Genomic DNA, 55,677 nt, shown 5'->3' with positions numbered 1-55,677 from the left:
GTCGGCCACCTGGTGTTGGGCAACAACTACAAGCAGACCCAGGCCCTGTCCCTGGCTGCGCGCCGTGCCTACGAGCGTGCCGCCGAGTACAAGCGCCTGATGAGCGACCTGGAAGGTCGTGGCAAGCTGGACCGCGCCATCGAGTACCTGCCGACCGAGGAGCAGCTTGTGGAGCGCGCCGCGAACGGCAAGGGCCTGACCCGTCCGGAGCTGTCGGTGCTGATCTCGTACAGCAAGATCGACCTCAAGGAAGCGCTGCTCAAGTCGCTGGTGCCGGATGACGAGTACCTGACCCGTGACATGGAGACCGCGTTCCCACCGAGCCTGGTGGCCAAGTTCTCCGAGGCCATGCGTCGTCACCGCCTCAAGCGCGAGATCGTCAGCACCCAGATCGCCAACGACCTGGTCAACCACATGGGCATCACCTTCGTTCAACGACTCAAAGAGTCGACCGGCATGAGCCCGGCGAACGTGGCGGGCGCTTATGTGATCGTGCGTGACATCTTCCATCTCCCGCACTGGTTCCGTCAGATCGAAGCGCTGGACCATCAGGTCTCCGCTGACGTGCAATTGCAGTTGATGGACGAACTGATGCGCCTGGGCCGCCGCGCTACGCGCTGGTTCCTGCGCAGCCGTCGCAACGAGCAGGACGCTGGCCGTGACACCGCGCACTTCGGTCCGCACCTGGCCGCGTTGGGCCTCAAGCTCGACGAACTGCTGGAAGGCCCGACCCGCGAAGGTTGGCAGAACCGCTACCAGGCCTACACCGAAGCGGGCGTGCCTGAGCTGTTGGCGCGCATGGTTGCAGGCACTACCCACCTGTACACCTTGCTGCCGATCATCGAAGCCGCCGACGTCACCGGGCACGACGCCGCCGAAGTGGCCAAGGCCTACTTCGCCGTCGGCAGCGCCCTGGACCTGCCGTGGTACCTGCAGCAGATCAGCGATCTGCCGGTGGCCAACAACTGGCAGGCCCAGGCCCGCGAAGCGTTCCGCGATGATGTGGACTGGCAGCAACGCGCGATTACCATCTCCGTCCTGCAAATGGCCGACGCGCCAGAAGACATGGAAGCCCGCGTGGCCCTGTGGCTTGAGCAGCACAAGGACATGGCCGATCGTTGGGTCGCGATGATGGTGGAGATCCGTGCTGCGGTCGGCACGGACTACGCCATGTATGCGGTGGCCAACCGTGAGCTGCTGGACCTGGCGTTGAGCGGTCAGTCGGTGCTGTAACAATGTGACTGAACGTTAGCGCTTGAAAACATCCCCGAATCGAAAGGTTCGGGGATTTTTATTGGGCGCAAGATCAATCGGTCAATACGGCAGGGGATCGCTATTTCGCGGTGCCCGGAATGATCAACTCCTCCAGGCGAACGAACAGCTGTGGCGTGTTGCTTTCAACGGCGGCCAACGCCAGTTTTGCCTGTTCGTGATCTTCCAGGCTCATGCGCATTTCGATCTTATGGATGTCCGCTGGAAGCCTTGGTGGGATAGGGGCCGGCATGCTTTTTTGGACGTGCTTCAACAGGGCGTAGGCGAGGGGGAGGTTTTTTTCCAACCCGTATGGGTTTGTAAAAGGCGGTTCGCTACCGTCCTCCTCCGGTGCGGGACGCTCGCGCAATGGCATGTTAGCGAGGGCATGCCCATATTCCATCATCGCCTCCACGTGGCCCAAGTCGGCCAACCGGGCAAGGCGAGTGCGCTTTTCCGCCATGCTGGCGGTGGAGTCCCCGAAGAAGACCCGTGCGTACAGCGCCAATGGCAGGCCTGCGTCGGCAGATTCTTGATACAGCTCTTCGATTCGCGCCAGGCGCAGTGCGTCGTTAGCAATCAATTTCGGGTGGCGTTGATACTGTTCGGCGAGTTTGAACTGGGCCAGGCTGAAGCCGGCGGCGGCGGATTTTTCCAGCCAGCTGACGTCATCGGTGATGAGGTACTGGTAGTACAAACCTTCGGGCTCTTTATACGCCGGGAACGTGCTCACCAGTGTCTTGGCTGTTTCCAGCGACTCGGTATCCCCCAACTGTATAAGTGCCGGAATGTAGTTCTGCGCTGCGGCGAGTTTCAGCCATTTCTTGGTTTCTTCACTGGCGTAAGAAGACAGTTTTCCGTGCTCGCTGTGCCAGATGCCGTCTCGGTAAACGTTACACGTGGCCATGCTGAACTGACACTCAGGAAACTGGGCGGCCGAGGCTATGGTCAGAAAATGCTCGGCCTCTTCGGTGTTATTTAGCCAGAACATTTTCATTCCGGCCCGCGCCGCACTTTGGTTCAGCTCATCCAGGGCTGTTGTCATCGGGAGTGACAAGGTCTCTTTTTGAGCATTCAGTTGGGACAGCACATTGAACAGTGCGGACCTGACAGTTGATTCGGCGGACATGATCTATACCTGTAATAAGCACTGAAATTGTGCGAATTCAGGTTATGGAAACGCAGTTCCTCACTGTCGCTACATATCTATCATCCGTCATGGCCGACCGGATCAATGCCGCAAGTGATGTGCCAAGTGATGCTCCAGGTGCTTCAAATGCCGGGCCATCAGCGCCTGCGCGTGAGCAATGTCATTGCACGCCAGAGCGTCGACAATGGCCAGGTGTTCTTGCCATGCACACCCGTTGCGCGACTGCGTCTCACAGTGCGCAATCATCAATGAGGTTAACGGCACCAGGCTGTTGAGGAACTGCTCCAAGGGCTTGTTGCCTGCGATGACCGCCAACCGCAGATGAAACTCGCCGGACAGGCGAATAGCTGCCGCGTGTTGGTCGCGTGCAAGGCTTTCCTGTTCCCGCAGGATGAGTTCGCGCAATTGGCGCAGGTGTTCCGGGGTGGCGTTGGCGCAGGCCAGTTGCACCACGGTCATTTCTGTCAACCGCCGGGCTTCCAGGATCTGCTGCGCTTGTTGTCTGTCCGGTACCGCGACCTCGGCCCGTTGGTTGGGACGCAGGATGATCACGCGCTGCAGGGAGAGCTTGGCCAACACGCGGCGAATCACGCTGCGGCTCACACCGAAGGTCTCGCCCAGGCCTTCTTCGGTAAAGCGGCTGGACGGGACAATGCGTTGCTCGAGGATGGCGTCGAACAGCCGGGGGTAGATGTCGTCCACCGACGGTTTTTTACCGGCGACCAGGCGCAGGGCAGGGAGGATAGGGTCGTATTGCAGGGCGTGGGCGGTCATGGCCTGTCTCCAAAAAATCAACTGCCCAGATGGTCATCCGGGATGTTCAGGCGAATACCCATGCGCAGGCCTTCCTGGAGGATATGCCGACGCATCTCGGCACTGGCCAAGGCGCTGTTCTTATTGCGGATGGCACGCACCACCGCTTCATTCTCCTGCAGGCGCTCAGCCAGGTGCTCGGGGGAGTTGCGCAGCACCTGGGCGCTTTGCTTGAGGGCATTGCTGGTTTGTTGCACCACGTTCTGGAAAATCGGATTGGAGGTGAGGGCGAACAGCTCTTCGTGGAAGCCGATGTAGGCGTTCATCCCGGCTTCGGCGTCGCCGGCGTCGAGGGCTTCGCGCATGTCCATCAGGGTCAGGCGCAGTTGGCCGACCTCCTTGCTGCTGATGGACTGGGCCACCAGGCCGACAATGAACGGTTCGAGGGTGTAGCGCAGTTGCAGGATGTCTTCCAGGCTGGCGTCGGCCACCGCATCGCTGGATTGCGGTTCGCTGATACTGGTTTCCAACACCACCACGCCTTTGCCCGGCATGGAGCGCACCAGGCCGAGGGTCTCCAGCACGATCACCGCTTCGCGCAGGCTGGGGCGGCTGATACCCATTTGTTCGGCCAGTTCACGCTGGCCGGGCAGCATTTCCCCACGGCGCCACTGGCCACGCGCCAAGGCGGCACGGAGTTTTTCTACCACTGAATTGACGACGGTTGAGGTGCTGATCACGTCGATGGCTCCTTGATGTTGCACATACGGTGGTGAATCCAACGAAGATCTACTGTGGGAGCTGGCTTGCCGGCGATGGCGGTGTGTCAGTCGCCGGGTGTGCAGGCTGATTCACGGCTATCGGGAGCAAGCCCCCTCCCACCTTTAGCCGGCGGTGCTCATTAGAATTCCTGATGCGCCGGCAACACCGGCTTCTTGGCCTGGAAGGCATAACCTTGCTGGCCGTCCAGCACCTTGTTGGCACGCTGGATATCGATGTCTTTCTCCCAGCGCGCAATGGCCACGGTCGCCACGCAGTTGCCGATCAGGTTGGTCAATGCGCGACCGATGCCCATGAACCAATCCACCGCCAGTACCAGCACCAGGCCCACCACCGGAATCGCCGGGATGGCGGTGAGGGTCGCTGCCAGAATCACCAGCGCTGAACCGGGGATTCCGTGGGCGCCCTTGGACGTGATCAGCGACACCAGCAGGATCGTCATCAGATCGGTCATCGACAGCGGCGTGCCGGTAGCGTTGGCGATGAAGACGATGGCCAGGGTCAGGTAGATCGAGAAACCGTCGAGGTTGAACGAATAGCCCGTCGGAATCACCAGGCCCACGGTGGAGCTGCCGATACCCAGGTGCTCAAGCTTGCGCATGATCTGTGGCAGCACGGCGTCGGAGGAGGCGGTGCCCATCACGATCAGCAGTTCTTCACGCAGGTATTTGAGCAGCGGCAACATGCGCAGGCCGGACAGGCGCATCACCAGGCCAAGGATCAGCCCGACGAAGGCAAAGCACGTCAGGTAGAACAGGCCCACCAGGCTGCCCAGGTGTTGCAGGGAGTCCAGCCCGTAGGTGCTGGTGGTGAAGGCGATCGCACCAAACACACCGATGGGCGCCAGGCGCACGATCATGCCCATGATGCGGAAGATCACATGGCTCAGCTCATTGATCAGCCGCGAGATGCCTGAGGCCGCTTCGCCCACGAGGTTCAACGCACTGCCGAACAGCACTGAAAACAGCAGCACTTGCAGCACGTTGTTGTCGGCAAAGGCGCCGATCACTGAGTTGGGGATCAGGTCCATCAGGAATTGGCTGGTGCCGCGGATATGCTGGCCCTTGTCGGCCAGTTCATTGAGGCCAGCGGACGACAGCTGCTCCAAATGGATATTGGCGCCGGTGCCGATACCGGTGCTGAAGGCCATGACCAGGCCGATCACCAGCGCGACGGTGGTCAATACTTCAAAGTAGATCACCGACTTGAGGCCGATGCGGCCGACTTTCTTCAAGTCGCCGGCACCGGAAATGCCGCTGACCACCACGCAGAATACGATCAAGCCGATCAGCATTTTGATCAGCTTGATAAAGCCGTCACCCAAGGGTTTGAGTTGCGAGGAAAATTCGGGAAGGGCCAGGCCGCAGACTACGCCTAGCATCAGGCCAATCACGACTTGCAGGAAAATCGAACGCGAGCACCATCTGAGCATGGGAGGGATCTCTATTCGGTGCCCTGGTGGTTCCAGGGCTTAATTGTTGTGGTCATACCGGTAAGTCCAGTGCGTCGCCAGTCTAGGCCAGGTATTTTTGAAATAACAAGTCATTATTCATCGGTTGACGGTTCCCGGTCTGACCAGTTGGTCGCCGAAGGCGATGCTTGAGCGGTTGGCGACGTGGAATTTTTTTCGCTTATCATCCGTCGCTCGGCACAGGAGGTGATGGATGGACACACCAGGACTGACCCTTGATGAAACCGGGCAGGCCCACTGCACCTGGCGCACGGCCGCGCCGGAATACCCGCGTTATCACGACGCGGAGTGGGGCGTGCCGGTGGCGGATGATATCCAGTTGTACGAGAAGATCTGCCTGGAAGGCTTCCAGGCCGGCATGGCCTGGATCACCATTTTGCGCAAGCGCGAGCAGTTCCGCGTGGCGTTCGAAGGGTTTGATTTTCGCCGGGTGGCGCAGTATGGCGACGCGGATATCGAGCGGCTGATGCAGGACCCAGGCATCGTGCGCAATCGGGCCAAGATCCTCTCCACGATCAACAATGCGCGCCGGGCGTGTGAGTTGGTGGATGAAACCGGTTCGCTGTCGCGCTGGCTGTGGGCGTTCGAGCCTGGTGAGGAAGAGCGTCCGGCGGTGGTGGACATGGCGTATTGGACGGGGAATCCCACGTCGCCGGCTTCGGTGCGTTTGTCCAAAGCGTTGAAGAAACGGGGTTGGACGTTTGTGGGGCCGACCACGATGTATGCGTTGATGCAGGCGATGGGGATGGTCAATGATCATCTGGAAGGGTGCGCTTGTCGGTCACGGATCGAAGACCTGCGCCGCCAGTTTGAACGGCCCTGATTCACTGGCCCTATGCGATGAAACCTGGGGCTGGCCTGCCGGCGATAGCGGCGGGTCAGCCGACCTGGGTGTGGGATCAGACCGAGTACATATCCATTATTTAGGTTACGGCTGCTATGGGTTCCGCTTTTACAGCGGCTCACTTTGGAAAAGCCCCAAAGTAAGCAAAGGGCTCTTGCCCCACCACTCGGCACCTCGCCCAGGCTCGGTGTGCCCGTAATCCGACATTGATTTGGGGGGCCGCCGCCACGCGCCATCCATGGCGCGGGGCGGCTAAACCGGCATCCCTGCCGGTTTACCCCCCAAATCAATATCGAATTCCGGCCAGCGTGGTTGACGGGGCGCCTGAGATCAAAAGCACGATCAAGATCAAGATCAAGATCAAGAGCGGCTCGCTTCGCATCGTGGTTAGCGTGGTTGCTGCAGCGTTGTGTAGATACATTATTTTGGTAGGGGGGTAAGCACTTCCGCCTTGTCATCCAGCACCATCACCACCAGCAACTTGGCCGGTTGGGTCTGGCTGGCATTGCTCGATTCGAAGTGCCGCGAACCTGCCGGTTCGTAGAACGATTCACCGACCTTGTAGGTTTTCGCCTTCTCGTCATTCACCCGCGAGGTGATCGCGCCTTCGAGTACGTAGGCCACGGCGGTGCCGGTGTGGCTGTGGGGCACGGTGGCCTGGCCGGGGGCGTAATCGACGGTGAGCATGATGGTTTTCTTGCCGGGCACATGGGGCAAGGCGTGCTCTTGGAGCACGTTGATCGACTCTTGGTTGTACACCGGTTCGTGGGCAAAGGCGCTGAGCGAGGCGAGCATCAGCGAGGTAGCGAGCAGTCGTTTCATGGCGAAGTTTCCGAATCGTTCGAGACCGCTTCACCCTACGCCGCGATGCCTGGGTGACCAATGACCAATCCCGGCGAAGACCAGGAGACCAATGCCTCAATGGTCGAAATCCAGGCGCCACGCCAGGTGCTCGCCGGTCAGTTCGATAAACCCTTGCAGGGCCGGCAATCGGAAGTGTGCAACCAACTGGTCGGCACAGGTCCAACGGCCGCTGACGGTCCATAGGTCGAGGTCCTGCGGGTCGCGCTGAACGGCGTAGTCCAGGCAGCCGGGAGCGGTGCGCACGGCGTTGGCTATCTGCTGCAGGCGCTCGCCCAATTCCCTTGAGCGCCCGGCCGCCGCGCGGACATAGACAGTGTTGCAGGCACAGGCTGGCATGGCGATGGTCTCCGAGGTCAGGTGTCAGTGCACAGGCTAGGGCCTCGTTGCGACAGGACCAAGGACCAATCCGGCGGAAAATCCGCTAGCCAATCTGCTGGAGAATATCGCGGACTTTGTCCAGCGCCGGGTCGATATCGAGGGTTTCGATGGCGCCGAAGCCAATGATCAGGCCGGGACGTACGGGCGCATCGTGGAAGAATACTTCCAGCGGGTACACACCCACTTCCACCCGGCGCGCCAGTTCCATCAGCAGCGGGATATTCACCGGCACCTTGCACAACGCGGCCATGTGGAACCCGGCCACGGTAGGCACTGCTTCGAACCACGGCGACAAATCCCCCGCGAGGCGCTGCAGGATGCGTTCACGGCGCCCGGCATAGACCGTATGGCAGCGGCGGATATGTTTGAGCAGGTAGCCCTCGCTGATGAATTTGGCCAGGGCCCATTGCGGCAGCGTCGAGCTGTGCTGGTCGGTGAGTTGCTTGGCCTTGAGCACCGCGCCGTAAATCGCCGGTGGCAGCACCGCGTAGCCCAGGCGCAATTCGGGCAGCAGGGTTTTCGAGAAGGTGCCGACATAGGTCACCACACCGTGGGTGTCCATGCTTTGCAGGGAGTCGGTGGGCCGGCCTTCGTAGCGGAATTCGCTGTCGTAGTCGTCCTCGATGATGATCGCGCCCAACTCGAAGGCCCTTGCCAGCAGGGCTTCGCGGCGTGGCATGCTCATCGGCATGCCGAGGGGGAACTGGTGGGAGGGCGTCACGTAGATCAGTCGTGTGCCATCGGGTATCCGGTCGACCTGGATGCCCTCGGCATCCACCGGCACACTGGCGACATTCGCCCCCATCGCCACGAACAACTGGCGCGCAGGGCTGTAGCCGGGGTCTTCCATGGCGACCCTGCTGCCCGGCTCCAGCACCACGCGGGCGATCAGGTCCAGCGCCTGCTGTGCGCCGTTGGTGACGATGATGTCGCTGTCGCGGCAGTTGACCCCGCGTGAGAACGCGATATGCCCGGCGATTGCGCTGCGCAGTGCGGGCAGGCCTTCGGGTTGGCTGTAGAACCCGCTGTTTTGTGCAATGCGTCGCAGCGCGTCCTGGGTACAGCGCCGCCATTCATCCTGGGGGAACTGGTTGCGGCTGGTGGCCCCGCCGATAAATTCATAGCGCAGCGTGCTGTCGCGGGTGGGGTGGCGCATGGGCGAGGGCAGCGATTGCCACTTCGCCAGGCGGGCGGCGCAGGCCAGGTCGGTGGAGGCTTGCAGGCGTTCGGACTGGGGGGCGCGGGCGTTGACGAAGGTGCCACGGCCGGTCTTGCCGACCAGCAGGCCTTCGTAGGTGAGGGTGGCGTAGGTGTCTGACACGGTCTTGCGCGACACGCCCAGTTGCTCGGCGAGCAAGCGGCTGGGCGGCAGTTGCGCACCGGCGGCCAGGCGCCCGGAACCGATGGCTTCGCGCAGCTGTTGGTAGAGCTGTTCGGCCAGATCCTTGCGGCCATTGATCACAACGTGCAGTTCCATGGGGTATCCCGGGGCATTCAATCTGCGCCCAGATTACGCGCCTGCGTAACAGGCTCAAAATGGTCTCTGCATAAACCGCCTGATTGGCTATAGGGCTTGTGCCGCATGACCCCTAGGCTGGACTGTGATTGCATTCGCCGCCAGAGAACCGCCCCATGGAACCCCGCCTGGATTACTACACCGCCTCGCCGCAAGCGCTCAAGGGCATGTTGATGCTGGAGGCGACGACGTTTGGTCTGTCCATCGACGCCCCCTTGCTGGAGCTGATCAAGATTCGCGTCTCGCAGCTCAACCACTGTGGTTTCTGCACGGACATGCACTCGATGGCGGCACGTCAGCGCGGCGAAACCGAGCGGCGCTTGTTCGCGTTGTGCGTGTGGCGTGATTCGCCGTTTTTCACGGCGCGGGAAAAGGCCGCATTGGCCTGGAGCGAGTCGGTGGCGACGCTGCCGACCTCAACGGTGTCGGATGAACTGTTCGCCGCCGTGCGGCTGGAGTTCAGCGAGCAGGAACTGGTCGACCTGACCATGGCGGTGTCCAGCATCAGTGGCTGGAACCGCCTGGCGGTGAGCTTTCGGCAGCAACCGCCGAATGCTTGATCAGGACAGGAAACCGCCGTCCACATTCAGCGACACACCCGTGGTGTAGCTGGACGCGTCACTGGCCAGGAACAGCACCGCGCCGGCCATCTCGCTCGGGTCTGCCACGCGCTTGAGAGGGATCTGCGCCAGGGCCATTTTCAGGATCGCGTCGTTCTTCACCAGCGCCGAGGCGAACTTGGTGTCGGTCAGGCCAGGCAGCAGGGCGTTGCAACGAATGCCGAACGCGGCGCATTCCTTGGCGAACACCTTGGTCATGTTGATCACGGCGGCCTTGGTCACCGAGTAAATGCCTTGGAACACCCCCGGCGAAATCCCGTTGATCGAGGCGACGTTGATGATGCTGCCGCCACCGTTTTCACGCATCAGCTTGCCGGCTTCCACCGACATGAAGAAGTAGCCACGGATGTTCACGTCAACGGTCTTCTGGAACGCACCGAGATCAGTGTCCAGCACATTGCAGAACTGCGGGTTGGTCGCGGCGTTGTTGACCAGGATATCCAGGCGGCCGAACTGCTCACGGATACCGGCGAATACTTGGGTGATTTGCTCCATTTCGCCGATATGACAGGCCACGGCCGTGGCCTTGCCGCCGTCGGCGATGATCGCATCGGCCACATGTTGGCAGCCTTCCAGTTTGCGGCTGGAAACGATCACATGGGCGCCTTGCTGGGCCAGCAACTTGGCGATGGCTTCGCCGATGCCGCGGCTGGCGCCGGAGACAAAAGCAATCTTGCCGTCGAGGTCGAACAGGTGGGTCTTGGACATGGGGGTTCCTTGTGGTCGGCGATCAGAGCGTGGATTTGCTGATGACGTTCAGGCTCATTTGCTCCAGCAGTTTGTTCATCTGAATGAACTGCGCAAAGCGTTTGTCCTGGGTCTGGCCATGGAAGAAGCGGTAGTAGATCTGCTGCACGATGCCGGCCAGGCGGAACAGGCCGTAGGTGTAGTAGAAGTCGAAATTGTCGATCTGGATGCCGGAGCGCTCGGCGTAATAGTCGACGAACTCACGGCGAGTGAGCATGCCGGGCGCGTTGCTCGGCTGGCGGCGCATCAACTGCACCGGCGCGGGGTCCGCCGCTTCGATCCAGTAGGCGAGGGTGTTGCCCAGGTCCATCAGCGGGTCGCCGAGGGTGGTCAGCTCCCAGTCCAGCACGCCAATGATCTGCATTGGGTTGTGCGGGTCGAGGATCACGTTATCGAAGCGGTAGTCGTTGTGCACAATGCTCGACGTCGGGTGATCGGCTGGCATCTTGTCGTTGAGCCAGGCGCGCACGGCTTCCCAGTGTGGCGCGTCGGGGGTCAGGGCTTTTTCGTAGCGATCGCTCCAGCCACGGATCTGGCGTGCCACATAGCCCTCGGGTTTACCCAGGTCGGCCAGGCCGCAGGCGCTGTAGTCCACCTGGTGCAGTTCGACGAACTTATCGATGAAGCTTTTGCACAGCGCCTCGGTCTTGACGGCGTCCAGGCCCAGCTCGGCTGGCAGGTCGGAGCGCAGGATGATGCCGTTGACCCGCTCCATCACATAGAACTCGGCACCGATCACCGACTCGTCGGTGCAATGCACGTAGGCCTTGGGGCAATAGGGGAAGCCGTCTTTGAGCTGGTTGAGAATGCGGTATTCGCGGCCCATGTCGTGGGCCGACTTGGCCTTGTGGCCAAAGGGCGGGCGGCGCAGCACGAATTCCTGGCTCGGGTATTCCAGCAGGTAGGTCAGGTTGGACGCGCCGCCGGGAAACTGGCTGATCGTGGGCGTGCCGCTCAGGCCCGGGATATGGGCCTTGAGGTAGGGATCGATCAGGCTGGCATCAAGTTCTTCACCTGGGCGAATCTGGGTCGATTGGTCGTTCAGCGCCATGCTTATCCCTTCTGCTTATTCTAAAGGCCTCGGACTATTTCCTAATCTAATGCGCACCACCGCCCAGCGACAAGGTCGGGGCGGCTTAATAGGTTAGCGTGTTGGATGATGATCAGCGTGCCTGATCGGTCATTTAGTGGGCGGGGGCAGGGCGACCGGGGTGAGTACCGGGCGCCCGGCGAAGTGCTCTACCAGGTTATCGGCCACCCGTTGCACGGTGTCATGGGCGGCTTCCGGCGACAGGCCGGCGACGTGGGAGGTGAGCACAGTATTGCCGAGTTTCTTGAGCGCGTCGGGGACCTTGGGCTCATCGTCGAACACATCCAGCGCGGCGCCACCGATGCGGCGCTGTTCCAGGGCGGCGACCAGGTCGGCGGTGACCACCACGCTGCCACGGCCGATGTTGACAAGATAGCCATTCGGGCCCAGGGCATCCAGGGCGTGCCGATCGATCAGGTGACGGGTGCTGGCGCCGCCGGGCGTGGCCAGGATCAGGAAGTCCGAGGTGCGCGCCAGCTCCACCGCCGTCGCACAGTAGGTGTAGTCCACATCATCGCGTGGCTGGCGGTTGTGGTAACTCACCTCCATGCCGAAGCCCAGGGACGCACGCTTGGCGATCTCCAGGCCCACCGCACCGAGTCCGAGAATGCCCAACTGCTTGCCGCCCAGTGACGGGCGCATCACTTTCGGCCATTCATGGCGGCGCACGGCGGCGTCGGTCTGCGGGATGCCGCGTACCAGCGACAGCAGCAGCGCCATGGCGTGATCGGCCACCGACGGCGCATTCACGCCGGCGCCGTTCGTGACCACGATCCCGCGGTTGCTGGCGGCCTGCAGGTCCACGTGTTCGTAGCCGGCGCCAATCACGCAAATGATTTCCAGCAGGGGCAGCGCGGCGATTTCCTCGGCGTACAAGCCCAGTGGGCCGCGGGTGAGCACCGCCTTGATCTGGCTGCCGTGGGCCTTGATGGCCGCGGTGCGCTCGGCGGGTGTGGGCGCGAGGATCACGTGAAAGTCATTGCTCTCGATGATGGGCAGGTATTCGTTGATGGTTTCAACCAGGACCAGAACAGTAGCGGTCATCGGAAGGCTCTTCCTGAAGGGTTTGAGGGAAGGAGTATGCCGTATTTGAGCGTTTAGAAGCTGATCTCGACGGCGCTTGTGAGCTTCACAAATGCCCCGGCCAGGGTCGCGTTGTGATGCTCGATAATCACCTCGGCCTTCAGCGTCGGCGTGTCCATGCAGGTATGGCCGTCTTCGGGCAGTACCACTGAAAACCCCAGTTCCACCGCGACCTTGCACGTGGTGTCGATACAGAACTGGGTTTTCATGCCGACGATCACCAGTTCCTTGACGTGCGCCGCTCTCAATTGCGCTTCCAGGTCTGTGCCCAGGAAGCAACTGGGACGGGTCTTGTTGAACAGGTGATCACGCGACTCGTCTACCTCCAGCGCATGCCATAGCTGCCAGGGCGGGCTGCCGGCTTCAATTGGGGAGCCGGCCGGGCCAGTGTGGCGGGCGACGAAGATGGGTGTATCGGAGTTGCGGGCACGCTGAATCAGCTGGTTGATGGTGGCGAGTACACGTTCGCGCTCGAAGGGCTTTTCCGGACCGTCGTATAAGCCAGTTTGCATATCGATGATCAGCAGGGCGTCAGTCATGGTGTTGCTCCTTGCGATGGCCAGATGGCGGAGCAATAAAAAGGCCCCGTCCATTGCTGGCGGGGCCTTGGGTTGAATCTGTGAGGTGTTTAGCGTGAACACCCACAGCAACCGCACGACCCGCCTGAGGCGGTCGTGGTGGTGGTGCGGGTGAGGTTCAGCTGAATACGGTTCATGGCTGGATCATGCTGAGAGCGGCGCCAAGTTGTCAACGAATGTGTTTGAATTGTGCGCGGCGCGTCGATGTACCACGCCACCGTTCCTCAGCTAAGTCTTTGCTTCTTCACAAGAATCCCGGACAATCCGGCCCCTTCTATGGTCGGGGCGCTGCCTGTCAGGTTTTTCTGACTCGTCCCGGCCGTGTAAATGCGGAGATCCGACTGGATGAATGATCAGGCCAATAGCGTCGACGAACGCTATGAGACGACACCTGCAACCCTCACGACCTGGAGCCGCCAGGACACCACCTGGATGCTTGGCCTGTTCGGCACCGCCATTGGCGCCGGCACGCTGTTCTTGCCGATCAACGCGGGCCTGGGAGGCTTCTGGCCACTGGTGATCCTCGCGCTGCTGGCGTTCCCAATGACGTTCTTCGCCCACCGTGGCCTGACCCGTTTCGTGCTGTCCGGCCGAGAAGGCTCCGACATCACCGACGTGGTGGAAGAACACTTCGGCATCAAGGCCGGTGCGCTGATCACCTTGCTGTACTTCTTTGCGATCTTCCCGATCCTGCTGATTTATAGCGTGGCGTTGACCAACACCGTCGGCAGCTTTATGGAGCATCAACTGCACATCATGCCGCCGCCACGGGCGATCCTGTCGTTGGTGCTGATCCTCGGCCTGCTGGCTGTGGTGCGTTGCGGCGAGCAAGTGATCGTCAAGGCCATGAGCCTGATGGTGTATCCGTTCATCGTCGCCTTGCTGTTCCTGGCGGTGTATCTGGTTCCGCATTGGAATGGCGGCATCCTCAGCACCGCCAGCGTAGTCCCGGCACCGTCGGCACTGCTCAATACGCTGTGGCTGGCGATTCCGGTGATGGTGTTCTCGTTCAACCATTCGCCGATCATCTCGGCCTTTGCGGTTGATCAGAAGCGCCAGTACGGCGTCCATGCCGATGAACGCAGCTCGCAGATCCTGTCTCGCGCGCATCTTTTGATGGTGGGGATGGTGCTGTTCTTCGTGTTCAGCTGCGTGCTGACCCTGTCGCCGGCGCAGTTAGCCGAAGCGAAGGCGCAGAACCTGTCGATCCTGTCCTACCTGGCCAACCACTTCGATAACCCGACCATCGCGTTTGCCGCTCCGTTGATCGCGTTTGTGGCGATTGCCAAGTCGTTCCTGGGCCACTACATCGGCGCCAGCGAAGGCCTCAAGGGCCTGGTGCTGAAGACCGGCCGTCGTCCGAGCGCCAAGCGCCTGGATCGCATGACTGCCGGGTTTATGCTGGTGGTGTGCTGGATCGTGGCGACGTTGAACCCGAGCATTCTCGGCATGATTGAGGCGCTGGGCGGTCCGATCATTGCCTCGATACTGTTCCTGATGCCGATGTATGCCATCCGCAAGGTGCCGGCCATGGCCAAGTACCGTGGGCAGGCGTCCAATGTGTTTGTCACGGCGGTAGGCCTGGTGGCGATTACTGCGGTGGTCTATTCGTTTTTTGCTTGAGCTCGCCTAGGCTCGGTGTGCCCTCACTCCGGAGTGTTTGATGGGGCGCCTCAGATCAAAATCAAAAGCAGATCAACAGCAGTCTGATATCTACCTGATGTATGGAGATCAAACTGTGGGAGGGGGCTTGCTCCCGATGGCGGTGTGTCAGTTGATGCATCTGTGACTGTTCCACTGCTATCGGGGGCAAGCCCCCTCCCACATTTGGACCGCGATCGACAGAAGCAACATCGGTCGGCTCTAAGGCCCCCGCGCTCTTGCTTTTGATCTTAGCCGCCCCCCCAATCAATGTCGGATTACGGGCACACCGAGCGTGAGCAAGGTGCCGAGTGTTGGGGCGATGCGTTTTAGCGCTCTTCTTTTCCAAAGTGACCCGCCGTAAGGGCAGAGGCCCTATCAGCCGTTACCCCAATAACGGATATGTACCCGGTCTGACCCAACATCCAGCCCGGCCGCCAGAGGGAACCACCGTCTACACGTGCCGTATTCCAGGCATAAAAAAAACGCCGCGTACCTTGCGATACGCGGCGTTTTTACATCGCTAAACCCTTAGGCTTGAATCACCGGGATGTTAGCGCTTGCTGCAATCTTACGGAACTCAGCAATCTGATCGAAGTTCAGGTAGCGGTAGACGTCACTGGCCATGGTGTCCAGTTTCGCTGCGTAGCCCATGTACTCTTCGACGGTCGGCAGGCGACCCAGGGTAGACGCCACGGCCGCCAGCTCGGCCGAAGCCAGGTAGACGTTAGCGCCGTCACCCAGACGGTTCGGGAAGTTACGGGTCGAAGTCGACACCACGGTCGAATTCGGCTCTACACGTGCCTGGTTACCCATGCACAGCGAGCAGCCCGGCATTTCCATGCGCGCGCCAGCCTTGCCGTAGATACCGTAGTAGCCTTCTTCGGTCAGTTGGTGAGCGTCCATCTTGGTCGGCGGCGACAGCCACAGACGCGTCGGCAGCTGGCCCTTGACCTGCTCCAGCAACTTACCGGCAGCGCGGAAGTGACCGATGTTGGTCATGCACGAACCGATGAACACTTCGTCGATCTTCTCACCGGCAACACTGGACAGCAGACGGGCGTCGTCCGGGTCGTTCGGTGCGCAGAGGATCGGCTCGTTGATCTCGGCCAGGTCGATCTCGATGATTTCGGCGTATTCCGCGTCGGCATCGGCTTCCATCAGCTCAGGGTTCTTGACCCAGGCTTCCATCGCTTGGGCGCGACGTTCCAGGGTGCGCGGGTCACCGTAGCCTTCACCGATCATCCAGCGCAGCAGGGTGATGTTGGAGTTCAGGTACTCGGTGATCGAGTCTTTCGACAGCTTGATGGTGCAACCGGCAGCCGAACGTTCAGCCGAGGCGTCGGACAGCTCGAAAGCTTGCTCCAGCGTCAGGTCGTTGAGGCCTTCGATTTCCAGGATGCGGCCGGAGAAGGCGTTCTTCTTGCCTTTTTTCTCTACGGTCAGCAGACCCGATTGGATCGCGTAGTAAGGAATGGCATGAACCAGGTCACGCAGGGTGATGCCAGGTTTCATTTTGCCTTTGAAGCGCACCAGGATCGATTCCGGCATGTCCAGTGGCATTACGCCAGTGGCTGCGGCGAACGCGACCAGGCCAGAGCCGGCCGGGAACGAGATGCCCATCGGGAAACGGGTGTGGGAGTCACCACCGGTGCCGACGGTGTCCGGCAGCAGCATGCGGTTCAGCCAGCTGTGGATGATGCCGTCGCCTGGACGCAGCGATACACCGCCACGGGTCATGATGAAGTCAGGCAGGGTGTGGTGGGTGGTTACGTCGATCGGCTTTGGATAGGCCGCGGTATGGCAGAACGACTGCATTACCAGATCGGTCGAGAAGCCCAGGCACGCCAGGTCTTTCAGTTCATCACGGGTCATAGGACCGGTGGTGTCCTGGGAGCCCACGGTGGTCATCTTCGGCTCGCAGTAGGTGCCAGGACGAACGCCTTTGCCTTCCGGCAGGCCGCACGCCTTGCCGACCATTTTCTGTGCCAGGGTGAAGCCTTTGCCGGTGTCGACAGGCGCTTCAGGCAGCTTGAACAGGTCGGTAGGGCCGAGGCCCAGCTCAGCACGGGCCTTGTCGGTCAGGCCGCGACCGATGATCAGCGGGATACGGCCGCCGGCACGAACTTCGTCCAACAGCACTGGGGTCTTCATTTCGAAGGTGGTGATGACTTCGTCGGTACCGTGCTTGCAGACTTTGCCGGCATGCGGGTAGAGGTCGATCACGTCGCCCATGTTGATGTTGGAGACGTCGAACTCGATGGGCAGTGCGCCCGCATCTTCCATGGTGTTGTAGAAGATCGGAGCGATTTTGCTGCCGAAGCAGAAACCGCCGGCGCGCTTGTTCGGCACGTAGGGAACGTCGTCGCCGAAGAACCACAGCACGGAGTTGGTCGCGGATTTACGCGAGGAACCGGTACCGACCACGTCGCCGACGTAGGCGATCGGGAAGCCTTGGCCGCGCATCTCTTCGATCTGCTTCATCGGGCCGGTCTTGCCTTGCTCGTCCGGCACGATGCCTTCACGGGCCATTTTCAGCATGGCCAGGGCGTGCAGCGGGATGTCAGGACGGGACCAGGCATCCGGCGCAGGGGACAGGTCGTCGGTGTTGGTTTCGCCGGTGACCTTGAACACGCGCAGGCTGATTTTGTCGGCCAGGGTAGGGCGGTTGCGGAACCACTCGCCGTCAGCCCAGGACTGAAGCACGCCTTTGGCGTGTTCGTTGCCGTTCTTGGCTTTTTCGGCGACGTCGTGGAACGCATCGAACATCAGCAGGGTGTGCTTGAGTTGGGCGGCGGCGACCGGTGCCAGTGTGGCGTCGTCCAGCAGCTCAACCAGGGTCACGATGTTGTAGCCGCCTTGCATGGTGCCAAGCAGTTCAACAGCGCGTTTCTTGTCGATCAGGGGGGAAGTGGCTTCGCCCTTGGCCAGGGCAGACAGGAAACCGGCCTTGACGTAAGCGGCTTCGTCAACGCCTGGTGGAATGCGGTTGGTGATCAGGTCAACGAGGAATTCTTCTTCGCCAGCCGGAGGATTTTTCAGCAGCTCGACCAGGCCTGCGGTTTGTTCGGCATTAAGCGGCTGGGGAACGATACCCAGGGCTGCACGCTCTTCGATATGTTTGCGGTAGGCTTCAAGCACAGTTATTACCCTCATCAGTGGTCCCACGGGACGCTCATCCAGAAATGAACGGCACGCATGCGCTCGGGGGCTTTTTGGGCCGCAAAGCCAGCGCTGCCGGCATTCCTCACAGAAGCTGCTTTCAAAGTTTTACGCCTGCAGAACGGAGCTGATGAGGGTTGGCGAGGGCTCTGACCTACCGAGTCATTAACCATCGCCAACACCGTTCTGAAGGAACGACTGTGCTCGTGACGCTTTGAAAACAGCTTCCAGCGGATTATTGGCGCCTTACAAGGCCGGATGATTCTACGGCAAAAAAATTCTAAAGGTAAGTTGCCTCGCGAAGTTTGCAGGGTGATGAAGGTTAGACAAAGGGCTAACATGGCGCACTGTTTCGCTGATCTGCGTGTTGTTGCCCATGTCCAACCAAACCATCAAGACCCCCTGCGTCGGCCTGTGCTCCACGGTCTACGGCGATCTCGTATGCCGTGGCTGTAAGCGCTTCCACCACGAAGTGATCCTGTGGAATGGCTATAACGAAGAAGAAAAGCGCGCGGTCTGGCTGCGGTTGGAGCAATTGTTGGTGCAGGTAATGGCCGGAAAGCTCGAGGTTTTCGACCCCAAGACCCTGCGCGGCCAGTTGGAACAGCGCAAGATCCGCTTCGTGCCGCACCAGTCCGAGTACTGCTGGGCCTATCAACTGATCGCGCGTGGGGCGCGGGTGATCAATAACCTGGAGGCCTACGGCATGGTGCTGTTGCCCGAATTTCGTGACTGGGCCTTGCCGGAATTACGCGATGCCATTGATCGGGAGTTCTTTATCCTGTCCGAGGCGCATTACCAGCGCTATATCGCACCGGGTTTCCTGCGCGATGCGCTTTCCAACTGACAACGGATAACCCCTGTGGGAGGGGGGCTTGCCCCCGATGGCGGCGTGTCAGCCCAGGATTTATCAACTGGAACGTCCTCATCGGGAGCAAGCCCCCTCCCACATTTTGATCTCCATCGTTCATAAGGTTGGATCAGGGCTTGCTGGCGAGTTCTTGCAGGTGATCCATCAACGCCTGCGGCTTGAGCACCAGCACATCACTCTCCACCGCATCCAGTATCACCTCTGCCGTATTGCCGATCAGTGCCCCGGAGATCCCGGTGCGCGCCACAGTGCCGATGATCGTTACCGCCGCTTGCAGGGTGTGAACTAGATGGGGGATCAACACATCCGCGGGGCCTTCCTTGATATGCAGGTGCGATTCGTCCACATCGAACTCGGCCTGAAACGCCTTGCATTGCTCGCGATAGCGCGCCTCGATGGTTTCCTTGAGCTGGAACGTCGGGTCCGCCGCCGACAACATCGGCGACGGATGGGCGCTGATCACGTGCAACTGCGCCTTGGCCAGGCTGGCGATATCAAAGCCATGGTCGATGATCGAAGTGTGCAACGAGCGGTGCTCGCCATCGGTATTGCCCACATCGATCGCCGCGAGGATCACGCCGCCAGCCCACGGCGTGGCCGTCTTGACCAGCAACACCGCCGTCGGGCAATAGCGCAGCAGCTTCCAGTCCGCAGGCGTCAGCAGGGCTTTTTTCAACGGACTGTCCGGGAAGTGCTGCTTGATCACCAGCCCACAGCCCTCGGCTTGCTGCACGTCGATAATGGTGTCATGCAGGCTGTCATTCCACGCCTGCTCGGTGGTGACGCTGTAGCCGTCCTCCTGCAAGCCCGACTTAAGCAGGGCCAGCAGCGCCGAGTGCTCATGCTTCTTGTCGCAGACCAGTAAATGCAGGTGTGCGCCGGTGACCCCGGCGATCAGCTTGGCACGCTTGAGGGCCAGGCTTTCCGAATGCTCGGGCTCGATGACCACCAGGATGCTGCGGATGGCTTGCATGATCGGGATCTCCAAAAAGGGTGGGGGCTGCAACAACTATAGTTGCTGGCTGGCGCACGTCATGTTGATGCACATCAAGGCCGGTGGCTGGTGGTCTGCGGCGGGGTCGGTATAATCGCCGGCCTTTTGTGATCCTTTTGCCCGTGAGCCCGATGAACCTGCCAGAAATCCACGAATTCCTCGGTTGCCGCACCCCTGATGCCTGGGTCCAGGCCGCGCTGGCCGATCAGGACACCCTGCTGATCGACCACAAGAATTGCGAATTCAAAGCCGCCAGCACCGCCCTGAGCCTGATCGCCAAGTACCACGGCCATGTCGACCTGATCAACATGATGTCGCGCCTGGCCCGCGAAGAGCTGGTGCACCACGAACAAGTCATGCGTTTGATCAAAAAGCGCAAGGTCGAGCTGCGCCAGCTGCACGCCGGGCGCTATGCCTCCGGTTTGCGCAAAGTGGTGCGCAGCCACGAACCGGTCAAACTGGTGGATACCCTGGTGGTCGGCGCCTTTATCGAAGCGCGCAGTTGCGAGCGTTTCGAAGCGCTGGTGCCGCATTTGGACGAAGAACTCGGCAAGTTCTACTTCGGCCTGCTGAAAAGCGAGGCGCGGCACTTCCAGGGTTACCTGAAGTTGGCGTACCAGTACGGTGACGCCAAGGACATCGCCCAGGTGATCGAGCGGGTGAGGGCGACTGAGCAGGAACTGATCGAGTCACCCGACATCGAGTTCCGCTTTCACAGTGGCGTGCCAGCCTGAGGCCACGGCCACGCCGATCAAGGCGGTGATCGCGGCCAGCAGCAGGATCACCGTCTGCGTGCCCAAGGGCGCCGCCAGCAGCGCAACCGCCAGGCCTGCCAGGGGCTGCGGCAGGTTATTGAGCAGCGTGATCACGCCCACGGTCTTGCCAAAGTCCTGCACGGGGATGACCCGCTGACGGGTGCTGCGCAGGTAGACGTTGAACATCTTGTCGAAGCCGGTGACCAGCAGGAAGCCCACTACGTATAGCCACACGTCGGGGCTGATCGCCATGATCACTGCGCCCACGCCGATCATCGAATAAGACAGTCCGCCGAGCACCTTCAGGGGCAGGCCGGCCCGTGCCAGATAAAACAGAATGCCGATGGTCACCAGCGCGCCCGCCGCCTGGAGCAGGGCATAGGCGTCCTTGCCCGCCGCAAACTGGCCGGTCACCATGGCCGCAGAGGTGGCCAGCGTGACGCCAATGATCAGGTTCACACCCACCGCCAACGTGATGACCCGCTTCAACTCCGGCAGGCGGCGGATATGTCCGAAGGCAATCTTCAGCGGCCGCAGCCAGATATCTCGATGTTGCTCGAAGGTTGCCAGGCTGGCCGTGCTGGAGCGTTGCCACACCCGCATCGCCAGGTCTGCGAGCAGGAACAGCCCGGCCACGCCCAGCACCACCCAGTGCCACGCCCATACCTCAAGCATCAGTGCGGCCACCAATGGCCCCAGCACCAGCCCGCTCTGGTCGGCGATCTGCGAATAGGAGAGGGTCTTGGCATAGCTGTACTGCGCGAAGATATGCGGCATCAGCACTTCTCGCGCCATGATGCCTTGGGTGGTCAGTACCCCGCACACTGCCGAGAGCAGCACGACCCAGTAAATACCGTCGAACACCCCGTACAGGGCAACCGCCAGCACACAGGCCAGCGCCCGGTAAACCTGGCTGATATGCAGGATGCGCACCGGCGCGAACGTGTCGCACACTGCGCCGCACACCGGGAACGCCAGATAGCGCGGCAGCGACTCGACAAAGAACGCCAGCCCGGCCCAGGCCACGCTTTGAGTGGTCTGAAACACGATCAATGGCACGATAAACAGTAGGATCTGGTCCGCCAGCCGTGACAGGAACAGCGAAACAAAGAACGCCAGGTAATCCTTGCGCATACAACTCCCTGTACATGGCGTTAAAGATTGCAGCTTATTTGTTAAAAACTCTTAAAAGCATGAAGCTTCGTCGGCCGGTGCTGGCCAACGGCTTTAGTTGCCCAGCTTGCCACCTATAATGCCCGCTCTTCAATCCGCGTCTGCACATTGGGAACTTATGGAAAACCTGGGGCTGGGCAAGGTCTTGCTCGTTGAGGATGACGAGAAACTGGCGGGGCTGATCGCGCACTTTCTGTCGCAGCATGGTTTTGAGGTGCGCGTGGAGCACCGGGGTGACAAAGCCCTGGCGGCGTTCCTGGAGTTCAAGCCAAAGATCGTCGTACTCGACCTGATGCTGCCCGGCCAGAGCGGCCTGCACGTGTGCCGCGGGATTCGCACGGTGTCCGACACGCCCATCGTGATCCTCACCGCCAAGGAAGACGACCTGGACCATATCCTCGGCCTCGAGTCCGGTGCCGACGATTATGTGATCAAGCCGATCAAGCCCCCCGTGCTGCTGGCACGCCTGCGCGCCCTGCAACGGCGCCAAGCCCCGGAGCCGACGGTGCGCGGGGCCCTGGCCTTCGGGCGGCTGGCCATCGATCGCAGTTGCCGCGTGGTCAGCCTGGGGGACGAACAGATCGACCTCACCACCATGGAATTCGAGCTGCTGTGGCTGCTGGCCAGTAACTCGGGCACGATCCTGTCCCGCGATGACATCCTCAACCGCATGCGCGGCATCGCCTTCGACGGCCTTAACCGCAGCGTCGATGTGTACATCAGCAAGCTGCGCGGCAAACTCAACGACAACCCCCGCGAACCGGTGTGCATCAAGACGATCTGGGGCAAGGGCTACCTGTTCAACCCCTTCGCGTGGGAGGTCTAGATGCTGCGGCTCTACATCCGCCTGTACATCATCCTGGCGCTGGGGCTGGCGGGGGCGATCTGGCTGGTCAACTACACCTTCGATGAGTTGCTGCCCGAAGCCAATGAAACCTATAACCGCGAAGCCCTGCGCGGCCCGGCTTATGGCTTGGTGGAACAATTGCGACCCTTACCGGGCGATGCCCGCGCGGCGCGCCTGAGCGAGCTGCAACTCCACTACGGCCTGCACCTGAAACTGGTCCAGCGCGATGACTTGGCGCTCGACCCGCGTGAACGACAGTTGCTTGCCGCCGGAAAGCTGGTGGTACGCGGCGACTTCATGGAGTTCATCGCCAATATCGATGGCGGCCCGCAGCTGCTTAATATCAAACTGCCCGAAGAACCGAAATGGCTGTACCTGTGGGCCTATTGCCTGCTGGGATTGAGCCTGGCGATCGTGCTGTATTTCTGGGTGCGCCCGCACTGGCGTGACCTGGAACATATTCGCCTGGCGGCACAACGTTTCGGTGACAACGACCTCGGTTCACGCATTCTGCTGCCACGCCGTTCCACGGTGCGCGAGCTGGCCGGGCACTTCAACCAGATGGCCGAGCGTATCGAAAGCCTGATCGCCAACCAGCGCGAACTGACCAACGCCGTGTCCCACGAACTGCGCACGCCGATTGCACGCCTGTCGTTCGAGCTCGACCAGTTGAAACAACAGACCGACCCGCGCCAGCGCAGCGAATTGATCACCGACATGTATGCCGACCTGGGCGAGCTGGAAGAAATGGTCTCCGAACTGCTCACCTACGCCAGCCTGGAGCGTGGCGCCACCCAGGTCACCCGTGAGCGCATCGAGGCCCACAGCTGGCTCGACAGTGTGATCGGCAGCGTGGCCCTGGAGGCCGAGGCGGCCGGCATCCAGCTGTCGTTGCGCACCTGCGAGGTGGACGTTATCCAGATCGAGCCGCGCTTTATGGCGCGTGCGGTGATCAACCTGCTGCGCAACGCCGTGCGCTACGCCGAGCGCCGCGTGGAAGTGTCGCTGGTCAAGTTCGGCAGCGGCTATGAAGTGCGTGTGTGTGACGATGGCCCCGGCGTGCCGGAGGAAGGCCGGGCGAAGATCTTCCAGCCGTTCACGCGCCTGGACGCCAGCCGCGACCGCCGCACCGGCGGTTTCGGCCTGGGCCTGGCGCTGGTGCAGCGGGTGTCGCAGTGGCACGGCGGCCAAGTGCAAGTGCTGGATTCGGAATGGGGCGGGGCGTCGTTCCGGATGACCTGGGCGTATGCCGAATAACGAGCTTGAAAGCAAGACAGATCAACTGTGGGAGGGAGCAAGCCCCCTCCCACATTTTTAATTCGGTTCTCAGGTCAGAAGCTGTGTGCGAGCAAACACACTGAGGTAAGGGACAGGCACAGGCTTTTGCAACGCATCAGGGGTTTCATGGGGTCAGAAACTCAGGGGGGGCATGGGTGCGTTTGAAGGTGCAGCCCGAGGCGCTCATGCCATTGGGCGATGGACTCTTCGGGGTACTCATCGAACTGCAGATCGCCTTGGCGCAACGTCACTTCCACCCACGGCGCCTTCGAGCCCAGCATCAGGTGCGTATGTTCCGGCGGCACCGGCAATGGCGTGTCGATGGCCGAGGCAAACGGATGGATCAACGCCGGCCACTCGGGGCTGAACAGCCACAAGGCGCTGCCGCATTGCGAACAGAAGTGCCGTTCAGCGCTGCTCGCATGGGCCCGGCTGGCCCCCTCGGGCTTGAGCCTGGCGTGGTAGATCGAAATCAGTTTGCGCCCGCGCACCTTCAAACTCTGGGCATCGCCGGCCAGGTTGATCGCATAACCGCCGCCGCCCTGGGTCTTGCGACAGATCGAGCAGTAGCAACGCTGGTAAGGGTAGGGGTGGGCACTGGTGAGGCTGAACGTCACGGCGCCGCAATGGCAGGATCCTTCAAGCTGCATGGGCTGACTCCTGATATGAGTATGTAACAACGCTTTGCTAATACCTTAGCCTCAGGCAAGATTCCCCCGCTTTGGTTTCAGGGAAGACACCCATGATTGCTCAGTTGCAGAGCGCTGCCGCGCAAATCCGCCACGCCGTGCGTGCCGCTACCGAAGGCTTGGTCGGGCGCGAGCAACTGGCCGAATTGATTGTGCTGGCAGCCGTGGCCCAGGAGCACATCCTGGTGATCGGGCCGCCCGGCACTGCAAAAAGCGCGGTGGTGCGGCGTGTCGCGCAGTCCATGGGTGGGCGTTACTTCGAATACCTGCTCGGACGTTTCACCGAGCCGTCCGAACTGTTCGGCGCGGTAGACCTGAAAAAGCTGCGCGAAGGCACGGTGGAAACTGACGTCAGCGGCATGCTGCCGGAAGCCGATATCGTGTTTCTCGACGAAGTCTTCCTGGGCTCTACCGCGATCCTCAACACCTTGCTGGGCGTACTCAACGAACGCCGATTCCGTCGTGGCCATACCCAGGTGCAATGCCCGCTGCGCGTGTGCGTCGGCGCCGCCAACGGCCTGCCGGATGATGAGGCGTTGGCGGCCTTCGGTGACCGTTTCCTGTTGCATCTGTTTGTCGAGTCGGTGCCGGACAATCAATTGGAAGCCATGCTGGCCGGCGGCTGGCAGTCGGAGCAGCGCCCGGTGCAACAGTTGCTCGGCCTTGCGCAACTGGACACGCTCGGCCAGGCCCTGAAACACGTCGACCTGACCGCTGTGCGCCCAGCCCTGGCCCAAGCCATTCGCCGCCTGCGCGAAGCCGGGATCCAGTTGTCTGACCGGCGCATCGTCAAGTCCCAGCGCTTGATCGCGGCCGCTGCATTGCTCAGTGGTCGCCTGGAAGCCAGCGACGCCGACTTGTGGCCGCTGCTGTACGTGTTGCCGACCCAGGCTACCCAGCAACACGGCCGCGAAGTATTGCGCGACCTGTTTGCTGCCTCCAGCAACAGCCATTTGTTCAGCGCGGTGGAAGAGGCGACGTTGCAGCCGATGTCACGTGTGAATCGGCTGCTGGAAACCGCCGAAGACTACCTCTCCCGTGCAGAACCGCCGGCCAGTAGCGTGCTCGAAGGCCTGTTGCGCGAGATCGATGCCAATTTCAATAGCCAGACCCTGCCCGAACCTCTGCAGCAGGCGCGGGGACAACTCACTCGATTGCTGACCCCCAGCGAATGAGTGCGCTGACCCAGCCTTGGGCCTGGCGTTCACGGCCAGTGCCCGCCGAGGCTCAGGCCGCCGTTGCCTGGGGCGATGCTGCCCGGCGCCTGCACGCACGCCTGGCGCTGCTCGCGGCCGACCATGCGGCGCGGCTGCAAGCCACTGCCAATGGTGATGTACTGGTGGTGACGGGCGTAATGGCTGACCTGCCTTGGGTCGACGGTGTTGCTTACGCTGCGCCCAGCACCAGCGCGCCGCACCTCTGGCTGCCGACCAGTTGGGAACCGCAGGTGCCACAGGACCTGTTGGGGCAGGCTTTGTCCGCTCGCTTCAAACGCGCGCCCTTGTTGGTGTGGCACGACCCGCGGGCGGTGATCCCGCTGGACCGCCTGCTGGCCGTGTCGCCCGCGCATCTGCAACGTATCGCCGCCTATTGGGGAGTCGCCCATGCAACTGCCTGAGGCGCTGCAACCCTGGCGGCAGTGGCTGGAGTGGTTTGCCCCGCAACACCTGCCCCTGTTCGCCGACCTGCTCGGTCGACTCAACCCTCTGCTCGGACCGCTGCGCGGCCTGCACCAGGGCGGAGTGCCGGAGCCCGATGGCCTGGGCGACCTGCATCGGCGCGGCCCCTATGAGCGACTGCTGTCCAGTGAATGGCTGCTGGCCGATGAAGTGCCTGACGAGTTCCTGCGCCGGGCGGTCGGCGGTGAGCATATGTTCCTCGCCCCGCACTACCGTGCCCGTGAAGCGAACCGCCTGATTGTGGTGCTGTTTGATGCGGGGCCCTTGCAACTGGGGGCTGCGCGCCTGGTGCACCTGGCGCTGTTGATGCTGCTGGCGCGGCGTGCCGAAGAGGCGGGGGCGCAATTGCGCTGGGGCATTCTGCAAGCCACGCCCGAGTTGCATGAGCTGGACTCATCGGCGCAGCTCAAGCGCCTGCTCGACGCCCGCACCTACGAGGTCGTGAGCGACGACCATTGGCTGGCCTGGCGTGACGCGCTGGCCGACCACGCCGTTGGAGAATGCTGGGTGGTCGGCCAGCGCTTGCCGCCCACGGATCCCAAGGTCTGCACCCACCGCGTGCAGATTACGCGCAACCTGGATGGGCGCAGCCTGACGTTCGCCTTGCAGTCGCGGCGCGTGTCGCTGCCGCTGCCGGAGGAGCAGCAGGCCGTGCGCTTGCTCAAGGGCCAGTTCGATAACGCCGTGCACACGCCGGCACCGACCGCTGCCGGCCGAGTGGCGCGGGTTGCATTGACCCTGCCGCCGGTCATCTCCGGTTCCGGTAACTATGTCGCCCTGCGCTTGCTCGATGAGCACGGCATGGTGGTGATCAAGCTGCCGCACAAGAACCAGAAAAAAAACCTCGAAGTGCGACGTCGCCTGTGGGGCAAACATCAGCACGTGCTCGCGGCCACCTTTAACTACCGCAGCCTCGGTGCGGTGCTCGGTGATGGCAATATCCTGACCTTCTGGAACATCCCCAATCTCGTTTCGGTCAACAAGCCCACACGCGAAGAAATGCACCTGCCGCCGGGCACTGCGACCTTTCTGCCCGCGGTGTGGCTGCGCGGCGAACAGGCGGAACGCCTGTATTTACTCGATACAAACGGTCAGCTCGCTCACTGGCAGCGGCCTGGCCACGCGCCGAGGGAAGAATGTTTCTCGGTGACGGACAATGTCATGGGGCTGGCGCAGTTGGATGCCTTATCGTTGGTCTACGCCCGCATCGAGGGTGGGCAACTGGTGGCTTACCCCGCGACGTCCTCCGGTGCCCGCAGTCACGGTTATGCAGTCGGTGCGGCTGCCGGTGTAAGCCAGATACTGTTCGCCAGCACCCCGCATTGGAAGTACGCCTTTGGTGGCTGCGCATTACTCACTCACCAAGGTGGCCGCCAGAGTTGGCGCCTGGTGACCCACGACAGTTTTCCCGCGAAAAAGGTACAGATCGACTTGGCGCCCGGCTGGAGCGCCATCGGCCTGCATCATCACGTGGCGGCGCAGGAACGCTATTCGCTGGTACTGCTGGGGCCGAACCAGCACACCATTGGCCTGTACACCGAGGGCCAACAACAGACGCTGTTCACCACGACGGCACCGATTGCCCGTGCGAGTTTCTGCCCCATGAGCGGCCTGGTGGCGGTGCTGACCACCGCCCGGGAATTACTGGTGTTCAACGTTGCCGAGCGCGCCATGCGTTTGCAAGTGATGTGTGACCTGAAACATGAGCCTGCCCATGCTTGAGCAAGAATCCCCGTTGATCCGCCGGCCGTTGTTGACCGGGCATCAATCCATCGACGGCATGTGGTTGCCCGCCGAGCGCTTTGCGCTGCAGGAACGGGCTCGCTTGATGTTGGAACACTGGCGCACGGGCGCGATGGCCTACCGTTTTGCCGACGGCGATTTAGTGCAATTCAGCACGCCGGTCGCGCTGGATTGCCAGGCCCTTGCCGGCTGGCCGCTGGTGCGTCAGGGCCGTGGCCTGTGTTCGGCCCAGCTGAGCGCCGAGGAGCTGCGCGCTTTACCGGCCGCCGACCTGTGGCTGGTGCGCGGCAGCCAGGTGCACGCTTTGCAGTTGCGCGATGCCCAGGCCCTGGAACCTGGGCAGTGGCTTGATATCAGCGCCTACACCTTGCTCGATACCTTCGATTGTCATGCGCCCGTCGTGCCGGCCCTGCCTGAGCCGGTGATCACCGATGTACGCGAGATCCTGGGCGGATTGGCGCCGGTCAGCCCCGAGCAGGAGGACGTGATCCGGGCCTTGCTGGAGCGGCAATCACCCGCACCGAAAGCGCCGCCCCCCAAGGCCGCACGCCAATGGGGCAACGAGGAGTCCGCACCCTATCCGGCGTTGAAACTGGGCGTCACCCTGGCCCTGGTTGCAGGGTTGACCTGGATGGCCACCCAGGGCCAATCCGTACCGCTGACACCGGTGTCTGCCACGACCACCGAAGACATCAGCGGCGTGATCCTGGGCATGTTGCTGAGCGCCATTGTCTTCACCGCCTTGCTGGTAGCGCTGAACACATTCCTGCGCCGAGGTGCGCGGCCTATCGGCGCAGTGCCGCAAGCCCCGGACACCCCAAGCATTCCCCAGCGCGCCAAACCAGCTCGTCATAAGCCGGCGGCCTGGCGCCGCTGGCTGACCCGCCTGACCGAGCATTCAAAGCTTTCCAGGCTGTACGGCAAGCGTCAGGCGGCTTACATGCAGCGCATGCTGGAGATGTTCGAGGACGGCGATTTCGCCGAGGCGTTGCGCCATGCCATCCCCTTGGGTGACCAGCACTCGAATGCCGAACAGCACTTCGGTACGCCGCAGCGGCGCCAGGACCTGACCCTCAGCCAACAGCACGGGCCCAGCCGTACCTACCGCTTCGAGGAAGGGCTGACCGAGCACCTGCGCCAGATCTACCGGCGCTCTTATGAGCGCCTGGCCCGCGAAAACCGTATCGAAGAAGCGGTATTCGTACTCGCTGAACTGCTCAAGGAACGCCAGGAAGCACTCGATTACCTGGAAAAGCACGCGCGCTACCAACAGGCCGCCGACCTCGCTCTCGCCTGGGACATGCCGTCTGCGGTCATCGTGCGCCTGCTGTGCCTGGCCGAGAACTGGCAGCGCGCCTTGCTGGTGGCGCGTCGTGATGATGCATTTGCCGATGCGGTGGTGTTGCTTCAGGCCAAGCAACCGCAGATCGCCGACCGTTTACGCCTGGAATGGGCCGAGTCGCTGATCGCCAAGGGCCTGTGGTTGCAAGCCGTCGAGGTGGTGTGGAGCTTGCCTCAAGAGCGCCCGCGCGCCGCTCAATGGCTGCTCGATGCCGAAGCGGCCGGTGGGCGCCTGGCGATTGGCGCCTTGGTAAAGCGCGCCATATTGCTGCCCCAAACCCTGGAAGCTTACGGACCCTGGATCGAACAGCTGCGTGACGATCCCAGCCGCTGCGCCGAGCGGGATGCCCTGGCGCACACGTTGTTGGCGCACAAGTCCGACACCGTGGCCCTGGCCTGGCTCGCCGGTGCCACCGTGCACGCGGTGCTCGCCGACCAGCTCAATGGGCGCGGGGGGCTCAACTTCAACCAACTGCAGTCGCTGGTCAAAATGAGCCGGGACAAATGTTTGCAGGCGGACTTGCCTGGCCAGTCACTCAAACGTCCCGCCGTGCGCTCGCTGGAGCGCGCGGGCGAGGCATTGCAGTGGTCAGCCCCCGTCCAGGGCAGCCGCTCCGTATACGATGCGGTGTCGCTGGATGACGAGCGTTACCTGGTGGCACTGGGCGAGGCCGGTGCGGTGGTGACGGATGCCAGCGGCACGCCGCTGTTCCATTTCGCCGTGCCGGCCCAGCGGATTGTCTTGGCGCACAGCCGGCAAATGGCGCTGGTGCTGACCCGGCGCGACACGGTGTGGCGCATCAGCAAGTTGGACTTGGTCAACCGCGCTGCGACCGACTTGGGCGTGCAGGTGCTCGACGTGTTCGCCGATCAGTTTGATGGCAGCACCTGGACCCTCGGCCAAGGCCGGCAACTGCGTGTGGTGGACGTGGATCGCGGCTTTGAAACCCTGTGGCACGTCAGCGACTTGCCAGGCCCGGTTCGCGCCCTCAAAGGTGATGAACGCAATGAGTTCCTGTGGCTCCATAACCCGCTGGAAGGCTTTGAGCGCTGGCATTATCGCCTGCCTGAGCGGCGGTTGGCGGGGCGTGAGCCGGTGTCGCCGCAGTCAGAGGAAAGCCACGCGCTGTTCTGTGCACTCGATCAAACCGTTGAGTACCTGATCCGGTACAGCGACGACGAAGAGCCCGTGCTGATCCTGGATGTCGACGGCAACCGCAAGGGGTATCGGCTGACGGGCTGTGATGAAGGGTGCTTCGATAGCGACCCGGTGCGCATCGTCGTCGACGCGGATTGGTTGGTATTCGGCTATATCGCCAGTGACCGCGACACCCGCTGGCACTTTATCCATCGTGGCAGTGACACCGTGTGTGCTGTGCTGCATTGGCCGCGCTACGAGGTGAATATCCGTCGCACCGGCGATGGCTGGTTGTTATTCGATGACCAGGGACGTTTGAGCCACATCACGGTGGAAGACGCCCGCCAGCGCAACCTCAGCCTCCATTGACCGAGTCCGGCATCAACGTGGCGATCAACGCACGAATGGTGCCGGGCAACGCCTCCAGCTCCCGCACCAGGATGCTGCGTTCGCGAATCGCCCACGGCTCATCGAGCTTCACCGCCACCACGTGCATGGTGCGACTGTGGCGCACGGCGGCGGACTCCGGAATGATGCCGATGCCCACACCGGCTTCGACCATCCGGCAGATCGCCTCGAAACTCGACACCTGGATACGCAGCGACAAGTGCTTGCCCAGCCGCTCCACGTGTTCGCGCAAAAAACTCAATAAGGTGCTGCCTTCATGCAGGCCGATATGCTGGTAGGCGAGGGTCTGTTCCAGGGTGACTGACGGTTGCGCTGCCAGCGGGTGGCCGACCGGCACCATCAATACCAAGGTGTCTGTGCTGAAATGCAGCACCTGCAAACCCGCCGCTTCCACGGGGCCGGCGATAATACCCATGTCGCTGGTGCCATCGAGCACGCCGCGCACGATGTCGCGAGACAGGCGCTCCTGCAGGTCGACGGTGACGCCAGGCCTTTGTGACAGGAACCCCGCCAGCACTTCCGGCAAGAATTCGGTGACCGCCGTGGTGTTGGCGAAGATGCGGATATGCCCGGCCGAATCCACGCCGTATTGGGTGAATTCGCTTTTGAGGTAGTCCACTTGGCGCATGATCAGCCGCGCATGGTGCAGCAGGCGCTCACCGGCCGGGGTGATCTCCACTCCACGGCTGTCACGGTACAGCAGGCGGGTGTCGAGCTGGCCTTCGAGGGCCTTGATCCGTGCACTGGCGGCGGCCGGCGAAAGAAACGCACGCTTGGCGCCCTGGGTCAGGCTGGGGGATTCGGCGATGTGGATAAACAGGCGCAGGTCGGCCAGGTCGAAGTGCATGCAAGACTCCCACAGGGGTATGCGGTGTTTTCAGTGAATTGGCGTTCAGCATAGCCGAACGCTGGTTTATTGAAATGCAAATTCTCAGAACGGGCGGGCGCTTGCATGATCCGGGGCAGACACTCACTGCCCGAGGAACTGCACCCGATGAGCGCCACTGACTGGATCGGCCGAAGCGAAACTGCTCACGACCACCTGAGCCATAACCTGCTCAAACGTATCGCCGCTACGTTCGGCGAGGCAGTGCCCGAGGACGGCGCGGACATACCGCCGTTGTGGCAGTGGTGCTTCTTCCAGGACCCGCTGCCGGAAACCGCCCTGGGCAGCGACGGCCACCCGGCGCGTGGCGGGTTCCTGCCGCCGGCCGACAACCGCAACCGCATGTGGGCCGGTGGGCGCATCGAGTTTCTGCACGCGCTGCGTGCCGGGGCGGCGGCGACCCGCGTGTCGACCATTACTCAGGTCGAAGAAAAGACCGGCCGCACCGGTTCGCTGTTGTTTGTCACCGTGCGCCACGACTATGCCCAGGACGGTCGCCTGGCGATCCGCGAAGAACAGGACATCGTCTACCGCGAACCCACGCCGCCCAAGGCCGGCAGCGCAGAGGCGCTGGAGCACGGTGAATGGCACGAAGCGATCGATCCCACGCCGACCCTGCTGTTTCGCTACAGCGCCGTGACCTTCAACGGTCACCGCATTCACTACGACTACCCCTATGTCACCGGCACCGAAGGCTACTCAGGCCTGGTGGTGCATGGGCCGTTGATCGCCACCCTGAGCCTGCGCGCGTTCTGCCGTGCCCACCCCGAAGCCACCTTGCGCCGTTTTGCCTATCGCGGCGTGCGCCCGTTGATTGCGCCGCAGCCGTTTGAAGTGGCGGGCCGCGTGACTGAAACCGGCGTGGCGCAGCTGTGGGCCGGTAACGCTGACGGCCTGGCGCAGCAAGCCCAGGTGCATTTCGAATAATCCAAGTCGAATAATCCAAGAACAACAGGCGGAGCGCCGTTAATGAACCCGAATGACAATGAAGAACTCAATGCCATCCGCGAAGGCGTGCGCGCCTTGTGCGCCGAATTCGATGCCGCCTACTGGCGCAAGATTGACGAGCAAAAGGGCTTCCCCGAAGCCTTCGTCAAAGCGCTGACCGACGCCGGCTGGCTGTCGGCGATGATTCCCGAAGCGTACGGCGGTTCCGGCCTGGGCCTGGCCGAGGCTTCGGTGATCCTCGAAGAAGTGAACCGCTGCGGCGGTAACTCGGGCACCGTACACGGCCAGATGTACAACATGTTCACTTTGCTGCGCCACGGCAGCGAAGCGCAGAAACGCTTCTACCTGCCCAAGCTCGCCAGCGGCGAATTGCGCCTGCAGTCCATGGGCGTGACCGAGCCCACCACCGGCACCGACACCACGAAGATCAAGACCACCGCGATCAAGCGCGGCGACAAGTACGTGATCAACGGCCAGAAGGTGTGGATCTCGCGCATCCAGCATTCCGACCTGATGATCCTGCTGGCGCGCACCACGCCGCTGGCTGAAGTGAAGAAAAAGTCCGAGGGCATGTCGATCTTCCTGGTGGACCTGCGCGAGGCCATCGGTCATGGCCTCACCGTGCAGCCCATCGCCAACATGGTCAACCACGAAACCAATGAGCTGTTCTTCGACAACCTCGAGCTGCCGCTGGACAGCCTGATCGGCGAAGAGGGCAAGGGTTTCAAATACATCCTCGATGGCCTCAACGCCGAACGCACGCTGATCGCCGCCGAATGCATCGGCGACGGCCGCTGGTTTATCGAAAAGGCCAGCGCCTATGCCCGCGACCGTGTGGTGTTTGGCCGGCCTATCGGACAGAACCAGGGTGTGCAGTTCCCGATCGCCGAAGCGCATATCGAGATCGAAGCGGCGGACCTGATGCGCTGGCGTGCCTGCGAGGAATACGACAGCGGCAAAAATGCCGGGGCCAGTGCCAACATGGCCAAGTACCTGGCGGCCAAGGCGTCCTGGGAGGCAGCCAATGCGTGCCTGCAGACCCATGGCGGCTTCGGGTTTGCCTGCGAATACGACGTGGAGCGCAAATTCCGCGAGACGCGCCTGTACCAGGTGGCACCGATCTCCACCAACCTGATCCTGTCCTACGTGGCCGAGCACTTGCTCGAACTGCCGCGCAGTTTTTGAGGGCCTGACCGTGAGCCATACCCAAGCCCTGTGTCGGTTCCTTGCCGAGATGAATGACACGCACCTGCCGGAAGACGTGCTGGCGCGTACCGAAGACCTGTATCTGGACTGGCTGGCCTCGGCGCTGGCGAGCCAGGGCGCGCACCCAATCCCGTTATTCGAGCGTTATGCGCAGACAATGGGGCCAAGCAGCGGCCCGGCGCAGGTGATCGTCAACGGCGCCAGCACCAGCGCGTATTTCGCCGCGCTGGTCAACGGCGCTTCCTCCCACCTGGTGGAGCAGGATGACCTGCACAACAGTTCAGTTTTGCACCCGGCAACCGTGGTGTTTCCCGCCGCGTTGGCGGCCGCCCAGGACCTGGGCAAATCCGGCCGCGACTTGCTGCTGGCCTCGGTGGCCGGTTATGAAGCCGGTATCCGTATCGGCGAATTCATGGGCCGTTCCCACTACCGCATCTTTCACACCACGGCCACGGTCGGCACCCTGGCGGCGGCCGTCGCGGTGGGCAAGCTGCTGGACTTCAACCAAGAACAATTCATCAACCTGCTCGGCAGCGCCGGCACGCAGGCCGCCGGGCTGTGGGAGTTCCTGCGCGATGCCGCCGACTCCAAGCAATTGCACACAGCCAAGGCGGCGGCGGACGGTTTGCTCGCCGCGTACCTGACGGCGGAAGGGCTGACCGGTGCGCGCAATATCCTCGAAGGCGACCAGGGCTTGGCGGCGGGGATGTCCAGCGATGCCGAGCCGAGCAAGTTGTCCGCCGACCTGGGGAGTCGCTGGGCGCTGCTGGAAACCTCGTTCAAGTTCCACGCGTCGTGCCGCCATACGCATCCGGCGGCCGATGCGCTGCTGGACCTGATGCAGCGCGAACGCCTCACCGCCGCCGATATCGCCCATGTGGAGACGCGGGTGCATCAAGGCGCCATCGATGTGCTGGGGCGCGTGACCGTGCCGACCAGCGTGCACCAGGCCAAGTTCTCCATGGGCACCGTGCTGGGCTTGATCGCCGTGCATGGCAAGGCCGGGCTCACGGAGTTCCACGAGCGGGCGCTGACCGACCCGGCCGTCTCCAGCTTCCGCGACAAGGTCAGTATGACCCTCGACGCCGAAGTCGACGGCGCTTACCCCCAGCGCTGGCTCGGCCGCGTCACCGTCACCACCCTTGACGGCCGCACGCTGCACGGCGCCATCGACGAGCCCAAGGGCGACCCGGGCAACACCCTCAGCCGTCGAGAGCTGGCGGATAAATTCCAGCGCCTCGCCCAATTCAGCGGCGCCCGCACGCCGCTTGAGGCCCATGCCCTGATTGAAAAGGTCTGGGACTTACGCAACACCGCATCCATGGCCCATTGGCTCTGAGGAACCGTCATGACTCACCAACGACCGCTGGACGGCATCACCGTTGTCAGCCTGGAACACGCGATTGCCGCGCCTTTTTGTACCCGCCAGTTGGCCGACCTGGGCGCCCGTGTCATCAAGATCGAACGCCCCGGCAGCGGCGACTTTGCGCGTGGCTATGACGAGCGCGTGCGCGGCCTGGCCTCGCATTTCGTGTGGACCAACCGCTCCAAGGAAAGCCTGACCCTGGACCTCAAGCAAGGCGAGGCGGGCGCTATCCTCGACACCCTGTTGGCCGATGCCGATGTGCTGGTGCAGAACCTGGCGCCCGGTGCGGCGGCGCGCATGGGCTTGTCGTTCGAGGCACTGCAGGCGCGTTTTCCACGCCTGATTGTTTGCGACATTTCCGGCTACGGCGAAGGCGGGCCCTACGAGAAAAAGAAGGCCTACGACCTGCTGATCCAGAGTGAGGGCGGTTTTCTCTCGGTGACCGGCGGCCCCGGCGAAGACCAGATGGCCAAGGCCGGTTGTTCCATCGCCGACATCTCGGCGGGCATGTACGCCTACAGCGGCATCCTCTCGGCACTGCTGCTGCGCGGCAAGACGGGGAAGGGCAGCCGCATCGACGTGAGCATGCTGGAGAGCCTGGTGGAGTGGATGGGCTACCCGATGTACTACGCGTTCGACGGTGCACCCCAGCCGCCGCGGGCCGGGGCCGCGCATTCGACGATCTATCCCTATGGGCCGTTTCCGACCGGCGACGGAGGCACGGTGATGCTCGGGTTGCAGAACGAGCGCGAATGGGCGGCGTTCTGCGACAAGGTGCTGCTCACGCCGACACTGGCGACGGACGAGCGTTTCGCCGCCAACTTCAAGCGCTCGGCCAACCGTGAAGCGCTGCGCCAGATCATCGTCGACAGTTTTGCCCAGCTCGATGCCGAAGCGGTGATCCAGCGCCTGGAAACCGCGCAAATCGCCAGCGCCCGCGTCAACGATATGCAAGGCGTGTGGGACCACCCGCAGCTCAAGGCGCGTGACAGCTGGCGCGAGGTCGACAGCCCGGCCGGCCCGTTGCCGTCGCTGCTGCCTCCGGCGCGCAATGCCGCGTTCACCCCGCGCATGGACGCGGTTCCAGGGTTGGGGCAGCACAGCCAGGGCATCCTGGATCAGCTGGGTTACTCGGCAGAGGCCATCGACGGTCTGCGTGCGCGCGGTGTTATTTAACACGTTATTAATAATAAGGAACTCAACAGATGCCAAGGCCCTTGGTTCGTTCGGCGTTGTTTGTGCCCGGTAGCCGACCGGAGCGATTTTCCAAAGCCTTGGCCAGTGGTGCCGATGCGGTGATCGTGGATTTTGAAGACGCGGTGGAAGAACCGCTCAAGCGCCAGGCGCGGGATAACCTCGGGGGGTTCCTGCAGGCGCATCCCGAGGCTCAGGTGTGGGTACGCATCAACGCGCCGGAGCACGCCGAGCATTTCGAGGATGTGGCGTTCTGCAAAGTCCATCCGAACGTGGCTGGGGTGTTGCTGCCGAAGGTCGAAAGTGCGGCCCAGGTTGCTGTGGTAGCGGCTACCGGCAAAGTCATCTGGCCGATTATCGAAAGCGCACGGGGTTTGCTGGCCGTGGCCGAGATCGCCCATGCGCCGCAGGTGGAGCGCCTGTCGTTCGGCGGGCTGGACTTGGCGCTGGACCTGAACCTGAGCAGCAATTCCCCGGCCGCGCAGTTCGCCCTGGACCAGGCGCGGCTGGCGCTGATCGTACATTCCCGCGCCGCCGGCCTCGTAGCGCCCCTGGACGGCGTGCACCCGGCCATCGATGACCCCGAGGGCCTGCGTCGTTCGATCCGGCATGCCTATGAAATGGGGTTTGCCGGGGCGTTGTGTATCCATCCCAAGCAGGTGCCGGTGATCCACGAAGCGCTGGCGCCGAGCGCCGAGGACCTGGCCTGGGCCCAGCGCGTGGTGGACGCCGGCGCGCATGGGGCAGGGGCCTACCAGATCGATGGGCAGATGGTGGATGCCCCGGTGTTGCTTCGCGCACAACGTTTATTAGCTGCCGAGTAAACCTGTGGCGAGCGAGCTTGCTCGCGTTGGCGTGCGCAGCGCTCCGGTTTTTCCTGGGGTCGCTTCGCAGCCCAACGGGAGCAAGCTCCCTCGCCACAAGGGGGCGAACCGGTTTTTGGCGTTCGGCTTGGCCGAACGCAGGTATCTAGAATTCGAAATTCACTACACGCCTGACATCAGGCACCTTGCCTGACAACACAACAATAAGAAGGTGATTTTCCATGCTCAAGCTCTCCCGGGCGCTGCTGTGCGCCGCCACCTTGTTTGCCGCGGGCCTGGCCCAGGCGGCGGACCCGATTGTCATCAAGTTCGCCCACGTGGTCGCCGAAAACACCCCCAAAGGCCAGGGCGCGTTGTTGTTCAAAAAGCTTGCCGAAGAACGCTTGCCGGGCAGGGTCAAGGTCGAGGTGTACCCGAACTCGTCGCTGTTCGGCGATGGCAAGGAAATGGAAGCGCTGCTGCTGGGCGACGTGCAGATGCTGGCCCCGTCCCTGGCCAAGTTCGAGCAATACACCAAGCAAGTGCAGATCTACGACCTGCCGTTCCTGTTCAACGACCTTGCCGCTGTCGACCGTTTCCAGGCCGCCCAGGGCAAGGAACTGCTGACGTCCATGCAGGACAAGAACATCCTCGGCCTGGCCTATTGGCACAACGGCCTCAAGCAGCTTTCTGCCAACAAAGCACTGCATGAACCCAAGGATGCCCGTGGCCTGAAGTTCCGCGTGCAGGCCTCCAGCGTCTTGGAAGAACAGTTCAAGGCGATCCGCGCCAACCCACGCAAGATGAGCTTTGCCGAGGTGTACCAAGGTCTGCAGACCGGCACCGTCAACGGCACCGAGAACACCTGGTCGAACTATGAAAGCCAGAAGGTCAACGAGGTGCAGAAGTATTTCACTGAGTCCAACCATGGCCTGATCGACTACATGGTGATCACCAATGCCAAGTTCTGGACCGGCCTGCCGCCGGATATCCGTAGCACCCTGGAGCAGATCATGGTCGAGGTCACGGTCGAGGTGAACAAACAGGCTGAGGCGCTGAACCAGTCGGCCAAGCAGAAAATCATCGACGCCAAGACCAGCGAAATCATCGAACTGACCCCCGAGCAACGCCAGCTCTGGCGCGAAGCCATGCGCCCGGTGTGGCAGAAGTTCGAGGGTGAGATCGGGGCTGATCTGATCAAGGCCGCGGACGCCTCCAATCGGTAACCCCCCAATGTGGGAGGGGGCTTGCCCCCGATTGCGGTGTGTCAGCTTGCCCATCTGTCTCTGACCCACCGCTATCGGGGGCAAGCCCCCTCCCACATATCGATATCTCATTTGCTTTCGCGAGGTTTTGCCATGCAAACGCTAAGGCGCGTCTGGGAGCACCTGGAGGAAGGCTTTATCGCTTTCCTGCTGGCCGCCATGACCCTGGTGACATTCGTCTACGTCATGCTCAACAACATCTACACGCTGTTTTTTGCCCTGTCCGACAAATGGGCCTGGAGCAGCCAGTTCTTCGGCGCGCTGGGTGACCACACCATGACCTGGGCCCAGGACATGACCTGGAGCGTAGCGCTGACCAAGGCCATGTTCGGCTGGCTGATTTTCTTCGGCATTTCCTACGGCGTACGCACCGCCGGCCACCTCGGCGTGGACGCACTGGTCAAGCTGACCAAGCGCCCGGTGCAGCGCGTGTTGGGCATGCTCGCCTGCCTGTGCTGCCTGGCCTACGCCGGGTTGTTCATGGTCGCCAGCTACAAGTGGGTGAGTGCGGTCATGGGCGCGCATATCGGCGCCGAAGACCTCGACCAGTACGGCATCGACGTCGGTGACATCGTGGTGATCGTGCCCATCGGTTTCGCCATGGTGTTCATCCGCTACCTGGAAATTTTCTACCGCATCTTTACCCACCGCCAGGTCGGGTTGGGGCTGGCCGACGAGGCCGGTGAGGCCAGCAAATTGGCCGGCAGCCATGAGGAGCGTCACTGATGGCCGTGCTCTGTTTATTCCTGCTGTTATTCGTATTCATGTTCCTGGGTGTGCCCATCGCGATTTCCCTGGGCTTGTCCGGTGCGGTGTCGATCCTGATGTTCAGCCAGGACTCGGTCAGTTCCCTGGCGATCAAGCTGTTCGAAACCTCCGATGCCTATACCTTCCTGGCGATTCCGTTCTTCCTGTTGTCGGGTGCGTTCATGACCACCGGCGGCGTGGCGCAGCGCTTGATCGACTTTGCCAATGCCTGCGTCGGCCATATCCGTGGCGGCCTGGCGATTGCGGCGGTGCTGGCGTGCATGCTGTTTGCGGCGCTGTCGGGTTCGTCACCGGCGACGGTGGCGGCGGTGGGTTCGATTGCCGTGGCGGGGATGGTGCGTTCCGGTTACCCGAAGGAGTTCGGTGCGGGGATTATCTGTAATGCGGGGACCTTGGGCATCCTGATCCCGCCGTCGATCGTGATGGTGGTGTATTCGGCGGCGACTGAAACCTCGGTGGGCAAGCTGTTTATGGCGGGCGTCATTCCGGGGCTGCTGCTGGGCCTGATGCTGATGATCGCGATCTACATCGTCGCGCGCATCAAGAAGCTGCCGGCCCAGCCGCGAGCGACCTTCCGCGAGTGGCTGACCTGCGCACGGCGTGCTTTCTGGGGCCTGTTGCTGCTGGTGATCATCCTCGGCGGCATCTACAGCGGCATGTTCACCCCGACCGAAGCGGCGGCGGTGGCGGCGGTTTATTCAGCGTTCGTCGCGCTGTTCGTCTACAAGGACATGAAGCTGCGCGACTGCCCCAAGGTGCTGCTGGAATCCGGGCGCCTGGCGATCATGCTGATGTTCATCATCGCCAACGCCATGCTGTTTGCCCATGTGCTGACCACCGAGCAGATCCCGCAGGAAATCACCGCTTGGGTGCTCTCCGAAGGCCTGACGCCGATTGGCTTTTTGATCATGGTCAATGTGGTGTTGTTGATCGCCGGCAGCTTCATGGAGCCTTCGGCCATCGTGCTGATCCTGGCGCCGATCTTCTTCCCGATTGCCATGAAGCTGGGCATTGACCCGATTCACCTGGGTATCGTGATGGTGGTGAATATGGAGATCGGCCTGGTGCACCCGCCGGTGGGGTTGAACCTGTTTGTGACGTCGGCGGTGACGGGGCTGACGCTGGGGCAGACGATCCGTGCGGCGTTGCCGTGGCTGATGATCCTGTTGGTGTTCCTGATCATGGTCACCTACTTGCCGTTTATCTCGTTGGCGTTGCCGCACTGGTTGGGTATGTAAATCCCGCCAATACCGCAATACCTTGTGGGAGCCGGGCTTGCCCGCGATGGCGGTGTGTCAGTTGCCAGCTGTGCTGGCTGGCACATCCTCATCGCGGGCAAGCCCGCTCCCACAGGGGGTATGTGCAGTCTTTTTAATGGTCCAGTGCACTCAAGATCGCATGGGCCACCTTCACGCGCTCGGCATTCGGGTAATTCTTGTTGGCCAACATCACCACGCCGATGTCCCTGCTCGGCACATACACCACGTAGGCACCAAAACCACCGGTTGAGCCGGTTTTGTTGTACAGCACGTTCGCCGGTTGCGCCTGAGCCGGGTGCAGCCACTTCACGTTGTGCGGCTCCATCGCCATCGGTGTGGAGTTGCCATCCATCAGCGCTTGCAGGGTGATCGGGTAGGGGTAGGACTCCCAGCCCAGGCCTTGGGTCATACCGTTGACCGTGTAGTAACCGGTGTGCGTGGTGGCGATGGCCTGTTGCAGCGGTTTCTCCAGGGTTTGCGGGTGCATGTTCACCATGACGTAATGCGCCAGGTCCTGGGTGCTGGTCTTGATGCCATAGGCTTCGCCGTCCAACGCGCCGGGGCCGACGCGTACAGGTTTGTCCTGCTTGTCGTAGCCCTGGGCGTAGGCGTCGGCTTTATCAGCAGGCACGCTGACATAGGTGTTCTTCAGGCCCAACTTGGGCAGCAGGGTTTTCTCCATCGCCGTGTTGAACGGCTGGCCCAGGCTTTGGGCGCTCAGGTAGCCGAACAGGCCAATGCTCGGGTTGGAGTAGAGACGCTGCGCACCGGGCGCGTAGGCGGGTTTCCAGTGCTGGAAATAGCCGATCATGGCGTCGGCGTTGTCGGCGGCGTCCGGAAACTGCAGCGGCAGGCCGCCGGGGGTGTAGGTGGCGAGTTGCAGCAGGCTGATGCGGTCGAAGGCACTGCCCTTGAGGGCTGCAAGGTGCTGGCTGGCCTTGTCCGAGAGCTGGAGCTTGCCGCTGGCCTCGGCATAGCCGCCCAGGGTGGCGGTGAAGGTTTTGCTCACCGAGCCGATCTCGAACAGTGTGTCTTGAGTCACGGGCTGCTGTTTGTCTTTATTGGCGACGCCGTAGTTAAAGTATTGCACCTTGCCTTTGTTGACGACGGCCACCGACAGGCCGGCAATACCTTGTTGCTGCATCAGGGGCTCAACATGACTGTCCACGACCTTGCGCAAATCGGTCGCCGCCATGCTGGTGCCGGAGACGAAAAATAAGGCCGAAAACAGGAAATTTCGTACGCTGAAGTTCATGATTACTCGCTTCCATGTAAATGATGCGCTGACGATCAGAGCCTGCGCAGGCGTCGCAAATCTAGTGAGGTTCCGTCCCTTCGACAAACGATGATATCTTGCATCTGCCATTAGAAAATCTAGGGTAAAGCATGCTGCGTTCCCATTTGCCACTCAATGCCCTGCGCGCATTCGAGGCGTCCGCCCGTCACTTGAGCTTTACCCGTGCGGCCATTGAATTGTGCGTCACCCAAGCGGCGGTCAGCCATCAGGTAAAAAGCCTGGAGGCGCAACTTAATGTCACATTATTCAAGCGCCTGCCACGGGGCCTGATGCTGACACGCGAAGGTGAAACCCTGCTGCCGGTGGTGCGTGAATCCTTTGACCGCATCGCCCACACGCTGGGCCAGTTTGAAGGCGGGCACTACCGCGAGGTCCTCACCGTGGGGGCCGTCGGCACGTTTGCGGTAGGGTGGTTGCTGCCACGCCTGGCGGATTTTCAACGCGGCTATCCGTTTATCGACCTGCGCCTTTCCACCCACAACAACCGCGTCGATGTGGCCGCCGAGGGCCTGGATTACGCCATCCGTTTTGGCGCCGGTGCCTGGCATGGCACGGATGCCTGCGAACTGTTGGCTGCACCATTGACGGTGCTCTGCGTACCGCAACTGGCCGAGCAACTGCACGCACCCGCTGACCTGCTCAAACACACGTTGCTGCGCTCCTACCGCACCGATGAGTGGAGCCTGTGGTTCCAGGCGGCCGGGTTGCCCGCCGACACCCTGGCCCCGCGCAGCATCGTGTTCGACTCGTCGTTGGCAATGATGGAGGCAGCCTTGCAAGGCATGGGGGTGGCGTTGGCACCGGCGATGATGTTTGCGCGGCAACTGGAGAGCGATGTCATCCGCCAGCCGTTCGACGTCGACATCACCACCGGCAGCTATTGGCTGACGCGCTTGCAGTCGCGTGCGGAGACTTCGGCGATGCTGGCGTTCAAGGGCTGGTTGCGGGACATGGCGCAGCCGGGCTGAACGCTTTTTTTGAAACATAATGAAACATTTTCCGAGGGCCAGCGCTCTACCGCAACACCTGCACTGAGTGATTCCATGAAAATACCGCGCCCCTCCGCCCGCATGCCTCGCCTGACCCAATTGCGAAACTTGAAGATGGCGCGCTCCGCCCACGCTTACGTACGCGGCAGCACGGTGCAATTTTATGAGTGGCTGCACAGCCAGACTGGCCGCCGCTTGCCCCACGGCCCGGCCATCTGGATCTGCGGCGACTGCCACGCCGGTAACCTGGGGCCTACCGGGGACACCAACGGCCGCATCGATATGCATATCCGCGACCTTGACCAGACGGTGATCGGTAATCCGACCCACGATCTGGTGCGCCTGGCCTTGTCCCTGGCGACCGCTGCACGCGGCTCGGACCTGCCCGGCGTCACCACCGCACGTATGCTCGAAGAAATGATGCTGGGCTACGAACAGGCGTTCAAAGACAAACCCGACCAGGTCCCGCCACGTCCGTCCCAGGTCAAGGCGGGCATGCGCAGCGCGGTGGCGCGCACTTGGAAAAACCTCGCGCGTGAGCGCATCGAAAGCGCCCGGCCGACCATCCCCTTGGGCAAGCATTTCTGGTCGTTATCACGGGCCGAGAAAACCGCATTGCAAACCCTGTGTGCCTCGGATGAAATCCATCAATTGGTCACCTCGCTCAAGGGGCGGCCCAAGGATGCCAGGGTCGAACTGCTGGACTCGGCCTATTGGGTCAAGGGCTGCAGTTCGCTCGGCTTGCTGCGGTATGCCGCCTTGCTCGGCGTGGGCGACGACGATGATCAAGAGTATTGCCTGATTGATATCAAGGAAGCCGTCGGGGCTGCTGCACCCCGTGCGGTGCGGGCGAAGATGCCGAGGGATAACGGTCGTCGCGTGGTGGAGGGTGCACGCCAGCTGTCACCGGGCCTGGGTGAGCGGATGGTGGCCACGCGTTTTCTGGATCACGGGTTTTTTATCCGTGAACTGCTGCCCCAGGACATGAAGCTGGAGCTGGACGAACTGAGCGAGATCGATGCCATGCACGCCGCCGGCTACCTCGCGCGGGTGGTCGGTATCGCCCATGCGCGGCAGATGGATCGCGACACGCGCAAGGACTGGATGGCGGTGTTGCAGGAGAACCGCTCCAAGCAGTTGGACGCGCCGTCCTGGCTCTGGACCAGCGTGGTGCAACTGGTGGGTAGCCATGAGCAGGGTTACCTCAACCATTGCCGCCGGTATGCCTTGGAACACTGACCTCGAGAACACAGTGGATCTAATGGGGGAGCAGGCAAGCCAGCTCCCCCATTTAAGGGGCGTCTAGGCCAAATATTTATGGAACCAGTCGAGCGTTCTTTTCCACGCCAGATTCGCCGCCGCCTCGTCATAACGCGGCGTCGAATCATTATGGAAACCGTGGTTGGCACCCTTGTAGATATATGCCTCATAGCGGGTGCCTGCCGCCTTCAACGCCTGCTCGTACGCCGGCCAGCCTTCATTGATCCGCGTGTCCAACTCACCGTAGTGCAGCATGATCGGCGCCTTGATCCGTGGCACATCCTTGGCCTCCGGCTGGCGTCCATAAAACGACACCGCCGCACCCAGTTCGGGGTAGGCCACCGCGGCGGCATTGGTCACGCCGCCGCCATAGCAGAAGCCGGTGATCCCGACCTTGCCGGTGCTGCTGTCGTGGTGCATCAGCCATTCAATGGCGGCGAAGAAGTCGTTCATGAGCTTGGTCGGGTCGACTTTCTGTTGGAGTTCCACGCCTTTTTCATCGTTGCCGGGGTAGCCGCCGACCGAGGTCAGGCCGTCGGGCGCCAGGGCGATAAAACCGGCCTTGGCCAAGCGTCGGGCGACGTCTTCGATATAGGGGTTGAGGCCCCGGTTTTCGTGGACCACCACCACTGCCGGCAGCTTGCCCGCCGCTTTGGCCGGGCGCACCAGGTAGCCGCGTACGTTGCCGTTGCCTTTGGGTGAGGGGTAGGTGATGTAGTCGGCGACGATGTCCGGGTCGGTGAATTTCACCTGTTCGGCCAGGGCGTAGTTGGGGCTCAGGGCCGCGAGCAAGGCCGAGGCGGTGAGGCCGCCAAAGGTGAACAGCGCGGCGCGGTCGAGAAATTCGCGGCGGTTGATCTTGCCGTGGGCATAGCCGTCGTAGAGTTCCAGCAGTTCGGGTGCAAAGTCTTTCGCGGTGAGACGAGTCATCGGTGCAATCCTCGATTAGCGGTGGCAGTCAATGTAGACCAGGATCAGCCCTCACGGCCATGGGCGGCGGCGGCCAGTTGGCCGGTGTCGACGCGTACGAAGATCGAATCGCCCACTGCGGTCAGCACGTTATCGGCGTACACCTCGCAGATCACGCGGGTTTTGCGGCCCACATCGCCTTCAGCCCGCGCGCGCAGGGTGAGGGTGACGCCCAGGGGCGTCGGCTTGATGAATGTGATGCCCAGCTTGCCGGTGACGCAGTCGATGCGCGGCAGGCTGCCGGGTTCGCGTTGCTCGGCGCGGTAATGGTAGGCCATGGCGGTCCAGTTGGAATGGCAGTCCACCAGCATGGCAATCAATCCGCCGTAGACCAGGTCGGGCCAGCCGCTGTATTTTGCCTCGGGCAGGTGCTCGGCCACGAGGTGGGTACCATCCGCGTCCCAGCGGCTCTTGATGTGCAGGCCGTGGGGGTTGCTGCCGCCGCAGCCGTAGCAGATGCCTTCCGGCGCGGTGGTGTCCTGGAGTGAAGGGGCGTGCATGCAGAATCCTTGTTGTGCTTGGGCGACTACTCTGTTTAGCAGGACAGACGCCTGATTGGAATAAATCCCTGGTATGACCTACCAGCTCAGTACCTGTGTCGTTACTTCCAGCGGAGCGTTGCATGAAACGTCGAATGTCCCCGGTCGCTTTACTGGCTTTGATCCTTGCCTATGGCGCCAGCGCCCAGGCGTTGGAGTACAAGGACGTCAACCGCACCGCCAGCCAGATCAGTTTCACTTATAAACAATTGGGGCAGCGGGTGTACGGCACCTTCAGCGAGTTCGAGGGCAGCTTGACCTTCGACACGCAAAAACCTGAAGCCGGGCATGCGTTGCTCAAGATCCAACTCGCGAGCATCGACGCCGGCAGCCCCGACGCGAACGATGAGCTGCAACGTGCGTCCTGGTTCGACACCGCGACGTATCCGGTGGGCGTGTACGAGTCCACGGGTGTCACGGCCCTGGGGGACAACCGCTACACCATCAGCGGCAACCTGACCCTCAAGGGCATCACGCACCCGGTGACGGTCGACGTGGTGCTCAAGGAGCAAGGCGGTATCGGCGTGTTCGACGGTGAGTTCATCCTCAAGCGCGGCGACTTCAAGATTGGCGAGGGTGAATGGGCCGGCAATCGCGTGGTGTCCAATGACATCAACATCAAGTTCAAGATGGTCGCGCCGCAGCGTTAACGCGCGAACCGCTTTGCACCCGCCACGCAGCCGATCACCGCGACCGTCACCAGTACCATGCCCAGGCTGACCGGCTCATGCAGCAGGCCCGCCGCCAGCGCCAAGCCGAAAAACGGTTGCAGCAATTGCAACTGGCCCACGGCGGCGATGCCACCCTGGGCCAGGCCGCGGTACCAGAACACAAAGCCGAGCAACATGCTGAACAACGCCACATAGCCCAGGCTCAGCCAGGCGGGCAGGCTGATGCCGCTGAAACTCGGCGGCGCCAGTACCAGGCTCAAGGGCACCACCACCGGCATCGACACCACCAATGCCCAGCAGATCACCTGCCAGCCGCCCAGGCTGCGCGACAGCTTGGCGCCTTCGGCGTAACCCAGGCCGCAGACCAGCACCGCCAGCAGCATCAGCAGATCGCCGGCCGGTGCGGCGCTCAGCCCCTGGGCGACGGCATACCCCATCACCAGCCCACTGCCCAGGATCGAAAACACCCAGAACACCGGGCGCGGGCGCTCGCCACCGCGCAGCACGGCAAATACAGCGGTCGCCAGGGGCAGCAGGCCGATAAACACGATGGAGTGGGCGGACGTCACGTATTGCAGCGCGAGCGCCGTGAGCAAGGGAAAGCCGATCACTACCCCCAGAGAGACGATCGCCAGGGGCAGCCACTGATGACGTGCGGGGCGTTTTTCCTTGAACAGCCCCAGCAGGAACAGCCCCAGGGCGGCGGCGATGGCCGCGCGGAGCATGGTCAGGAACACCGGGTCAAACTCCATCACGGCCAGGCGTGTGGCGGGCAGGGAACCGCTGAAAATCACCACGCCGATAAAGCCGTTGATCCAGCCTTGCGTGCGGCTGTCCAGGGTGTTGAAGGGGGATGTACGTTCCATGAAGGGTGCCCTGAAGAAAGGAGAGGTTGCGATCAGGCCATCCTAGGGGGCAGCATTAAGACAATCAAAAAATTGTCATGGATACAGTGTCTATGCCTCGCGCCCGCTACAAGTCCCTGGTCGACCGCTTCGCCGCAGATATTCGCAGCGGGATAATGCCGCCCGGCACACGCCTGCCGACGCACCGGCAACTGGCCGCCGATCATGGCCTGGCCCTGGTCACCGCCAGCCGGGTGTACGCCGAGCTGGAAGCCATGGGCCTGGTCAGTGGGGAAACCGGGCGTGGCACGTTCGTGCGCGAGATCGCGTTGCCGCCGGGGCAGGGCAGTGGGCAGATGACGGTGTCGGCGGGGATGCTGGATCTCAACTTCAACTACCCGTCGCTGCCCGGCCAGGCGGACCTGCTGCGCACGGCGTTACGCCAATTGGCATTATCCGGCGACCTCGAAGCGTTGTTGCGTTACCAGCCTCACGCCGGTCGCCTGCACGAGCGTGCTGCGTTTGCGCGGCATGTGCTCAGCAGGGGGCTCAGTGTGGAGGCCGACCAAGTGCTGCTGGTCAGCGGCGCCCAGCACGGCTTGGCGGTGACGATGATGGCGTTGCTCAAGCCCGGGGATGTGATCGCGGTGGATGCGTTGACCTATTCAGGGTTCAAAGTGTTGGCCGAGACCCTGCACTTGGACGTTGTCGCGATCCCGGTCACGGCGGCCGGCCCGGACTTGGACGCGCTGCAGACCCTGTGTCGCAAGCGCCCGGTGCGTGCCGTGTACAGCATGCCGACGCTGCACAATCCGCTGGGCTGGGTGCTGAGCCTGGACCAGCGCCAGGCGCTGGTGGCGATCGCCCGGCAGCACAACCTGATGATCATCGAGGACGCGGCCTATGCGTTTCTGGTCGAGGACGCGCCGCCGCCCCTGGCCACCCTGGCGCCGGAGCGCACGGTGTATGTGGGCGGGCTTTCGAAAAGCGTTGCGACCGGCCTGCGGGTGGGGTTTGTGGTGGCGCCGCTTGAATGGGTCAAGGGCCTGGAACGCAGCATCATGGCCACCACCTGGAACGTGCCCGGCGTGATGAGCGCTATTGCGGTGGCCTGGATCGAGGACGGCACAGTGGCGGAACTGGAAGCGCACAAGCGCCGTGATGCCCAGGCGCGCCAGGCCCTGGCAGCCCAGGTGTTGAAGGGCCTGGCGTACACCCGTCATCCCTGTTCGTATTTCTTGTGGCTGCCCTTGGCGGAAGAGGCCCGCGCCGATCAGGTCGCCATGGCCTTGCAGCGCGAGGGCATTTCCGTGTCAACCGCCGAGCCGTTTTCCGTCTCGGCCCATGTGCCCCACGCACTACGGCTGGCCTTGGGGTCGGTGGACATGGCGGCGTTGCGCGAAGCGTTGCTGACGGTGCGCAAGGTCGTGCAGTGGTGAGCCAGGCGGCTCACCGCTAGCCCTCAGAATTTAAACGCCTGGCGACCGATCAGCAGCCAGTGGCCTTTCTGCTTTTGCCAGATCTGGAAGTTCTCGATTTCGGTGGGCACTTCTTTGCCGCTGTTCACTGCCAGGGCGGAGAAGTGGTTGCGGACCAAGGCGGTATCGCCACTCAAGGTGATGGTCTGTTTCTGCATTTCGAGGGTCTTGAAGCCGCTGCGACCGGTCTCGATATCGGCGATGAATTCCTGCTTGTTCTGGATCTTGCCGCTGGAGTGGCCGTAGGTAAGGTTCTCGGCGGTCAGGCTCTGGAGCTGCTTGAGGTCTTTATGCAGCATCGCTTGGGTCAGGTGGTCGACCGCTTGGGCGACGTCTTTATCGGCGGGGGGGGCTGCGGCCACGTAGCCGCTGAACAGGCACAGAAAACCGATCAGCACTTTGACTTTTTGCATGGGTGTTTCCTTATTGTTGTTGGGGGTGGGACAACACGTTACCGCTTATGTCATCGTACAACATTGCAATACTCTTGTGCCGTTTGGAAAGTAAAATTTCGGATATTTACAAGGTGCTGAGGGTTTGCTCGGTCTCGATATTTCATTGTTATTGTACGATGTCTCATCACTGGTTAAAAATGGCGTCCCGTCTAACAATAAAATAACGGAGACACACCATGGATTCTTCCTCTTCGCCTGCCCGGACCGCCCACAGTCGCCGCGTTTTCCTGCAACGTTCCCTGGCGGTTTCCGCCTCCGTGGCAGTGCTGGGCAACCTGCCGCGCCTGGCAGATGGCGCTGAGCCATTGAGCCAGCGATATCCAGACCCCTTGGTGAAAGTGCTTGATGACAGTTTCCTGGAATTGCGCCTGTTCAATGCCAGTGTCGAGCGACTGGCGACCGGCTTGCGTTGGGCCGAGGGGCCGGTGTGGATCGGCGATGGCCGCTACCTGCTGCTCAGCGATATCCCCAACAACCGCATCGTGCGCTGGGACGAGGTGACCGATAGCCTGTCGGTGTACCGCGAAAACGCCAATTTCTCCAACGGCATGTGCCGTGATCGCCAAGGCCGGCTGCTGGTGTGCGAAGGCTCGACCACCAGCCAAGAGGGCCGGCGCATCACCCGCACCGAGCACAACGGCAGCCTCACCGTGCTGGCGGACAGCTTTGACGGCAAGCCCTTCAATTCGCCCAACGACATCGTGTGCAAACGGGATGGCTCGGTGTGGTTCACGGACCCGCCGTTCCAGACCGGCAACAACTACGAAGGGCACAAGATCACGCCCACCCAGCCCCATGGCGTCTACCGCATCGACGGTGACAGCGGCAAGGTCACGCGGGTGATCGACGACCTCAACGGCCCCAACGGCCTGTGCTTTTCCCCGGATGAGAAGCTGCTCTACGTGGTCGAAGGCCGGGCCAAGCCCAACCGGTTGATCTGGGCCATCGACGTGAATGACGACGGTACGCTGGGCGCCCGTCGCAAGCATATCGAAGGCCTGGAGTACGCGGCCTTGGACGGCATCAAGTGCGACGAGAGCGGCAACCTGTGGTGTGGCTGGGGCGGCAACGGCGACCCCAAGGCCGACTTGGAAAAACTCGATGGCGTGCGCGTGTTCAATCCGCAGGGCAAGGCTATCGGGCATATCTCGCTGCCGGAACGCTGCCCCAACCTGTGTTTTGGCGGCCGTGAGGGTAACCGCCTGTTCATGGCCGGCAGCCATTCGATCTATGCAGTGTTCGTCAACACGCGTGGCGCCGATTTCGGCGGCTGACCGCAAAAAAAACCAGGGTGAGCGTCGGTCGAGCGGCGCCCATCTTGGCATTTTGGCGCTATGCTGCGGGCTCCTGAGGCGTCAGAGCGTCAAGCAAATGGACTTCAATTGGCACAGCGACCCCATCACCCGCAACACGCCCGTTACCCCTCACTACAAAAACACGCAGAACGTACGCCGCTTCATGCTTGAGCACTGTGGTCCGGCATTCACGTTCGACCGGCCCTTCATGGCCTGGATTCGCAACGCTGAGCCCAAGACCCTCGGTGACGTGGTGGACGAGTGGCGGCGCCGACACGAGGATTCACGCCCATGACCCGCGACGAAAAATACCAGGCCGCGCAACAACGCCCTGGCTACCTGATGGACGAATTCAAGGTCGGTGGTAACTACACGCCCCTGGTCCGGGACGGCAACCACCTGTACATCAGCGGCCAGATCCCGCGGGTCGGCGATACCATCGTGCTGCCGGGCAAGGTCGGTGACAACCTGACCCTGGCCCAGGCACAAATCGCCGCCGGCATCAGTGCGTTGCGCTGCCTGGGGTTGCTGAAGCAGGCGCTGGGTTCGCTGGACGCGATCAAGGCGATCCCGCGCATCACCGTGTACGTGCGCAGTGCCGAGGACTTTGATCAGCAAAGTGAGGTGGCCAACGGTGCGTCGGACCTGCTGCACGAGATCCTCCGTGAAGCCGGGGTGCATACGCGCACCTCGGTGGGGGTGATGCAGTTGCCGAAGTCGGCGGCGGTGGAGATCGATATGATCGCGGTGGCGCACGGCTGAGCGACCCATGATTACCCAAGGAATGGCAGTACTGATCAATTACGCCACGTATCTGGCGCCGGGCCTGCTGTTGTTCGGCCTGTGGTTTGCACTCACGCCCAGGTCGCTGACGGCCCTGCGTATCCTGATTCTGCTGGCGGCGTTCGTGCTGATGCGCGATGTAATGACCCCGTTGGGCCTATGGTCGCTGAGCAGCGAAGTGCAGTTGGCGTTCACGGCCAATGCGTTTGTGTTGGCGGCGTTGGGCGGCTTGTCGTTGCTACTGATTGCCGTGCTGATGCGAGTGGCGCCAGACCTGTCGGCGCTGATCTGCTGGTCAAGGGGGCATCGAATCGGCGGCCTTGCGGTCGGCCTTACCGTCGGATGCTTGATCGGTGTGCCGCTGCGCTTCTACCAGGCAATTGAAGCGTCAGCGATCCCGGGCTACTGGGCATGGCTGCCGGGCATGGTGGTGTTGGCCTATGGTGCCAATGCGTTGGAAGAGGTGCTGTTTCGCGGGTATTTGCAGGGGTATCTGGCACAGCAGGTGACGCCATTGCGCGCGGCACTGATCAGCGGTGTGGCCTTTGCGGCTTGCCATACATTCCTGGCACTGAGCGTTACTCAGCTGGGCTGGCCGGTGTTGTTGTTTACCCTGATCGAAGGGTTGGCTTGCGCGCTGGTGCGCCTGCGTTACGGTGTGCTGGCGGCGACGCTGGCCCATGGCACGGCGATCCTGCTGATCGCCGTGCCCTTCATCACTTGATGTGAAATACCGACGCAAATGTGTGGGGCTTGCTGTGGTGGGGAGAGGTGCGACGATTTGACTTGTCCCCCGTCAGTATCACCGTAAGCCCAATGGGGCTGCTGCGCAGCCCAGCGCGGGGCAAGCCCACTCACCACAGTAAGCCCGCTCACCACAGCAAGCTTGCTTCCACGGTAAGCCCTCTTGCATAGGGTTGACCGTGTTTAGCCAGCTGCTAACGGCGGCGTACGCGGCGGAATCTGGCGTTTGCTGCCGGTAGCTTCATACGCCGAGGCAAACCGCAGCAACGCCGAATCGTCATAGGCCCGCCCGGCAAACGTCAGCCCCACCGGCATGCCGATATCGGCCATCACGCCCATCGGTACGGTGACGGTCGGTACGCCCAGGTGGCGGATGGCGAGGTTGCCGTTGGCCACCCAGATGCCGTTGCTCCAGGCGATATCGGCGGAGGCTTCGTTCACATCGGCATCCGCCGGGCCTACGTCGGCGACGGTGGGGAACAGCACCGCGTCGAGGCCGAGCGTGTCCATCCAGTCTTCCAGGTCGATCCGCCGGGTTTGCTCCAGGCCACGCAGGCCGTCGGGCAAGGTGCTGATCTCGTTCCACGGGGTGATGCCGCGTTCGGCCATGCGCACGTATTCGTCCATGCCGGCGGCCAGGTCGTCCTCACGGTTGGGCAGGGTGCCCGGGTCGTGGGGGAAGATCTTCGGCCCGTCCACATCCGCCAGGCGGTTGAGCGCGGGGTCGTTGTTGGCGCGCAGGAAATCATCGAAGGCCCAGGCGGACAGTTCCCACAGTTCATCGTGGAGAAATTCCTTGGACACCAGCCCACGGTTAAACACGGTAGGCGCGCCAGGGCGGTCGCCTTCGCAGTTGGACACCAGCGGGAAGTCCACCTCGATGACTTCGGCGCCGGCGGCTTCCAGCGCCTGGCGTGCGTCTTGCCACAGGTCGATCACGCTGGCGCGGGTGTTGATCTTCTGCCCTGTAGGGCCACCGATCCCAGGTTTTTCGCTGGTGCCGGCGTCCGGGTCGGCATTGATGTACATGCGCGGCACGCCAAAGCGCTTGCCGTCGAGGGATTCAGCGGGCACCGCGAGGTCAGCGTAGGACGCAGGGCGCACCGAAGCCACACTCGGGATCGGCACCCACGGCTGCAGGCGCCAGAGGTCGCCACGGGTGTCCGGGTCTTCGGCCACCACCACATCGAGGATTTCCAGCAGGTCGGCCATGGTGCGGGCATAGGGCACCACCACGTCCATGGTCGGTGTGAGCGGCCAGTTGCCGCGCACCGAAATCACGCCACGGGAGGGCGTGTAGGCGCACAGGCCATTGTTGGAGGCCGGGCCGCGTCCGCTCGACCAGGTTTCTTCGGCCAGGCCAAAGGCTGCAAAGCTCGCCGCCGTCGCGGTGCCGGCGCCGTTGGATGAGCCGGAGGCAAACGGTGCGGTCAGGTAGTCGGCGTTATACGGGCTTTCCGCCCGGCCATACACGCCACGCTGCATCCCGCCATTGGCCATCGGCGGCATATTGGTCTTGCCCAGGCAGATGGCGCCACCGGCGCGCAGGCGTTCGATGGTGAACGCATCACGCTGGGCGACCAGGGTGGCAAACGCCGGGCTACCGGATGCCGCGGTCAGGCCCTTGACCAGGTAGCTGTCTTTGGCCGTGTAAGGAATGCCATCCAATGGCCCCCAGGTTTCGCCTTTGGCCCGGCGTGCATCGGACGCCTCGGCTTCTTTCAGCGCATCGGGGTTGCGCACCACCACGGCGTTCAAGGCGGTGGCGGTCTGCGGACCGTCATAGGCATCGATCCGTGCGAGGTAGGCCTGGACCAGTTCAACCGCCGTGGTCTGGCCGGATTCAAGCGCGGCGCGCAATTGGGCAATGGAGACTTCGGTAACGTGCATCACTTTTTTTTCGCCGCCTTCAAGTGGGGGTATGGCGGCAGTCTACGTACAGATATTTCACAAAACCAGCGCCGCATACTCTGCATACGCGCGGCGCATCACTTGCCAAGTGGCCTCGTCAGCGGGAATCAGGTGTTCGATCCGCAGGGAGGTGAGGGTGATGTCCTGGGGCATGCCGAAGGTCGTGAACGTGGACAGAAAGCTCAGTTCACCTTGGGCTGAGCGGACGCGCGTCAGTACCAGCGGTGGCATCTGCGCGGGCAGTTCGGTGTGGGTCGGTGTCGGCAACGTCGTCAGCAACGTGGCCAATTCAGGATTGCCCAGCGCCTCACGGGTGGCACGCTGCCAGGCCAGGGTGCGTATCTCCTCGGCATTGACCAGATGATCGCCCAGACCGCCCGATTGCAGCAGCGTGGTCAGCAGGTTCAAGCCCAAGGCTGCATCGGGCGGTATGCCCAGCAGTCCAAACAGCACGCCGGTACTGGCATTCGCCGACAGCACTTGCCACTGGCTGTCCAACAGGATAGCCGGGGCGGGATTGTTGGCGTGCAGCACATGGTTGACCGCTTCGCGGATCGCGGCCATGGCGGGCGAGGCGAGCGGGGTGGCGCTGTAGCGCGGCGCATAGCCGGCGGCGAGGAACACACCGTTGCACTGCTCCAGCGGGGTCTCCAGTGCCGTGAGCAGATTATGCAAGGTGCCAGGGCTCGGCTTGGCCCGCCCGGTCTCGATGCAACTGAGGTGGCGCTGGGAAACGCCGGTGATCAAGGCCAGGTCGAGCTGGCTCAGCTTGGCGCGCCTGCGCAGTTGGCGCAGCTGCTCGCCGGCGGTAGAAGGGGTGTCCATGGCGGGATCATGACCTCCGAGGTCATTGCGAGGGGCCGAACCTTATCACTAACGTGGGCCTTCATCACTCCAAGGAAGCGACCATGAGAAGACCCTATATCGCCCTGGCGGGCCTGCTGGGATTTTCGCTGTACACCCTGGCGACGATGCTCACGGCTGAGCAGTCGCTGCTGGCCTTTGGACGCGAACTGATGTCGCGGCCGGACACCGCGCAAGTGGTGATCGACCTGTACCTGATGGCGGTGCTGGCGTGCGTGTGGATGTACCGGGATGCGCGGCGGCGCGGGCGGTCGCTGGCGTCGGTGGTGCCGTATTTTTTGCTGACGGCGGTGTTTGTGTCGGTAGGGCCGTTGCTTTATCTGGTGGTGAACGGCGGCCGCGATGAGTGAGCGTTTGCAGGTCTATGCGCTGTGCGTGCTGGTGCTGTGCCTGAAGATGTTTGCAATTTCCTGTTATCAGGGTTTTTTCCGGATACGGGCGCGGGCGTTTATCAATCAGGAGGATGCGGCGTTCTTCAGCTGTGCTGCGCATGCAGGGGAATTGCCGCAGGTGGTGAGGGCGAGTAAGGCGTGGGCGAATGACCTGGAGAATATTCCGTTGTTCTTTGTGCTTGGCGGGTTGTGTGTGGTGCTGGGGACTCCCACGGGGGCGACTGTGGCGCTGTTTGGTGGTTTTACCTTGGCGCGCATGGCGCACACGCTGATGTATCTGGGTGGATGGCAACCCTGGCGCACCCTGGCGTATGCGGTTGGGATGGCGTGTCTGTTCGGGCTGGGTGGGTTGGTGATTTTTGGGTTGCTGTGAGCGTTTTACCGCGGGTCAATGTGGGCGCTGGCTTGCGTGCGATGGGTATAGGCATCTATACACGTCTGGGTGTGGCGCTGTGGCAAGGGCGCTGGCCTGGCAGACCAGCGCCATCTAACAGTTAGGCTGCGATCCCAATGTGGGAGGGGGCTTGAACTGGCCTAATGATTTTGGACACTTCAATCGGGCGCTATGATAGCGCCCAAATCTGAGGTGTTTGGATATGCGTAAATCTTATTCGAGTGAGTTCAAGCTCAAGGCTGCCAGCATGGT

The 55,677-nt window shown here is 62.3% G+C and carries 53 protein-coding genes (1 of these 53 only partly in view); 30 read left to right on the top strand and 23 right to left on the bottom strand.

Going from position 1 to position 55,677, the window contains the following annotated elements:
* Positions 1-1,233, top strand: the 3' portion of a protein-coding gene (locus QCBJ_RS09745) for an NAD-glutamate dehydrogenase (RefSeq protein WP_102060682.1). It extends 3,627 nt beyond the left edge of the window; only the last 1,233 of its 4,860 coding nucleotides appear in the window; its start codon lies beyond the left edge, outside the window; the stop codon is at positions 1,231-1,233.
* A gap of 100 nt (positions 1,234-1,333) precedes the next feature.
* Here the strand turns inward: QCBJ_RS09745 and QCBJ_RS09740 are convergent, their stop codons facing one another.
* From QCBJ_RS09740 to QCBJ_RS09725, 4 genes are all read right to left on the bottom strand, one after another.
* Complete coding sequence (locus QCBJ_RS09740; protein WP_102060681.1) at positions 1,334-2,380, bottom strand: hypothetical protein; 1,047 nt, start codon at positions 2,378-2,380, stop codon at positions 1,334-1,336.
* A gap of 102 nt (positions 2,381-2,482) precedes the next feature.
* The gene (locus QCBJ_RS09735) at positions 2,483-3,175 is read right to left on the bottom strand and encodes a GntR family transcriptional regulator (protein WP_012724654.1); all 693 of its coding nucleotides are present in this window, start codon (positions 3,173-3,175) and stop codon (positions 2,483-2,485) included.
* A gap of 17 nt (positions 3,176-3,192) precedes the next feature.
* On the bottom strand, positions 3,193-3,894 hold the full coding sequence (locus QCBJ_RS09730) for a FadR/GntR family transcriptional regulator (RefSeq protein ID WP_049713000.1): 702 nt from the start codon (positions 3,892-3,894) through the stop codon (positions 3,193-3,195).
* A 161-nt stretch (positions 3,895-4,055) separates the two neighbouring features.
* A complete protein-coding gene (locus QCBJ_RS09725; protein WP_173390405.1) occupies positions 4,056-5,381 on the bottom strand; it encodes a C4-dicarboxylate transporter DctA in 1,326 nt (441 codons plus the stop codon).
* A 217-nt stretch (positions 5,382-5,598) separates the two neighbouring features.
* On the opposite strand from QCBJ_RS09725, the gene QCBJ_RS09720 reads away from it, so the two are divergent.
* Positions 5,599-6,228: a DNA-3-methyladenine glycosylase I gene (locus tag QCBJ_RS09720; RefSeq protein ID WP_102060680.1), complete on the top strand. Its 630-nt coding sequence runs from the start codon at positions 5,599-5,601 to the stop codon at positions 6,226-6,228.
* 441 nt (positions 6,229-6,669) lie between these two features.
* Here QCBJ_RS09720 and QCBJ_RS09715 read toward each other — a convergent pair whose 3' ends face one another.
* The 3 genes from QCBJ_RS09715 to QCBJ_RS09705 form a co-directional block, all read right to left on the bottom strand.
* Positions 6,670-7,071 carry a cupin domain-containing protein gene (locus QCBJ_RS09715; protein WP_012724650.1) on the bottom strand — a complete coding sequence of 134 codons (402 nt, stop codon included), beginning with the start codon at positions 7,069-7,071 and terminating at the stop codon, positions 6,670-6,672.
* A gap of 96 nt (positions 7,072-7,167) precedes the next feature.
* Entirely contained in the window at positions 7,168-7,449 is a 282-nt protein-coding gene (locus QCBJ_RS09710; RefSeq protein ID WP_102060679.1) for a putative quinol monooxygenase, read from the bottom strand.
* A gap of 85 nt (positions 7,450-7,534) precedes the next feature.
* Positions 7,535-8,968, bottom strand: coding sequence for a PLP-dependent aminotransferase family protein (locus QCBJ_RS09705; RefSeq protein WP_102060678.1), 1,434 nt, complete (start codon positions 8,966-8,968; stop codon positions 7,535-7,537).
* 155 nt (positions 8,969-9,123) lie between these two features.
* On the opposite strand from QCBJ_RS09705, the gene QCBJ_RS09700 reads away from it, so the two are divergent.
* Complete coding sequence (locus QCBJ_RS09700; RefSeq protein WP_012724647.1) at positions 9,124-9,567, top strand: carboxymuconolactone decarboxylase family protein; 444 nt, start codon at positions 9,124-9,126, stop codon at positions 9,565-9,567.
* Here the strand turns inward: QCBJ_RS09700 and QCBJ_RS09695 are convergent, their stop codons facing one another.
* The 4 genes from QCBJ_RS09695 to QCBJ_RS09680 form a co-directional block, all read right to left on the bottom strand.
* A complete protein-coding gene (locus tag QCBJ_RS09695; RefSeq protein WP_010210056.1) occupies positions 9,568-10,335 on the bottom strand; it encodes an SDR family oxidoreductase in 768 nt (255 codons plus the stop codon).
* 22 nt (positions 10,336-10,357) lie between these two features.
* Entirely contained in the window at positions 10,358-11,425 is a 1,068-nt protein-coding gene (locus QCBJ_RS09690; protein WP_012724646.1) for a phosphotransferase family protein, read from the bottom strand.
* A gap of 129 nt (positions 11,426-11,554) precedes the next feature.
* Positions 11,555-12,508 carry a 2-hydroxyacid dehydrogenase gene (locus QCBJ_RS09685; RefSeq protein ID WP_046034792.1) on the bottom strand — a complete coding sequence of 318 codons (954 nt, stop codon included), beginning with the start codon at positions 12,506-12,508 and terminating at the stop codon, positions 11,555-11,557.
* Between the two features lie 53 nt (positions 12,509-12,561).
* Positions 12,562-13,086, bottom strand: coding sequence for a cysteine hydrolase family protein (locus QCBJ_RS09680; protein WP_012724644.1), 525 nt, complete (start codon positions 13,084-13,086; stop codon positions 12,562-12,564).
* Positions 13,087-13,470: 384 nt separating this feature from the next.
* Between QCBJ_RS09680 and QCBJ_RS09675 the strand changes: the two genes are divergently transcribed.
* Positions 13,471-14,748 (top strand): serine/threonine transporter, encoded by a 1,278-nt coding sequence (locus QCBJ_RS09675; RefSeq protein ID WP_012724643.1) that lies wholly within the window; start codon positions 13,471-13,473, stop codon positions 14,746-14,748.
* Positions 14,749-15,297: 549 nt separating this feature from the next.
* On the opposite strand, the gene acnB is transcribed toward QCBJ_RS09675, so the two are convergent.
* Positions 15,298-17,907, bottom strand: coding sequence for a bifunctional aconitate hydratase 2/2-methylisocitrate dehydratase (gene acnB, locus QCBJ_RS09670; RefSeq protein ID WP_046034795.1), 2,610 nt, complete (start codon positions 17,905-17,907; stop codon positions 15,298-15,300).
* A gap of 397 nt (positions 17,908-18,304) precedes the next feature.
* On the opposite strand from acnB, the gene QCBJ_RS09665 reads away from it, so the two are divergent.
* Positions 18,305-18,775, top strand: coding sequence for a DUF1289 domain-containing protein (locus QCBJ_RS09665; protein ID WP_046034796.1), 471 nt, complete (start codon positions 18,305-18,307; stop codon positions 18,773-18,775).
* Between the two features lie 133 nt (positions 18,776-18,908).
* Here QCBJ_RS09665 and QCBJ_RS09660 read toward each other — a convergent pair whose 3' ends face one another.
* The gene (locus QCBJ_RS09660; protein WP_012724640.1) at positions 18,909-19,772 is read right to left on the bottom strand and encodes a universal stress protein; all 864 of its coding nucleotides are present in this window, start codon (positions 19,770-19,772) and stop codon (positions 18,909-18,911) included.
* 152 nt (positions 19,773-19,924) lie between these two features.
* On the opposite strand from QCBJ_RS09660, the gene QCBJ_RS09655 reads away from it, so the two are divergent.
* On the top strand, positions 19,925-20,527 hold the full coding sequence (locus tag QCBJ_RS09655) for a tRNA-(ms[2]io[6]A)-hydroxylase (protein WP_046034797.1): 603 nt from the start codon (positions 19,925-19,927) through the stop codon (positions 20,525-20,527).
* On the opposite strand, the gene QCBJ_RS09650 is transcribed toward QCBJ_RS09655, so the two are convergent.
* Positions 20,483-21,682, bottom strand: coding sequence for an MFS transporter (locus QCBJ_RS09650; protein ID WP_093541828.1), 1,200 nt, complete (start codon positions 21,680-21,682; stop codon positions 20,483-20,485). The two genes, QCBJ_RS09655 and QCBJ_RS09650, sit on opposite strands and share 45 nt — an antisense overlap.
* Positions 21,683-21,839: 157 nt before the next feature.
* On the opposite strand from QCBJ_RS09650, the gene QCBJ_RS09645 reads away from it, so the two are divergent.
* Both QCBJ_RS09645 and QCBJ_RS09640 read left to right on the top strand, forming a co-directional pair.
* Positions 21,840-22,547 carry a winged helix-turn-helix domain-containing protein gene (locus tag QCBJ_RS09645; protein WP_012724637.1) on the top strand — a complete coding sequence of 236 codons (708 nt, stop codon included), beginning with the start codon at positions 21,840-21,842 and terminating at the stop codon, positions 22,545-22,547.
* Positions 22,548-23,825 (top strand): ATP-binding protein, encoded by a 1,278-nt coding sequence (locus QCBJ_RS09640; RefSeq protein ID WP_102060677.1) that lies wholly within the window; start codon positions 22,548-22,550, stop codon positions 23,823-23,825.
* A gap of 161 nt (positions 23,826-23,986) precedes the next feature.
* Here the strand turns inward: QCBJ_RS09640 and QCBJ_RS09635 are convergent, their stop codons facing one another.
* Positions 23,987-24,496 carry a GFA family protein gene (locus QCBJ_RS09635; protein ID WP_102060676.1) on the bottom strand — a complete coding sequence of 170 codons (510 nt, stop codon included), beginning with the start codon at positions 24,494-24,496 and terminating at the stop codon, positions 23,987-23,989.
* 92 nt (positions 24,497-24,588) lie between these two features.
* Here QCBJ_RS09635 and QCBJ_RS09630 point away from each other — a divergent pair, with 92 nt between their 5' ends.
* From QCBJ_RS09630 to QCBJ_RS09615, 4 genes are read left to right on the top strand one after another with little or no spacing between them, the layout of a single operon-like run.
* The gene (locus QCBJ_RS09630) at positions 24,589-25,710 is read left to right on the top strand and encodes an AAA family ATPase (RefSeq protein ID WP_012724634.1); all 1,122 of its coding nucleotides are present in this window, start codon (positions 24,589-24,591) and stop codon (positions 25,708-25,710) included.
* Positions 25,707-26,153 (top strand): hypothetical protein, encoded by a 447-nt coding sequence (locus QCBJ_RS09625; protein ID WP_012724633.1) that lies wholly within the window; start codon positions 25,707-25,709, stop codon positions 26,151-26,153. The genes QCBJ_RS09630 and QCBJ_RS09625 overlap by 4 nt, the downstream gene beginning before the upstream one ends.
* Positions 26,140-27,936: a hypothetical protein gene (locus QCBJ_RS09620; RefSeq protein WP_102060675.1), complete on the top strand. Its 1,797-nt coding sequence runs from the start codon at positions 26,140-26,142 to the stop codon at positions 27,934-27,936. The genes QCBJ_RS09625 and QCBJ_RS09620 overlap by 14 nt, the downstream gene beginning before the upstream one ends.
* The gene (locus tag QCBJ_RS09615) at positions 27,929-30,805 is read left to right on the top strand and encodes a bpX6 domain-containing protein (RefSeq protein WP_177410655.1); all 2,877 of its coding nucleotides are present in this window, start codon (positions 27,929-27,931) and stop codon (positions 30,803-30,805) included. Before QCBJ_RS09620 ends, QCBJ_RS09615 begins: the two co-directional genes overlap by 8 nt.
* Here QCBJ_RS09615 and QCBJ_RS09610 read toward each other — a convergent pair.
* A complete protein-coding gene (locus QCBJ_RS09610) occupies positions 30,792-31,691 on the bottom strand; it encodes a LysR family transcriptional regulator (protein ID WP_102060673.1) in 900 nt (299 codons plus the stop codon). The genes QCBJ_RS09615 and QCBJ_RS09610 overlap by 14 nt on opposite strands.
* 147 nt (positions 31,692-31,838) lie before the next feature.
* On the opposite strand from QCBJ_RS09610, the gene QCBJ_RS09605 reads away from it, so the two are divergent.
* The 8 genes from QCBJ_RS09605 (at position 31,839) to dctM (ending at position 40,518) form a co-directional block, all read left to right on the top strand.
* On the top strand, positions 31,839-32,657 hold the full coding sequence (locus tag QCBJ_RS09605; protein ID WP_102060672.1) for a MaoC family dehydratase N-terminal domain-containing protein: 819 nt from the start codon (positions 31,839-31,841) through the stop codon (positions 32,655-32,657).
* A gap of 42 nt (positions 32,658-32,699) precedes the next feature.
* Positions 32,700-33,863 carry an acyl-CoA dehydrogenase family protein gene (locus tag QCBJ_RS09600; RefSeq protein ID WP_046034805.1) on the top strand — a complete coding sequence of 388 codons (1,164 nt, stop codon included), beginning with the start codon at positions 32,700-32,702 and terminating at the stop codon, positions 33,861-33,863.
* 10 nt (positions 33,864-33,873) lie between these two features.
* The gene (locus QCBJ_RS09595; protein ID WP_102060671.1) at positions 33,874-35,223 is read left to right on the top strand and encodes an MmgE/PrpD family protein; all 1,350 of its coding nucleotides are present in this window, start codon (positions 33,874-33,876) and stop codon (positions 35,221-35,223) included.
* Positions 35,224-35,232: 9 nt separating this feature from the next.
* Complete coding sequence (locus QCBJ_RS09590; RefSeq protein ID WP_046034807.1) at positions 35,233-36,426, top strand: CaiB/BaiF CoA-transferase family protein; 1,194 nt, start codon at positions 35,233-35,235, stop codon at positions 36,424-36,426.
* Between the two features lie 29 nt (positions 36,427-36,455).
* On the top strand, positions 36,456-37,268 hold the full coding sequence (locus QCBJ_RS09585; protein ID WP_102060670.1) for a CoA ester lyase: 813 nt from the start codon (positions 36,456-36,458) through the stop codon (positions 37,266-37,268).
* 221 nt (positions 37,269-37,489) lie between these two features.
* Positions 37,490-38,473, top strand: coding sequence for a TRAP transporter substrate-binding protein (locus QCBJ_RS09580; RefSeq protein WP_046034809.1), 984 nt, complete (start codon positions 37,490-37,492; stop codon positions 38,471-38,473).
* Between the two features lie 132 nt (positions 38,474-38,605).
* A complete protein-coding gene (locus QCBJ_RS09575; protein ID WP_046034810.1) occupies positions 38,606-39,238 on the top strand; it encodes a TRAP transporter small permease in 633 nt (210 codons plus the stop codon).
* Positions 39,238-40,518: a C4-dicarboxylate TRAP transporter large permease protein DctM gene (gene dctM / locus QCBJ_RS09570; protein ID WP_012724622.1), complete on the top strand. Its 1,281-nt coding sequence runs from the start codon at positions 39,238-39,240 to the stop codon at positions 40,516-40,518. Before QCBJ_RS09575 ends, dctM begins: the two co-directional genes overlap by 1 nt.
* Positions 40,519-40,651: 133 nt before the next feature.
* Here the strand turns inward: dctM and ampC are convergent, their stop codons facing one another.
* On the bottom strand, positions 40,652-41,794 hold the full coding sequence (ampC, locus tag QCBJ_RS09565) for a class C beta-lactamase (RefSeq protein ID WP_102060669.1): 1,143 nt from the start codon (positions 41,792-41,794) through the stop codon (positions 40,652-40,654).
* Between the two features lie 131 nt (positions 41,795-41,925).
* On the opposite strand from ampC, the gene QCBJ_RS09560 reads away from it, so the two are divergent.
* The gene (locus QCBJ_RS09560; RefSeq protein WP_093541845.1) at positions 41,926-42,804 is read left to right on the top strand and encodes a LysR family transcriptional regulator; all 879 of its coding nucleotides are present in this window, start codon (positions 41,926-41,928) and stop codon (positions 42,802-42,804) included.
* A 75-nt stretch (positions 42,805-42,879) separates the two neighbouring features.
* Positions 42,880-44,064 carry a DUF2252 domain-containing protein gene (locus QCBJ_RS09555; protein ID WP_102060668.1) on the top strand — a complete coding sequence of 395 codons (1,185 nt, stop codon included), beginning with the start codon at positions 42,880-42,882 and terminating at the stop codon, positions 44,062-44,064.
* 63 nt (positions 44,065-44,127) lie between these two features.
* Here QCBJ_RS09555 and yghX read toward each other — a convergent pair whose 3' ends face one another.
* A complete protein-coding gene (gene yghX, locus QCBJ_RS09550) occupies positions 44,128-45,015 on the bottom strand; it encodes a YghX family hydrolase (protein ID WP_046034815.1) in 888 nt (295 codons plus the stop codon).
* Positions 45,016-45,059: 44 nt separating this feature from the next.
* Positions 45,060-45,554 (bottom strand): PaaI family thioesterase, encoded by a 495-nt coding sequence (locus tag QCBJ_RS09545; RefSeq protein ID WP_046034816.1) that lies wholly within the window; start codon positions 45,552-45,554, stop codon positions 45,060-45,062.
* Positions 45,555-45,676: 122 nt separating this feature from the next.
* Here QCBJ_RS09545 and QCBJ_RS09540 point away from each other — a divergent pair, with 122 nt between their 5' ends.
* Positions 45,677-46,243, top strand: a complete 567-nt coding sequence (locus tag QCBJ_RS09540) for a YceI family protein (protein ID WP_256581480.1) — start codon at positions 45,677-45,679, stop codon at positions 46,241-46,243.
* Here the strand turns inward: QCBJ_RS09540 and QCBJ_RS09535 are convergent.
* A complete protein-coding gene (locus tag QCBJ_RS09535) occupies positions 46,240-47,130 on the bottom strand; it encodes a DMT family transporter (RefSeq protein ID WP_012724615.1) in 891 nt (296 codons plus the stop codon). The two genes, QCBJ_RS09540 and QCBJ_RS09535, sit on opposite strands and share 4 nt — an antisense overlap.
* A 92-nt stretch (positions 47,131-47,222) precedes the next feature.
* Between QCBJ_RS09535 and QCBJ_RS09530 the strand changes: the two genes are divergently transcribed.
* A complete protein-coding gene (locus tag QCBJ_RS09530) occupies positions 47,223-48,548 on the top strand; it encodes a PLP-dependent aminotransferase family protein (RefSeq protein ID WP_102060666.1) in 1,326 nt (441 codons plus the stop codon).
* A 23-nt stretch (positions 48,549-48,571) separates the two neighbouring features.
* Here the strand turns inward: QCBJ_RS09530 and QCBJ_RS09525 are convergent, their stop codons facing one another.
* Positions 48,572-49,000 (bottom strand): nuclear transport factor 2 family protein, encoded by a 429-nt coding sequence (locus QCBJ_RS09525; RefSeq protein ID WP_102060665.1) that lies wholly within the window; start codon positions 48,998-49,000, stop codon positions 48,572-48,574.
* Positions 49,001-49,218: 218 nt separating this feature from the next.
* Between QCBJ_RS09525 and QCBJ_RS09520 the strand changes: the two genes are divergently transcribed.
* The 4 genes from QCBJ_RS09520 (at position 49,219) to QCBJ_RS09505 (ending at position 51,844) form a co-directional block, all read left to right on the top strand.
* Positions 49,219-50,316 carry an SMP-30/gluconolactonase/LRE family protein gene (locus QCBJ_RS09520; protein ID WP_102060664.1) on the top strand — a complete coding sequence of 366 codons (1,098 nt, stop codon included), beginning with the start codon at positions 49,219-49,221 and terminating at the stop codon, positions 50,314-50,316.
* 97 nt (positions 50,317-50,413) lie between these two features.
* Complete coding sequence (locus QCBJ_RS09515; RefSeq protein ID WP_012724611.1) at positions 50,414-50,632, top strand: DUF6434 domain-containing protein; 219 nt, start codon at positions 50,414-50,416, stop codon at positions 50,630-50,632.
* A complete protein-coding gene (locus QCBJ_RS09510; protein WP_102060663.1) occupies positions 50,629-51,099 on the top strand; it encodes a RidA family protein in 471 nt (156 codons plus the stop codon). Before QCBJ_RS09515 ends, QCBJ_RS09510 begins: the two co-directional genes overlap by 4 nt.
* A gap of 7 nt (positions 51,100-51,106) precedes the next feature.
* Positions 51,107-51,844: a CPBP family intramembrane glutamic endopeptidase gene (locus QCBJ_RS09505; RefSeq protein WP_102060662.1), complete on the top strand. Its 738-nt coding sequence runs from the start codon at positions 51,107-51,109 to the stop codon at positions 51,842-51,844.
* A gap of 203 nt (positions 51,845-52,047) precedes the next feature.
* Here QCBJ_RS09505 and QCBJ_RS09500 read toward each other — a convergent pair whose 3' ends face one another.
* Positions 52,048-53,757: an amidase gene (locus QCBJ_RS09500; protein WP_102060661.1), complete on the bottom strand. Its 1,710-nt coding sequence runs from the start codon at positions 53,755-53,757 to the stop codon at positions 52,048-52,050.
* 54 nt (positions 53,758-53,811) lie between these two features.
* Positions 53,812-54,600: a helix-turn-helix domain-containing protein gene (locus QCBJ_RS09495; protein WP_012724607.1), complete on the bottom strand. Its 789-nt coding sequence runs from the start codon at positions 54,598-54,600 to the stop codon at positions 53,812-53,814.
* 83 nt (positions 54,601-54,683) lie between these two features.
* Here QCBJ_RS09495 and QCBJ_RS09490 point away from each other — a divergent pair, with 83 nt between their 5' ends.
* Complete coding sequence (locus tag QCBJ_RS09490) at positions 54,684-54,989, top strand: DUF2834 domain-containing protein (RefSeq protein WP_043205442.1); 306 nt, start codon at positions 54,684-54,686, stop codon at positions 54,987-54,989.
* Positions 54,982-55,404, top strand: a complete 423-nt coding sequence (locus tag QCBJ_RS09485) for an MAPEG family protein (protein WP_102060660.1) — start codon at positions 54,982-54,984, stop codon at positions 55,402-55,404. Before QCBJ_RS09490 ends, QCBJ_RS09485 begins: the two co-directional genes overlap by 8 nt.
* The last annotated feature ends 273 nt before the right edge of the window (positions 55,405-55,677 follow it).

The organism is Pseudomonas sp. QC2, from assembly GCF_002859085.1.
Taxonomy (GTDB): Bacteria; Pseudomonadota; Gammaproteobacteria; order Pseudomonadales; family Pseudomonadaceae; genus Aquipseudomonas; species Aquipseudomonas petroselini.
Note: the sequence above shows the minus strand (reverse complement) of the source record. Positions and strands in the feature narration are given on the sequence as shown.

What these genes read in the sequence shown, in the direction of transcription:
- QCBJ_RS09560 (WP_093541845.1), top strand. Translation starts at nt 41,926, where the DNA reads ATGCTGCGTTCCCATTTGCCACTCAATGCCCTGCGCGCATTCGAGGCG.
- QCBJ_RS09520 (WP_102060664.1), top strand. Translation starts at nt 49,219, where the DNA reads ATGGATTCTTCCTCTTCGCCTGCCCGGACCGCCCACAGTCGCCGCGTT.
- QCBJ_RS09685 (WP_046034792.1), bottom strand. Translation starts at nt 12,508, where the DNA reads ATGACCGCTACTGTTCTGGTCCTGGTTGAAACCATCAACGAATACCTG.
- QCBJ_RS09600 (WP_046034805.1), top strand. Translation starts at nt 32,700, where the DNA reads ATGAACCCGAATGACAATGAAGAACTCAATGCCATCCGCGAAGGCGTG.
- QCBJ_RS09515 (WP_012724611.1), top strand. Translation starts at nt 50,414, where the DNA reads ATGGACTTCAATTGGCACAGCGACCCCATCACCCGCAACACGCCCGTT.
- QCBJ_RS09705 (WP_102060678.1), bottom strand. Translation starts at nt 8,968, where the DNA reads ATGGAACTGCACGTTGTGATCAATGGCCGCAAGGATCTGGCCGAACAG.
- QCBJ_RS09715 (WP_012724650.1), bottom strand. Translation starts at nt 7,071, where the DNA reads ATGAAACGACTGCTCGCTACCTCGCTGATGCTCGCCTCGCTCAGCGCC.
- QCBJ_RS09585 (WP_102060670.1), top strand. Translation starts at nt 36,456, where the DNA reads ATGCCAAGGCCCTTGGTTCGTTCGGCGTTGTTTGTGCCCGGTAGCCGA.
- ampC (WP_102060669.1), bottom strand. Translation starts at nt 41,794, where the DNA reads ATGAACTTCAGCGTACGAAATTTCCTGTTTTCGGCCTTATTTTTCGTC.
- QCBJ_RS09695 (WP_010210056.1), bottom strand. Translation starts at nt 10,335, where the DNA reads ATGTCCAAGACCCACCTGTTCGACCTCGACGGCAAGATTGCTTTTGTC.
- QCBJ_RS09610 (WP_102060673.1), bottom strand. Translation starts at nt 31,691, where the DNA reads ATGCACTTCGACCTGGCCGACCTGCGCCTGTTTATCCACATCGCCGAA.
- QCBJ_RS09660 (WP_012724640.1), bottom strand. Translation starts at nt 19,772, where the DNA reads ATGCAAGCCATCCGCAGCATCCTGGTGGTCATCGAGCCCGAGCATTCG.
- QCBJ_RS09530 (WP_102060666.1), top strand. Translation starts at nt 47,223, where the DNA reads ATGCCTCGCGCCCGCTACAAGTCCCTGGTCGACCGCTTCGCCGCAGAT.
- QCBJ_RS09740 (WP_102060681.1), bottom strand. Translation starts at nt 2,380, where the DNA reads ATGTCCGCCGAATCAACTGTCAGGTCCGCACTGTTCAATGTGCTGTCC.
- QCBJ_RS09510 (WP_102060663.1), top strand. Translation starts at nt 50,629, where the DNA reads ATGACCCGCGACGAAAAATACCAGGCCGCGCAACAACGCCCTGGCTAC.
- QCBJ_RS09490 (WP_043205442.1), top strand. Translation starts at nt 54,684, where the DNA reads ATGAGAAGACCCTATATCGCCCTGGCGGGCCTGCTGGGATTTTCGCTG.
- QCBJ_RS09635 (WP_102060676.1), bottom strand. Translation starts at nt 24,496, where the DNA reads ATGCAGCTTGAAGGATCCTGCCATTGCGGCGCCGTGACGTTCAGCCTC.
- QCBJ_RS09720 (WP_102060680.1), top strand. Translation starts at nt 5,599, where the DNA reads ATGGACACACCAGGACTGACCCTTGATGAAACCGGGCAGGCCCACTGC.
- QCBJ_RS09540 (WP_256581480.1), top strand. Translation starts at nt 45,677, where the DNA reads ATGAAACGTCGAATGTCCCCGGTCGCTTTACTGGCTTTGATCCTTGCC.
- QCBJ_RS09690 (WP_012724646.1), bottom strand. Translation starts at nt 11,425, where the DNA reads ATGGCGCTGAACGACCAATCGACCCAGATTCGCCCAGGTGAAGAACTT.
- QCBJ_RS09605 (WP_102060672.1), top strand. Translation starts at nt 31,839, where the DNA reads ATGAGCGCCACTGACTGGATCGGCCGAAGCGAAACTGCTCACGACCAC.
- QCBJ_RS09615 (WP_177410655.1), top strand. Translation starts at nt 27,929, where the DNA reads ATGCTTGAGCAAGAATCCCCGTTGATCCGCCGGCCGTTGTTGACCGGG.
- dctM (WP_012724622.1), top strand. Translation starts at nt 39,238, where the DNA reads ATGGCCGTGCTCTGTTTATTCCTGCTGTTATTCGTATTCATGTTCCTG.
- QCBJ_RS09575 (WP_046034810.1), top strand. Translation starts at nt 38,606, where the DNA reads ATGCAAACGCTAAGGCGCGTCTGGGAGCACCTGGAGGAAGGCTTTATC.
- QCBJ_RS09630 (WP_012724634.1), top strand. Translation starts at nt 24,589, where the DNA reads ATGATTGCTCAGTTGCAGAGCGCTGCCGCGCAAATCCGCCACGCCGTG.
- QCBJ_RS09700 (WP_012724647.1), top strand. Translation starts at nt 9,124, where the DNA reads ATGGAACCCCGCCTGGATTACTACACCGCCTCGCCGCAAGCGCTCAAG.
- yghX (WP_046034815.1), bottom strand. Translation starts at nt 45,015, where the DNA reads ATGACTCGTCTCACCGCGAAAGACTTTGCACCCGAACTGCTGGAACTC.
- QCBJ_RS09535 (WP_012724615.1), bottom strand. Translation starts at nt 47,130, where the DNA reads ATGGAACGTACATCCCCCTTCAACACCCTGGACAGCCGCACGCAAGGC.
- QCBJ_RS09675 (WP_012724643.1), top strand. Translation starts at nt 13,471, where the DNA reads ATGAATGATCAGGCCAATAGCGTCGACGAACGCTATGAGACGACACCT.
- QCBJ_RS09710 (WP_102060679.1), bottom strand. Translation starts at nt 7,449, where the DNA reads ATGCCAGCCTGTGCCTGCAACACTGTCTATGTCCGCGCGGCGGCCGGG.
- QCBJ_RS09495 (WP_012724607.1), bottom strand. Translation starts at nt 54,600, where the DNA reads ATGGACACCCCTTCTACCGCCGGCGAGCAGCTGCGCCAACTGCGCAGG.
- QCBJ_RS09525 (WP_102060665.1), bottom strand. Translation starts at nt 49,000, where the DNA reads ATGCAAAAAGTCAAAGTGCTGATCGGTTTTCTGTGCCTGTTCAGCGGC.
- QCBJ_RS09625 (WP_012724633.1), top strand. Translation starts at nt 25,707, where the DNA reads ATGAGTGCGCTGACCCAGCCTTGGGCCTGGCGTTCACGGCCAGTGCCC.
- QCBJ_RS09620 (WP_102060675.1), top strand. Translation starts at nt 26,140, where the DNA reads ATGCAACTGCCTGAGGCGCTGCAACCCTGGCGGCAGTGGCTGGAGTGG.
- QCBJ_RS09580 (WP_046034809.1), top strand. Translation starts at nt 37,490, where the DNA reads ATGCTCAAGCTCTCCCGGGCGCTGCTGTGCGCCGCCACCTTGTTTGCC.
- QCBJ_RS09545 (WP_046034816.1), bottom strand. Translation starts at nt 45,554, where the DNA reads ATGCACGCCCCTTCACTCCAGGACACCACCGCGCCGGAAGGCATCTGC.
- QCBJ_RS09645 (WP_012724637.1), top strand. Translation starts at nt 21,840, where the DNA reads ATGGAAAACCTGGGGCTGGGCAAGGTCTTGCTCGTTGAGGATGACGAG.
- QCBJ_RS09680 (WP_012724644.1), bottom strand. Translation starts at nt 13,086, where the DNA reads ATGACTGACGCCCTGCTGATCATCGATATGCAAACTGGCTTATACGAC.
- QCBJ_RS09505 (WP_102060662.1), top strand. Translation starts at nt 51,107, where the DNA reads ATGATTACCCAAGGAATGGCAGTACTGATCAATTACGCCACGTATCTG.
- QCBJ_RS09735 (WP_012724654.1), bottom strand. Translation starts at nt 3,175, where the DNA reads ATGACCGCCCACGCCCTGCAATACGACCCTATCCTCCCTGCCCTGCGC.
- QCBJ_RS09555 (WP_102060668.1), top strand. Translation starts at nt 42,880, where the DNA reads ATGAAAATACCGCGCCCCTCCGCCCGCATGCCTCGCCTGACCCAATTG.
- QCBJ_RS09485 (WP_102060660.1), top strand. Translation starts at nt 54,982, where the DNA reads ATGAGTGAGCGTTTGCAGGTCTATGCGCTGTGCGTGCTGGTGCTGTGC.
- QCBJ_RS09655 (WP_046034797.1), top strand. Translation starts at nt 19,925, where the DNA reads ATGAACCTGCCAGAAATCCACGAATTCCTCGGTTGCCGCACCCCTGAT.
- QCBJ_RS09590 (WP_046034807.1), top strand. Translation starts at nt 35,233, where the DNA reads ATGACTCACCAACGACCGCTGGACGGCATCACCGTTGTCAGCCTGGAA.
- QCBJ_RS09640 (WP_102060677.1), top strand. Translation starts at nt 22,548, where the DNA reads ATGCTGCGGCTCTACATCCGCCTGTACATCATCCTGGCGCTGGGGCTG.
- QCBJ_RS09650 (WP_093541828.1), bottom strand. Translation starts at nt 21,682, where the DNA reads ATGCGCAAGGATTACCTGGCGTTCTTTGTTTCGCTGTTCCTGTCACGG.
- QCBJ_RS09665 (WP_046034796.1), top strand. Translation starts at nt 18,305, where the DNA reads ATGTCCAACCAAACCATCAAGACCCCCTGCGTCGGCCTGTGCTCCACG.